The organism is Spartinivicinus marinus, from assembly GCF_026309355.1.
Taxonomy (GTDB): domain Bacteria; phylum Pseudomonadota; class Gammaproteobacteria; order Pseudomonadales; family Zooshikellaceae; genus Spartinivicinus; species Spartinivicinus marinus.
Genome location: NZ_JAPJZK010000001.1, coordinates 689383 through 747053, shown reverse-complemented (window position 1 = coordinate 747053; position 57671 = coordinate 689383). Strand labels below are relative to the sequence as shown.

The 57671-nt window shown below is 39.9% G+C and carries 51 protein-coding genes (2 of these 51 only partly in view); 32 read left to right on the top strand and 19 right to left on the bottom strand.

The genetic code is table 11. From position 1 onward, the window contains the following. The 3 genes in view from OQE68_RS03630 to OQE68_RS03620 are tightly spaced (at most 58 nt apart) and all read right to left on the bottom strand, a layout consistent with a single transcriptional unit that may run on beyond the window. Positions 1-91 carry the 5' portion of an anaerobic ribonucleoside-triphosphate reductase activating protein gene (locus OQE68_RS03630; RefSeq protein ID WP_180568045.1) on the bottom strand. It extends 602 nt beyond the left edge of the window, so 91 of the gene's 693 nt are visible here — the first part of the coding sequence; its start codon is at positions 89-91; its stop codon lies off the left edge, out of view. Between the two features lie 58 nt (positions 92-149). Continuing rightward, the gene (gene nrdD / locus OQE68_RS03625; RefSeq protein ID WP_180568044.1) at positions 150-323 is read right to left on the bottom strand and encodes an anaerobic ribonucleoside-triphosphate reductase; all 174 of its coding nucleotides are present in this window, start codon (positions 321-323) and stop codon (positions 150-152) included. 10 nt (positions 324-333) lie between these two features. Beyond that, a complete protein-coding gene (locus tag OQE68_RS03620; RefSeq protein ID WP_180568043.1) occupies positions 334-2052 on the bottom strand; it encodes a ribonucleoside triphosphate reductase in 1719 nt (572 codons plus the stop codon). 266 nt (positions 2053-2318) lie between these two features. Here OQE68_RS03620 and OQE68_RS03615 point away from each other — a divergent pair, with 266 nt between their 5' ends. Continuing rightward, complete coding sequence (locus OQE68_RS03615) at positions 2319-4109, top strand: hypothetical protein (protein ID WP_180568042.1); 1791 nt, start codon at positions 2319-2321, stop codon at positions 4107-4109. Between the two features lie 26 nt (positions 4110-4135). Here the strand turns inward: OQE68_RS03615 and OQE68_RS03610 are convergent, their stop codons facing one another. The 7 genes from OQE68_RS03610 to OQE68_RS03585 form a co-directional block, all read right to left on the bottom strand. Further along, positions 4136-5815 (bottom strand): tetratricopeptide repeat-containing response regulator, encoded by a 1680-nt coding sequence (locus OQE68_RS03610; protein WP_180568041.1) that lies wholly within the window; start codon positions 5813-5815, stop codon positions 4136-4138. A gap of 796 nt (positions 5816-6611) precedes the next feature. Continuing rightward, a complete protein-coding gene (locus OQE68_RS03605; protein ID WP_434801424.1) occupies positions 6612-7103 on the bottom strand; it encodes a substrate-binding periplasmic protein in 492 nt (163 codons plus the stop codon). Between the two features lie 411 nt (positions 7104-7514). Continuing rightward, on the bottom strand, positions 7515-7718 hold the full coding sequence (locus tag OQE68_RS30720; protein ID WP_180568040.1) for a FeoC-like transcriptional regulator: 204 nt from the start codon (positions 7716-7718) through the stop codon (positions 7515-7517). Between the two features lie 15 nt (positions 7719-7733). Further along, positions 7734-10070 (bottom strand): Fe(2+) transporter permease subunit FeoB, encoded by a 2337-nt coding sequence (feoB, locus tag OQE68_RS03600; RefSeq protein ID WP_180568039.1) that lies wholly within the window; start codon positions 10068-10070, stop codon positions 7734-7736. After that, positions 10070-10306 carry a FeoA family protein gene (locus OQE68_RS03595; protein WP_180568038.1) on the bottom strand — a complete coding sequence of 79 codons (237 nt, stop codon included), beginning with the start codon at positions 10304-10306 and terminating at the stop codon, positions 10070-10072. Before OQE68_RS03595 ends, feoB begins: the two co-directional genes overlap by 1 nt. Before the next feature lie 141 nt (positions 10307-10447). Then, positions 10448-10717, bottom strand: coding sequence for a hypothetical protein (locus OQE68_RS03590; RefSeq protein ID WP_255490831.1), 270 nt, complete (start codon positions 10715-10717; stop codon positions 10448-10450). After that, on the bottom strand, positions 10710-11909 hold the full coding sequence (locus OQE68_RS03585) for an NnrS family protein (protein ID WP_219339987.1): 1200 nt from the start codon (positions 11907-11909) through the stop codon (positions 10710-10712). Before OQE68_RS03585 ends, OQE68_RS03590 begins: the two co-directional genes overlap by 8 nt. 204 nt (positions 11910-12113) lie before the next feature. Here OQE68_RS03585 and OQE68_RS03580 point away from each other — a divergent pair, with 204 nt between their 5' ends. The 4 genes from OQE68_RS03580 to OQE68_RS03565 all read left to right on the top strand — a co-directional run bounded on the left by OQE68_RS03580 (position 12114) and on the right by OQE68_RS03565 (position 17243). Beyond that, positions 12114-14558, top strand: a complete 2445-nt coding sequence (locus tag OQE68_RS03580; RefSeq protein WP_180568037.1) for a phosphoketolase family protein — start codon at positions 12114-12116, stop codon at positions 14556-14558. A gap of 3 nt (positions 14559-14561) precedes the next feature. Continuing rightward, positions 14562-15734, top strand: coding sequence for a cation:proton antiporter (locus OQE68_RS03575; protein ID WP_180568036.1), 1173 nt, complete (start codon positions 14562-14564; stop codon positions 15732-15734). Positions 15735-16052: 318 nt separating this feature from the next. Continuing rightward, the gene (locus tag OQE68_RS03570; RefSeq protein ID WP_180568035.1) at positions 16053-16391 is read left to right on the top strand and encodes a hypothetical protein; all 339 of its coding nucleotides are present in this window, start codon (positions 16053-16055) and stop codon (positions 16389-16391) included. Between the two features lie 87 nt (positions 16392-16478). Further along, positions 16479-17243, top strand: a complete 765-nt coding sequence (locus OQE68_RS03565) for a substrate-binding periplasmic protein (RefSeq protein ID WP_180568034.1) — start codon at positions 16479-16481, stop codon at positions 17241-17243. Positions 17244-17568: 325 nt separating this feature from the next. Here the strand turns inward: OQE68_RS03565 and OQE68_RS03560 are convergent, their stop codons facing one another. Then, entirely contained in the window at positions 17569-17769 is a 201-nt protein-coding gene (locus tag OQE68_RS03560; RefSeq protein ID WP_180568033.1) for a DUF6316 family protein, read from the bottom strand. 621 nt (positions 17770-18390) lie between these two features. Between OQE68_RS03560 and OQE68_RS03555 the strand changes: the two genes are divergently transcribed. The 8 genes from OQE68_RS03555 to putP all read left to right on the top strand — a co-directional run bounded on the left by OQE68_RS03555 (position 18391) and on the right by putP (position 28021). Beyond that, positions 18391-18684, top strand: a complete 294-nt coding sequence (locus OQE68_RS03555) for a hypothetical protein (RefSeq protein WP_180568032.1) — start codon at positions 18391-18393, stop codon at positions 18682-18684. Between the two features lie 174 nt (positions 18685-18858). After that, positions 18859-19236 carry a hypothetical protein gene (locus OQE68_RS03550; protein WP_180568031.1) on the top strand — a complete coding sequence of 126 codons (378 nt, stop codon included), beginning with the start codon at positions 18859-18861 and terminating at the stop codon, positions 19234-19236. A 192-nt stretch (positions 19237-19428) separates the two neighbouring features. Beyond that, on the top strand, positions 19429-20790 hold the full coding sequence (locus tag OQE68_RS03545) for a class II 3-deoxy-7-phosphoheptulonate synthase (protein ID WP_180568030.1): 1362 nt from the start codon (positions 19429-19431) through the stop codon (positions 20788-20790). A gap of 10 nt (positions 20791-20800) precedes the next feature. Beyond that, positions 20801-21298, top strand: coding sequence for a GAF domain-containing protein (locus OQE68_RS03540; protein ID WP_180568029.1), 498 nt, complete (start codon positions 20801-20803; stop codon positions 21296-21298). Positions 21299-21453: 155 nt separating this feature from the next. Continuing rightward, positions 21454-21720, top strand: coding sequence for a PilZ domain-containing protein (locus OQE68_RS03535; protein WP_180568028.1), 267 nt, complete (start codon positions 21454-21456; stop codon positions 21718-21720). Positions 21721-21886: 166 nt separating this feature from the next. After that, entirely contained in the window at positions 21887-22654 is a 768-nt protein-coding gene (locus OQE68_RS03530; protein ID WP_180568027.1) for an AraC family transcriptional regulator, read from the top strand. A gap of 273 nt (positions 22655-22927) precedes the next feature. Beyond that, positions 22928-26095, top strand: a complete 3168-nt coding sequence (gene putA / locus OQE68_RS03525) for a bifunctional proline dehydrogenase/L-glutamate gamma-semialdehyde dehydrogenase PutA (RefSeq protein ID WP_180568026.1) — start codon at positions 22928-22930, stop codon at positions 26093-26095. Positions 26096-26479: 384 nt separating this feature from the next. Beyond that, on the top strand, positions 26480-28021 hold the full coding sequence (gene putP / locus OQE68_RS03520) for a sodium/proline symporter PutP (protein WP_180568025.1): 1542 nt from the start codon (positions 26480-26482) through the stop codon (positions 28019-28021). Positions 28022-28322: 301 nt separating this feature from the next. Here the strand turns inward: putP and OQE68_RS03515 are convergent, their stop codons facing one another. Continuing rightward, entirely contained in the window at positions 28323-28958 is a 636-nt protein-coding gene (locus tag OQE68_RS03515) for a TetR/AcrR family transcriptional regulator (RefSeq protein WP_180568024.1), read from the bottom strand. Between the two features lie 192 nt (positions 28959-29150). After that, positions 29151-29693, bottom strand: a complete 543-nt coding sequence (locus OQE68_RS03510; RefSeq protein WP_180568023.1) for a hypothetical protein — start codon at positions 29691-29693, stop codon at positions 29151-29153. A 212-nt stretch (positions 29694-29905) separates the two neighbouring features. Between OQE68_RS03510 and thiD the strand changes: the two genes are divergently transcribed. From thiD to OQE68_RS03465, 9 genes are all read left to right on the top strand, one after another. Further along, positions 29906-30694 carry a bifunctional hydroxymethylpyrimidine kinase/phosphomethylpyrimidine kinase gene (gene thiD / locus OQE68_RS03505; RefSeq protein ID WP_180568022.1) on the top strand — a complete coding sequence of 263 codons (789 nt, stop codon included), beginning with the start codon at positions 29906-29908 and terminating at the stop codon, positions 30692-30694. A gap of 61 nt (positions 30695-30755) precedes the next feature. After that, positions 30756-33590, top strand: a complete 2835-nt coding sequence (locus OQE68_RS03500) for a DUF748 domain-containing protein (protein ID WP_180568021.1) — start codon at positions 30756-30758, stop codon at positions 33588-33590. A 579-nt stretch (positions 33591-34169) separates the two neighbouring features. Beyond that, positions 34170-34475 carry an STAS domain-containing protein gene (locus OQE68_RS03495; protein WP_180568020.1) on the top strand — a complete coding sequence of 102 codons (306 nt, stop codon included), beginning with the start codon at positions 34170-34172 and terminating at the stop codon, positions 34473-34475. A gap of 61 nt (positions 34476-34536) precedes the next feature. Beyond that, the gene (locus OQE68_RS03490; protein ID WP_180568019.1) at positions 34537-34899 is read left to right on the top strand and encodes a response regulator; all 363 of its coding nucleotides are present in this window, start codon (positions 34537-34539) and stop codon (positions 34897-34899) included. A gap of 67 nt (positions 34900-34966) precedes the next feature. Next, positions 34967-37126 (top strand): chemotaxis protein CheA, encoded by a 2160-nt coding sequence (locus OQE68_RS03485; RefSeq protein ID WP_180568018.1) that lies wholly within the window; start codon positions 34967-34969, stop codon positions 37124-37126. 28 nt (positions 37127-37154) lie between these two features. Further along, entirely contained in the window at positions 37155-37652 is a 498-nt protein-coding gene (locus OQE68_RS03480; protein WP_180568017.1) for a chemotaxis protein CheW, read from the top strand. A gap of 6 nt (positions 37653-37658) precedes the next feature. After that, positions 37659-38174 (top strand): chemotaxis protein CheW, encoded by a 516-nt coding sequence (locus OQE68_RS03475; RefSeq protein WP_180568016.1) that lies wholly within the window; start codon positions 37659-37661, stop codon positions 38172-38174. Between the two features lie 10 nt (positions 38175-38184). After that, on the top strand, positions 38185-38742 hold the full coding sequence (locus OQE68_RS03470; protein WP_180568015.1) for a chemotaxis protein CheD: 558 nt from the start codon (positions 38185-38187) through the stop codon (positions 38740-38742). Positions 38743-38923: 181 nt separating this feature from the next. Beyond that, complete coding sequence (locus OQE68_RS03465) at positions 38924-39997, top strand: protein-glutamate methylesterase/protein-glutamine glutaminase (protein WP_180568014.1); 1074 nt, start codon at positions 38924-38926, stop codon at positions 39995-39997. 90 nt (positions 39998-40087) lie between these two features. Here the strand turns inward: OQE68_RS03465 and OQE68_RS03460 are convergent, their stop codons facing one another. After that, the gene (locus tag OQE68_RS03460; protein WP_180568013.1) at positions 40088-40405 is read right to left on the bottom strand and encodes a hypothetical protein; all 318 of its coding nucleotides are present in this window, start codon (positions 40403-40405) and stop codon (positions 40088-40090) included. Positions 40406-40496: 91 nt separating this feature from the next. Between OQE68_RS03460 and thpR the strand changes: the two genes are divergently transcribed. Continuing rightward, positions 40497-41102 (top strand): RNA 2',3'-cyclic phosphodiesterase, encoded by a 606-nt coding sequence (gene thpR / locus OQE68_RS03455; RefSeq protein WP_180568012.1) that lies wholly within the window; start codon positions 40497-40499, stop codon positions 41100-41102. Here thpR and OQE68_RS03450 read toward each other — a convergent pair. Together OQE68_RS03450 and OQE68_RS03445 are read right to left on the bottom strand one after the other, a co-directional pair. Then, entirely contained in the window at positions 41099-41407 is a 309-nt protein-coding gene (locus OQE68_RS03450; RefSeq protein WP_180568011.1) for a hypothetical protein, read from the bottom strand. The genes thpR and OQE68_RS03450 overlap by 4 nt on opposite strands. A 112-nt stretch (positions 41408-41519) precedes the next feature. After that, positions 41520-43142, bottom strand: a complete 1623-nt coding sequence (locus tag OQE68_RS03445) for a methyl-accepting chemotaxis protein (protein ID WP_180568010.1) — start codon at positions 43140-43142, stop codon at positions 41520-41522. Positions 43143-43795: 653 nt separating this feature from the next. Between OQE68_RS03445 and alaE the strand changes: the two genes are divergently transcribed. The 6 genes from alaE (at position 43796) to OQE68_RS03415 (ending at position 51995) form a co-directional block, all read left to right on the top strand. Continuing rightward, positions 43796-44239 carry an L-alanine exporter AlaE gene (gene alaE / locus OQE68_RS03440; protein WP_180568009.1) on the top strand — a complete coding sequence of 148 codons (444 nt, stop codon included), beginning with the start codon at positions 43796-43798 and terminating at the stop codon, positions 44237-44239. A 776-nt stretch (positions 44240-45015) separates the two neighbouring features. After that, entirely contained in the window at positions 45016-46740 is a 1725-nt protein-coding gene (locus OQE68_RS03435) for an ABC transporter ATP-binding protein (protein WP_180568008.1), read from the top strand. 223 nt (positions 46741-46963) lie between these two features. Beyond that, complete coding sequence (locus OQE68_RS03430) at positions 46964-48517, top strand: ABC transporter substrate-binding protein (RefSeq protein ID WP_180568007.1); 1554 nt, start codon at positions 46964-46966, stop codon at positions 48515-48517. 144 nt (positions 48518-48661) lie between these two features. Beyond that, complete coding sequence (locus tag OQE68_RS03425; protein ID WP_180568006.1) at positions 48662-49642, top strand: ABC transporter permease; 981 nt, start codon at positions 48662-48664, stop codon at positions 49640-49642. Next, complete coding sequence (locus OQE68_RS03420; RefSeq protein ID WP_180568005.1) at positions 49639-50574, top strand: ABC transporter permease; 936 nt, start codon at positions 49639-49641, stop codon at positions 50572-50574. The genes OQE68_RS03425 and OQE68_RS03420 overlap by 4 nt, the downstream gene beginning before the upstream one ends. 260 nt (positions 50575-50834) lie before the next feature. Next, on the top strand, positions 50835-51995 hold the full coding sequence (locus OQE68_RS03415; protein WP_180568004.1) for a hypothetical protein: 1161 nt from the start codon (positions 50835-50837) through the stop codon (positions 51993-51995). 61 nt (positions 51996-52056) lie between these two features. Here OQE68_RS03415 and ppnN read toward each other — a convergent pair whose 3' ends face one another. Further along, positions 52057-53433: a nucleotide 5'-monophosphate nucleosidase PpnN gene (gene ppnN, locus OQE68_RS03410; protein ID WP_219339986.1), complete on the bottom strand. Its 1377-nt coding sequence runs from the start codon at positions 53431-53433 to the stop codon at positions 52057-52059. A gap of 184 nt (positions 53434-53617) precedes the next feature. Between ppnN and OQE68_RS03405 the strand changes: the two genes are divergently transcribed. Then, positions 53618-54238 carry a riboflavin synthase subunit alpha gene (locus tag OQE68_RS03405; RefSeq protein ID WP_180568003.1) on the top strand — a complete coding sequence of 207 codons (621 nt, stop codon included), beginning with the start codon at positions 53618-53620 and terminating at the stop codon, positions 54236-54238. Positions 54239-54290: 52 nt separating this feature from the next. On the opposite strand, the gene OQE68_RS03400 is transcribed toward OQE68_RS03405, so the two are convergent. Beyond that, positions 54291-55175 carry a glycerophosphodiester phosphodiesterase family protein gene (locus OQE68_RS03400; RefSeq protein WP_180568002.1) on the bottom strand — a complete coding sequence of 295 codons (885 nt, stop codon included), beginning with the start codon at positions 55173-55175 and terminating at the stop codon, positions 54291-54293. Positions 55176-55343: 168 nt separating this feature from the next. Further along, positions 55344-55553, bottom strand: coding sequence for a YgdI/YgdR family lipoprotein (locus OQE68_RS03395; RefSeq protein WP_180568001.1), 210 nt, complete (start codon positions 55551-55553; stop codon positions 55344-55346). A gap of 654 nt (positions 55554-56207) precedes the next feature. Here OQE68_RS03395 and OQE68_RS03390 point away from each other — a divergent pair. Next, a complete protein-coding gene (locus OQE68_RS03390; protein ID WP_180568000.1) occupies positions 56208-56456 on the top strand; it encodes an OadG family protein in 249 nt (82 codons plus the stop codon). Between the two features lie 43 nt (positions 56457-56499). Next, on the top strand, positions 56500-57671 hold the 5' portion of the coding sequence (gene oadA, locus OQE68_RS03385) for a sodium-extruding oxaloacetate decarboxylase subunit alpha (RefSeq protein WP_180567999.1). It continues 616 nt past the right edge of the window; only the first 1172 of its 1788 coding nucleotides appear in the window; it begins with the start codon at positions 56500-56502; its stop codon lies beyond the right edge, outside the window.

The window sequence follows — 57671 nt, the reverse complement described above, 5'->3', positions numbered from 1 at the left end:
TGCAGCCCTGACAATATAGTACTGTTGCTAAATGATCAGGAAAATCAATGGTGGTGAGGGGAGTTATGCCACCTATTTGTATTTCTCTCATATAAACTGCCTAGTAAACAAATAAAGAACAAGACCGTCCCTGGCTTTTATGGTTGGTTTTAAGTAGCTGCTATTCGCTTTGCAGATGTAGACTCAGTGAAAAACTGTCTATCATTATGCTCAGCCAGTTTACCGGGGTTAAAAGCAGAAGTTGGTCTATGGTAGCCCATGACTCGGGTCCAGACTTCACAGCGTTGTCTTTTTGGGTGGTTTGTTAATATTTGCTTAGCCATAATTTTTTCTTTATTCAACCTCATTAGCAAGAATTGCTTCATCGCATTTTGGACAAAACTCGTGTTCGCCTGCCAAATAACCATGAACAGGACAAATAGAGAATGTAGGAGTAATTGTGATATATGGTACTTTGAAGTTGCTCAAGGCAGCTTTAACAAGCTTACGACAACTGACACTGCTTGAAATAGGTTCTGCCATATAAAGGTGGAGGACAGTTCCCCCTGTGTAAGTACGTTGTAATTTTTCCTGTAGCTCTAGTGCTAAAAATGGGTCATCAGTATATCCAACAGGTAATTGGCTTGAGTTGGTATAGTATGGGGAGTCAGTAGTCCCACATTGGATGATGTTAGAAAATCTTTTTTTATCTTCTTTGGCAAATCGGTATGCGGTTCCTTCGGCGGGAGTTGCTTCTAAATTGTATAATTGGCCGGTTTCTTCTTGAAATGCAACTATCTTCTCCTTGATATGGTTGAGTAATTCTAGAGCAAGCTGTTGCCCTTTACTGGTAGTAATATCCTCTTGGTTATCACTAAAGTTTAGAATCATTTCATTGATGCCATTAACTCCAATGGTCGAGAAGTGATTACGAAGAGTGCCTAAATAGCGCTTAGTGTAGGGGTATAATCCTTCATCCATTAACTGTTGAACAACGTTACGTTTAATTTCTAAACTGTCTTTTGCTAAATTTAATAAATAATCTAGCTGTTCAAATAACGCTTGTTTATTGCCTTGGTGTAGATAGCCTAAACGAGCACAATTAATAGTAACCACGCCTAGAGAGCCAGTTTGTTCGGCAGAACCAAATAGTCCATTGCCTCGCTTCAATAGTTCACGTACATCGAGCTGTAGTCGGCAGCACATTGAGCGTACCATATGAGGCTGTAGGTCTGAGTTTAAAAAGTTTTGAAAATAAGGCAGTCCATATCGAGCGGTCATCTCAAACAAGCGATCAATATTTTCTGACTCCCAATCAAAGTCAGGTGTAATATTGTAGGTAGGAATAGGGAAGGTAAAAACACGTCCTTTAGCATCACCTTCAGTCATTACTTCAATAAATGCCTGATTGATCATGGCCATTTCTTTTGTGAGTTTGCCGTAGCTAAAAGGCTGTTCTTCACCTGCTATAACAGGGACTTGCTCTTGTAAATCGACAGGACAGGTCCAATCAAATGTTAGGTTTGTGAAAGGTGTCTGGGTACCCCAGCGGGAAGGGATATTAAGGTTATAAATAAATTCTTGGATTAACTGTTTTACTTGTTGATAGTTGACTTGATCTTTGCGAATGTATGGTGCGAGGTAAGTATCAAAAGAACTGAAAGCTTGAGCGCCAGCCCATTCGTTTTGCAAGGTGCCTAAAAAATTAACAATTTGCCCCAATGCTGCAGATAAGTGTTTGGGTGGAGCTGACTCTACCTTGCCTGCTACTCCATTAAATCCTTCATACAACAGTTGGCGTAATGACCAACCAGCACAATACCCCCCCAGCATATCCAGATCATGAATATGAAAGTCAGCATTAACGTGAGCATTTCTTACTGCTTCAGGGTAAAGGCAATGTAGCCAGTAGTGGGCTGTCATTTTACCTGATGTGTTTAAAATAAGACCGCCTAGGGAATAACCTTGGTTGGCATTGGCCTTAATCCGCCAGTCTTGCTTGGTTAAGTACTCCTGATAAGTGTTGCGTATATCTAGGAGCGGTAGTGATTCGACAGTATTTGTACTCAACATGATGGTTTCTAACTACTAAACAATGAGTGATGTATACTATATATAGTATGTCTTTATGGTGTTTTATACTATTTATTGTGCTTGATCTGAGTCAATACTTGGTGAGTTGCATTACAAGACTGGTGGCTGGTGCTTAAAGTTTAAAAATTGATCACTCTAAAACAAGTAAGGAAAGGATATAAAATAGAACAGCCTTTTTTAGTAGATTAGTACTTACTATAATTGGTTATGATGAGGGTATCTGTTATTGGTATGGGAAGTAAGCCATGACATATCCTATTGGATGTAACCCAGATACACATGATGTAGGTAGTAGAGCCGATAATTTTTCCGTAGAACATGCTGCTCCGCTAGCTGGGCATGGAAATGTTGTTAGATTGAGTGAGTCTATAGCTGCACAACAATTATTTAATCATCAGCAGCTTGATTATCAGCCACAAACGATGGCTAAGCCGGTGACCAGCAGTGAGCTTATTGCTTCTAGCCGTGCTGTACACCAGCTCGTGAATAATACTCTAGAGGGTAATAGCCTAGAGGATAATGGTGTAGTCATTGATGATGATGAGCGGCAGTTAATCAAAAACTATCTTGAGCGATCACTCAGTAAATATATATTATCCTATGGTAAATGGGAAATTAAAGCAAAGTTAAGGCGGTTACCTAAAGATCCAGTGAGTTATTTTTCGAAAACCGGTAATGAGCAGCGGCCTGTTAATGGTAAATGGGCATCGCCTAAACACCTGTCTGTTTTCAATAAGATACAAACACAAATAAAGGAGCAAATGCCTAGTGCTGGTGTTCTAGAGATTGAAGATGGCAGAGTTTGTATAAAGGAGCCTTTTCCACAAACAGCACAAAGTTTGGCTAATTACTTAAATATATTAGTGGGTAATGGTGCAATTGCAGAAGAACAAGCCCACAACTCAAATAAGTCAACTTTAATTCAAAGTTTGCTTGAACCGAATGATCAAAAGATAGCTGATATATTTACCAAATATATTGATGTATTAGGCTCTGAAAAAAACCGCACGACTAGAGCCTATCGAGTTTTATTTAAAACTCATGATAATCCCTTTGAGCCTATTAATGAAATAAAACAGCATCGAGGTAAATATAGGATTAGAGCAAATACGACACGAGCGGCCGAAGTGATTGAGCATGATAAAAAGTTACTTAGCCAATTATTTGAACGCTTAGAAGCTTGCCAAAAACAGGTCGTTATGTTGAGTCGGGGAGGCTTGTTTGAGCAGTCAATACAACAAATTGCTACTAAGGCGGATAACCACTTTAGTAATCATGTTATTGATTATAAGACTCGCAAATTCGATAATTTAAAGGTGGACCTTAATAAATGCCAGGAATTATTGAAGCAGCCGCATACCCATTTGGCGACTAAAGATGGTATAGAACAGCTGCGGGAACAACTTAAACACTATCAAAGCTATGTTATTCAGTTAGAGCTGTTTGTTGCTGCTGTTGATGATTTAACACCTAAATTATCTGGCTATAAGGCAGTTTCTGATGTGGGTGAAGCCATTCAACTAGTCGAGCGGTTGGAAAATCATCGAGTGAGTTGGAATGACTATATGCCTACAGATACTAGTCAGTCTGGGAAGGTAAAACTATTTTTCCAGAAAGTCAGGGCAAGGTGGTGGGCCTTTGTTGCACGCTCTTCTGATTGGGATCAAACTATTCACTACAATAGGAAAAATGATATTATTGCTAGTATTAAAATTATGCATGAACAGGCTGATAAATTGAATCAGCTCTTAGCCGATGAAGGAAAACAGCTGCAGCTTGATAACAACGCCCTGCTATTTCGGGTTGAGCTAGCGGATCGGTTATTAAAGATTTTTAATAAACTAAAAAATAAATCTGCTATCCGGTTTGGTTTTATTATGCTGAAACGAAAGTCTTTAGAGAAACTACTTGCTAACCAATTAGGCTTAGCAGAAGGTAGTGTGAGGAATTTTACAACCCATCCAAGTAAAAAGAGTGTTACGGGGGTATTTAATCGGTTAACAGAACGGCTTAGTAGCGTATTTAACAATGTGTAGAACTGGTTATTAATCAGTTCTACACATTATGCTTTTTGAGCTTTTCTTTTCCATTGCTCTACAGGCTTGGCTAACTTTTGATATCGAGCATATTGTGGGTGGTGCTCTCTTAAATGTTTTACATTAAATAATGATTGCTCGCATAAATCCAGCCATTTAAGGCTGAATTTTTCTTGTAATAAGTATAAACAGGCTTGAATTAAGTTCAGGTTCAGGCCTGGGTTCCTTGGTGAATGTTCAAGTGCTTGTTGAAATTGTTCTATGGCTTTTTGATACTCTTTTTGCTCATATAAATGGATCCCTTCTTTGTTTGCTATAGCTGCTTCATTTTTATTTTTCTGACTAACAGGTTCATCAAGAAAGGCTAATATTTTGTTAACAAATATTTTATCATCTGATTTTTCCTCTACTAGTTGGAAGAGAATTGTTTCTGCAACATCTTTGTGATTACATACGAAAAATGTTTTACCTATTTCAAATTTTGTATCTGCTGATAATTGATTATTCTGGTCATTGTAAACGGAATTGATCTTTTCGATAATCTCGTTAGATGCATTTTTATTTTTCTGGAAATATAAGGTCCTGGCTTTGGTTAAGTCTATTTTTATTGAGGTGTTAATATCTAAAGTAAATCGTTTGTTAACTTTTTTAAATAATTCAGATGTTTCACTAAGGGCTTTTTGTTTATCAATAGAGTCACTTTCTTCTGATAAGTCGACTAACGAGCTTGCTAGTTCTACATAATTATCTGCGCAATCAAAACAAGAATTCTTACCTAACTCTATAGTATATCTAAAAGCATTGACAGCGACATCTAAATCACCAATCTCACGACTAATTTTGCCAAGTTTTTGTTGTCTTGCCATTGTATTTGGTGAAATATTCGTTGCCTGTTGAATAGCCTTCTGGGCTTTTTCTGTATCACCTTTGGAGAGATAAACATCGGCAATTTCATCATATGCAGCAACCGCATTTGGATTTATTTTGAAAAGTGCTTCATAATTCTTTATCGCTTGGTCACTGTTGCCAAGAATTTGATTTACTTGGCCTAACATTTGGTGTGGCCAATCTGCAGTTCTAGCTGCTAAAATACTATTGCAAAGATTTTTAGCTTCATCATACTGCTCTGTTAAAATAAATAGCTCGCAGAGTTGTTTCTCATACCAATGACTAAATCGGTTTTCATTTTTTAATGCATCTTTGCACTTTTCAATTGCTTGCTTATATGCTTTTTTAGTAATCAGTTGTTTAACTGGAGCTAGTTTTTCTGATTGTTTTACAAGATTTTCTAGGCGCTTTTTTAATACAGCTTGATTGATAGGCTTTGATAGATACGCATCGGGTTGGCACTCAAGTGCACCCATGACCATTTCCTTGGTAGTTTCAGCTGTAACCATAATAAAAATACTATTAGGTTTTAGTAATTTGAGATGCCTTAGCTCTTCTAATACCTGCTGACCATTTTTTCCTTCACCTAAGTTAAAGTCACAGATTATTATATCATATGGCTGTTGACTGCAGGATGCGATGGCTAGCTTTCCATTCTGAACCATGTCTATTGAGCTGATGCCGATATCTACCATCATTCTTTTAAGTGATAATCGGAAACTTTCAAAGTCATCGACAATCAGTAACTTCTTCTTACTAAAAATATTTGTTGTAGTAGTAACTTCAGGCGTTGTAGTAATGGTTTCAAAAAAATCCATATTTTATGCCCTTCATCTCTAAGCTAAAGCATAATATTTATATACTATTTTAGTTGTTTTTTTACAATTTGAATATTGATTGGAGGATTAACTTAGCTATATATTCATAGTGTAAAAAGCAGATTAGCCTTTGTCTGATCGATAACCAGTTTGTATCATGAAAATCAGATACTTAGTGTACCCAATAGGAATGGTTTTTAGGGGCTGCATCGAGTAACGACTTCCCATGAAACTCCGCATATATAACTTATGCTCTATAGTTGTTGTAACAGGGAGTGTCAACCCATCGAAGTTGTTGGAAATAATGATTTAATGGAAAGTTACAAGGTACTGGTATGCTTGTCATACACCAGATTTGTCCGTGGTTCGGAGTGCTTTGTGTTTTAATTAAATCATCCAGGCTTCAAGTTTGGCTCTATATGGATTCCTAGAGAATTACTTATTAACAGTATGTCTTAAAAATTAGCTTTCTTCAGAAAATTACTCTTCGACCAGATTTTTCAATAGTGATTCGTAGTTGATCAGCAAATAGATTGAAGCAACTACACTTGAGGCAGTCAATATGGCACCAATAATATTTACGTCAACAATTAATGTGACTAACCTAACTATTAGCCCAAGTAATATATTGAAGAGTATTACAAAGCCAATCGCTTCCAAAAAACGCCTATTCACTGTATATGATCCGCATGATACTAATAATGAAAAACTATTTATAGTTGAACGGTTGAATAATAATATGAATCATAAATAAACTCAACGCGAATCTTGATTGTTTACATATTTTTACATTTATCTATAAAGTTGTTATTTGTTCTTTCTGAACTGTGTTGTCGCGTTGGTTTTCTAGATTGAAGTATCCTTTTCTTGACAGGTTAAATAGTTCTTCATGGCGACCATTCTTTCTTAATCGATCTAATCCAGAATTGAATGTAGCTATTAAATCTTTAGCCTTTTTTGTTTTTTTATTAATTAATAAGTAATATCTTGGGTTAATAAGTGGTGTAGGGTGGTATACAATTTTTCTGGTTTGTTCAGGCTGGTAGAACTTTCTTAAAATTGAATAGCCTACCTCTCTATCGAGGGGGTAGAGTTGAATACGCCCTTGAAGTAATTTCATAAAATTGGGGGGCTCAGTTGGGGTTCTTTCAACTATTAATTTTCCCTCAGACTCAGCTTGTTGAAATGCATCGCCATAATTAGCACCAATAAGGCCACCTACTTTATAGGGCTGTAAGTCACTGACATTAGACCAGTCAAAGGATAGGGCCTTTAGGTGCCATATCATATAAGGCCCTTCAAATATAGCGTTTGAGTAATAGAAATCCTGCTCTCTTTCTGCGCTTTTACCCCAAAAAGAAGCTCCGTGGTATTTGCCTTGCTTGGCTAGCACAAGCCCGCGTTGCCAGGGGAAGAAATGATATTCAACTTTGATTGTTTGGTTGCTTGCTAACTGGAAAGCTTCAATAACAATGAGGCTAATTACACCATAATGTTTAAGATCTTTAGATACATAAGGGGGCCATTCCCCAGTAGCTAAGCGCAGGGCTTCAACAGCCCATGATTTACTAATCGTGACACTAATTATAAGAACTAATGCTATAATGGGCCTTTTTTTTAATAGTGTAGCCTGATGACTAGGAAAGCACTGCTATAAGATTAGCAAATAGTTTGGCTTATTGAGATCGCTTACCAAGCTTTACATGGAATAACAATATATTGTGCTGGTTTGAACATCACACCCGCTGCAGCTCTTATTACAAAGCTTGGGGTTATGTTTAGTAATAACGCTTTTACGTTCCCAATGTTTTAGCATGCTTTCAATTACGTGGGCAGGAGTATTGAAGTGTTTGGCTAATCTTTCCAGTGAGACGGATTGTTGTTCTTTAATATAATCACGCATATCTAATAACATAATTTAAACACTCACAACATTTTGATTGAGATTAACTGTAAGCTTGTTAACCCGCCGTTTTAGGAAAATGAGTACCACTATCCATAAGCTTGCTAGCGTGACAAACCAGCCAATGGAATAATGTGGGTGTTCGGCAAAAGTGGCAACCTGGTAATATACCGTAGCTGTTGTGTAGGCAATAGCGAATGTCCAGCCTGCGACCAGCCACATCCAGTTTGTGTTTGCCTCGCGAAAAATAGCCCCTAAGGTAGCCAGGCAGGGGGTATAAAGTAAAATAAATAGCACGTAGGCAAACGCCGCATGTGGTGAACCAAATAAATGGTGAATGGTTGAGAAGGTTTCAGCTGCTATATCTTGGTCTTCTGCCGCAATTTCTTTATTAGTTATCTCACCTATATTCATCCCTAAAGGGTCACCCCAGCCATCGGCTAAGCCAGCTAAGTTGGTTGGAATCGTTAATAATGCGGAATAAAATTTTTGCCAAAAAGCTAATGGTTGAGGGGTATCCAGTGCTTGTTTGGTAGCATTCAGCTGGCTGTACATAGCATCCAGGGTGCCAACCACTGCTTCTTTAGCAAAAACACCAGTGAAAATTCCCACTGTTGCTGGCCAGTTTGCATCATTAATACCCATTGGCTTAAACAGAGGTGTCAGTGCTTTGCCTGTCACAGACAAAATGGAGTTTTCTGTATTTTCGTTATTAACGGTTGCATCTGTACCCAGGCTATTGAGCACATTTAAGAGTGCTACCATTACAATAATGATTTTACCTGCTTTTACAATAAAGCCTTTAAGGCGGCTCCAGGTGTGGGTTAAGACCGTTTTGGTTGTGGGTAGGTGATAATCGGGTAGCTCTAGAATAAAAGGACTGCTTATGCCTGGTAGTAGAGTATGCTTCATAATAATGCCAGTAGTAATAGCAAGTAGAATACCGACAAGATATAAAATAAGCACTATGTTTTGGCCGTTATCAGGAAAAAAAGCAACAGCAAACAGTGCGTAGACAGGAAGGCGGGCTCCACAAGACATAAAGGGAGTCATACAAATGGTTAATAATCGGTCACGCTGGCTTTCTAGAGTTCTAGTTGCCATTACTGCGGGCACATTGCAGCCGAAGCCAATCAGCATAGGAACAAAAGCTTTTCCTGGCAGACCAACCCAGCCCATTATTTTATCCATAATAAAAGCAGCTCTGGCCATATAACCAGAGCCCTCTAACAATGCTAAAAATAAAAATAAGCAGGCAATGATAGGAATAAAAGTAGCAACTGTTTGAATACCACTGCCAATGCCATTGGCGAGTAACGTAATTAACCAGTTTGGTGCATGTATTTGGTTCAGCCAATAGGCTGGAGTATCAATAAATAAAGTACCTGCTGTAATATCAAAAAAGTCAATAAATGCACTGCCAATATTAATGCTAAACATAAACATTAAATACATAATGCTTAGAAATATTGGAATACCCAATAGTCGGTTAAGCACAATGTTGTCTATTTTTTCTGTTATTGATTTTGAAAAACGCTCTTCCGTCGTAACCACTTGTTGGGTGAGTTGATTAATAAACTGATAACGATCATTGGCAATAAGAATATCTAAATCTTCACCCATTTGTTGGGTGATATTTCTTGTATGTTCCTGTGCTAACTGTTGTAACACGGCCTTCCAGGTAGAGCTAGTCTTGATAATGGCAGGAAAGTGGTTGTTGATTTCATTATTGGCGAGTAAGTTTATTGCTTGCCATTGAGAAATAGCTGGGTGGTCATCAGGTCTTATTTGTTGGATAGCTTGATGAATTAACTTGTTATAAGGTTGTGGGGGAAGAGGCGTTGTTGGTTGTTTGAGTGCTTGGGTCACCCGTTTTTTCAACTCCGGTAGGCCTTTTGACTGTTTTGCAACAATTGGTAGTACTGGACATTTTAATCGCTGGGCCAGCTGCTTGATGTTGATGGTTTGCTTAGCTGATGAGAGCTTGTCCATCATATTGAGGACAATGATCATGGGTTTTCCCAACTCAAGTAACTGAAGAGTTAAATATAAACTTCGTTGTAAATTAACTGCATCGATAATATTAATAATGAGAGAGCTGGAATCTATTAATAAAAAATCAAGCGTAATTTGCTCGTCAATAGCAGTATTTTCTACACCATCTAAGGAATAAAGTCCGGGTAAGTCAATTATCTTAATCGTTTGTTGGTTATACTGATAAGAGCCTGTTTTTTTCTCAACGGTTACACCGGGCCAATTACCAATCTTTTGTTTTGAACCAGTTAAAGCGTTAAATAATGATGTTTTTCCACAATTAGGATTACCGACTAGACAGACAGTTGATAATGACATCAGGATAATTTCTCCACTTGTACAACATCTGCTTCATTCCTACGCAGGCTTAGTCTGTAACCACGTAAAGTGACTTCAATAGGATCACCTAAAGGAGCTACGCGAGAAACTGTAATAACAGTACCAGGGGTAATCCCCATGGCTAGCAGTTGGCGACGATAATGGGGGTTGCTGTTGCAAATGCCAGTGACATGACCACTTTCACCAACCTGTAAGTGTTTAAGTGTGAACTGCATAGTTTTTGACTATAACTGGTTTGAGATTGGTTTTTACAAGATCTGTTGTGTAACCAGTTTACAGTTAACAATAGGATATCTGTTTTGATTTAGATCAGTGAGAATGCAACTGATTCTTATTTTTTTATGGCTTGCTTGGTTTTAGACTAAACGATTTTTCTGCAATACTCGGTAGATTTTTTTACTGGTTTTTGCCAGCCGATCGATTTCTCCAAGAGTTGGTATTTCCCCTGATTGCAGCTGTGACTCCCAGTCATCTAGCTCTCTTGAGAGAAATTCCAAGAGTTTTTTTGAGCAGCCATGACAAGTGCCAGCACATAATACTGATTCAGGGGTATCGAAGGGGATTGCTGATCTGATTTGGTTGATCAAATCTTGCATTGCAACTGAGGTAGAGGGTTTTTTAACCAAACTGATGATCTACCCTGGGTTTAATTAAAATTGGAGTATAAATAATAAGAAAGAATACAAAAGCTATAATCCAGCATAGCTGTGATATTACAATCCAATTTACATAATGGCTCATATCCAAGATAGGTAAAAACACTCTGATGACACCACCAATTGTTAAAAGGATACAGGCTAAGCCTATTAATTTGGGTGGCTGTTGGACATTACGGCCTGTGTGGCCAAGAGAAACACGACTCATCATACTCAGTGTCACTAGGCCGATGCCACCAAAGGCCATACTATGAATAGCGAGAAAAACTGATACATAATGATAGCCACTGAGTGCAAACAGTAAAAAGCCAATAATTATAAAAGCGTAAGCCAGGTATAAACTCCATAATAAGGGTTTATGCCATATTCCCCTGGTGTACCAACCAGCAATTCTAATTAAATGAATAACAAACAATAATGCAGCCAACCAGGCAGCAATAATTTTGTAGTGGGTAAAAACAGTGCTAATAAAAAATAACAAAAAAATTACTAACGAACTAATATCAAGCCAAAGATAATTTTTTAAGGTTACTGGATAGCCAACCCCACGTTCAATAAAAAAAGGGATAACTCTACGGCCCATAGTCAATATTAAGCCAATGATAAGATATAAGCCTGTATAGTTCCCCCAGCGAATACCCGACTCAACGATATCAAAGGCGCCCAGGTAAAAAAGTATATTAGCAAGCCCCATTAATAAGAGTTTGGCCATAATTCCCAACTGCTTCCATTGCTTGACTTTGATAATAGGGACTAATACGCAAGAGGCCAGTAATAGGATGAAGAGTATATCCATGACTGCAGCAATCAATAATCCTTGGTCAAATAGAATAGCGATTCGTGGTATGAGCCAACAACAAAATAGCAGGCCTAGTTTAAAGCCATAGATAGTTTGAATTTTTGTCCAGTTTTTAACAGCAGTTAATAGAAAGCCTGCTATCACTGCTAGGCTATAACCAAATATCATTTCATGAGCATGCCAGGCAATGGGGTTAATTGTGGATGTTGGAGCAGACCACCCTAACCCATAAAGCCCAAGCCAAATGAAGATGGAAACGACTGCGTAAACCGCAGCCCCAAGAAAAAAAGGACGAAAGCCAAGATTAAACAAAGCCAAGCGAGGTTGATTGGGGTTTTGACCAGGTAATGTCATTAATGCCATATATATTTCCTTCTGTACCCTAACGATCACTTGGCTATTGAGCTACTTATTTTTTCTTACCTAACGTGTAATCACAATAACCTACTGCGGTTGTAGGGTATAAACTAATAGGGTTCATTGATGCAAGTCAGTATTTTTGATGTCCCTGGTTTATATGCTTGTTTTAAAAGTCTTTTTAACAGTGATATGAGGACTATTTCTGTAATGATAGCTTCAAATTTTCGTGAAGATACTTTAATAGAGCAGCGTGCAACACTGATTCGTAACAAGGATAAGGACTTTGCTAACTGGGCATCAGGTTATGGGGTGATTAAGCATACTGCTGAAACGCAGTTACGTATTTACGAAATGGTTTGTTTATTGGTAACAGAGGGTGTTGTTGCCGGAAAAACTGAGGCTTATCAACAATTAGCTGCGCTGGATAAGTTGACTTGTGCGGCAATGTGGTTAGTTGTCCATATGACTTATGCCAAAAATGTTTATTTAGATGGTAAGGAGTTAACTGCTGCAGATTTTAAGCGGCAGCCCCAAGGACATACTGGGGGCTCGCTCAACATGGTGACAGGTTATATGGGCTATATGGGGATTAATGCATTAACAGGCATGACTCGGCAATGGCTAATGGGGCAAGGCCATTGTGTTGCAGCAATCGATGCGGTGAATTTGTTATTAGAAAATACAACAGCTGTTCACAAAGAACGTTATGATTGGTCCGACCAAGGGTTAACCCGTTTTGTAAGGGATTTTTACAGTTATTTGGTGAATCAACAGGGGAAACCCGTTTCACCACTGGGTAGTCACGTTAATACACATACGGCAGGTGCAACCATTGAGGGTGGATATTTAGGCTTTGCTGGTCTGTACTATGTTCACCAGCCTATGCCTGGTGAGCGTTTAGTTGCTTTTTTAAGTGATGGTGCATTTGAAGAACAACGAGGTAGTGACTGGGCCCCTAGGTGGTGGCGAGCTGAGGATACGGGTTTGGTGACACCGATTATGATAGCCAACGGGCGTCGTATAGATCAGCGTACTACTATGAGTCAATCTGGAGGCTCTGAGTGGTTTAAACAGCATTTAGCTTTAAATTATTTTGATCCTGTTGTCATTGATGGTACTGACCCTGCCGCTTTTGTGTGGGCAATTTTTGAAATGGAAAATCGTCTACAAGCAAGAGCCGAAGCGGTTAAGCAGGGTAAACAGCATTACCCGATAAAGCTGCCGTATGTGATTGCAGAAACAGTAAAAGGCTATGGCTTTCCAGGTGCTGGTACTAACGCTGCCCATGGTACACCTTTACAATCAAACCCTGCCAAGTCAGCAGAAGCTTTAATGGCATTTAATCAAGGTGCTAAAAAACTGTGGGTACCTACTGATAAACTGAAAAATGCAGTTAAACTGATTAACAATCATGATGGGGCCAGTCGCCCTAAGGAAAATACAGTCAAGCAAGTTATAGAAAAAATTAAGGTAAATAAGCCGTCACTCAGTTGGAAACCAGAGTTGTATGATAATTATTCTCCTATGGTGGGGTGGGATGAAGGTTTTACGCAGTTAGTAAAAGAAAACGCCCATTTGCGTGTGAGGGTGGGTAATCCAGACGAATTAAGAAGTAACCAAATGAACCAAACCCTTGACTGGCTTAAGCACCGTGTTACTCAGCCTGAACAAGGCGTTGCTGAAGCAATAGATGGTAAAGTAATTACAGCACTTAATGAAGAAGCAGTGGTAAGCGCTGTATTGGCCAACCAGCAAGGGATTAATTTGGTGGTTTCTTATGAAGCATTTGCAGTAAAAATGTTGGGAGCGCTTCGCCAGACGATTATTTTTGCACGACACCAAAAAGATGTGGAGCAACCAGCAAGCTGGCTGAGTGTACCTGTCTTATCGACTTCCCATGTTTGGGAAAATGGTAAAAACGAGCAGTCCCATCAAGACCCAACTTTATCTGAAGCATTAATGGGTGAAATGAGTGATATGGCAAGGGTATTATTTCCTTGTGATTGGAATAGTGCTTTAGCGACAATGCAATCATGTTACGCAAGCTATGGACAAATTTGGCTAGCGACAATACCTAAATTACCTGTGCCAGTCTTTCTATCAAAAGAACAGTCAATTAACTTGCTTGACGACGGTGCGGTATTAGTCAGAGGGGTTGCTGATGCGTCAATTCAATTAGTAGCAGTAGGTGCTTATCAGTTGCTTGAGACACTAAAAGCCAGTGACCGTTTAAACGAGCGGGGGATATCTCATTCACTCATTTATATTATTGAGCCCGGTCGATTTAGAGTGGCGAGAGATAATGCTGAGGCAGAGCAATTAGTAGCCGGTGAAGTGTTGGAAAATTTATTTCCAGCCACAGTTAAAACAAGAGTGTTTATTTGCCATGGTCGACCAGAAGTTTATCTTGGTGTGATGAGGCAACTGGATTTGGGACCAAAACAAACAGTCGCACTTGGTTATATCAATCAAGGTGGCACTTTGGATATAGGTGGAATGTTTTATGCCAATAAAACAACTTGGGCACATATTTTATACCAGCTTGCTAAGACTGCATCGTTAAACCCACAGGCTATTCTGACGGATAGGGAAATTCAAGCAGTAACAGGGGTTGGGGATCCTTATACAATTATTGCTAAACCTTATCAGTAAAATATGATGTCCATACTTGATAACCATTTGGCGGTATTAGGTATCCTGTTTTTACTTGGGCTAATAACTGATGTTATTGGCCGTAAAACTCACTTGCCTCGAGTAACTTTATTATTAGTATTTGGGTTGACGGTAGGGCCTTCTGGACTAGCGCTGTTACCTTCCTTTACTCAAGACTGGTTTCCATTGGTAACGAATATTGCGTTGTTAATGGTAGGGTTTTTATTGGGAGAAAAATTAGCAGGCCGGTTTTTAAAGGAAAATGGTAGGGAGATACTGATTATATCTTCTATTGTCACTTTGATTACAGCAGTAATTGTATTTATTGGTATGTGGCTTTTAAATACAGGATTAATTTTTGCTTTATTGGTTGCAGGTGTTGCAACCGCGACAGATCCTGCGGCAGTGAGTGAAGTAGTCAAAGAGTTAAAGACAAAGGGCAAAACAACTCAAGTATTACTTGGCATAGTAGCGATTGATGATGCTTGGGGATTATTACTCTTTAGTTTTATTTTAGTGTTGTGTCAGTCAGTTTCAGGTAATCCGCAGATACTAGATATTATAATGCATGCCCTTTGGGATTTAGGTGGAGCATTTGTCATTGGTGCACTATTAGGTATTCCTATGGCTTTTTTAACTGGAAGAATAAAATCTGGGGAACCTACTTTAATAGAAGCACTGGGCATGGTGTTTTTATGTGGTGGTATTGCTCAGTGGTTAAATGTGTCTTATTTGTTAACGGCTATTGTAATGGGAGTAACAGTAGCAAACTTAGCCTATCATCACACCAGGCCATTTCATGCTATTGAAGAAATTGAATGGCCTTTTATGGTGCTGTTTTTCATATTAGCTGGCGCTTCATTTGATGTTTCAGAACTTGCAAATATAGGCGTGTTTGGAGTTGCTTACTTAACATTAAGGGTAATAGGGCGTTTAATGGGCAGCTGGCTGGGAGGCAAACCATTTACCCTTGGCACCCAACAATCAATGTGGGTTGGACTGTCTTTATTACCACAAGCCGGGGTAGCACTGGGGTTGGCATTATTAGCCAAACAACATTTTTCTGAAATAGGGGAATCATTATTGCAACTAACCATTGCAGGTACGATCGTTTTTGAAATTATCGGCCCCATTTTTACCCGAATAGGAATTAGCCGACTGTATAAAAGTGGCTGATAGATCTAGTGGTACTAATTTTGTGGTTGGAGTGACTGGATTCGAACCAGCGCCCCTTTCTTTCAGAAGACAATACTCTACCAGACTGAGCTACACTTCGCTGCTGCTTATTAGTCTTGTTGTCAATACAAATATTGTACACAGGCTGATAACTTGAGTGCTTATTTACTGCTATACAAGCAAAACGTTAATTTAAGTTTCAGTTATGTGTTAATTGGCTATTCTTACTAGTAGTGCTCTTAATATACCTATTATGTAGGGTGTTGTTGAGTTTTGAGGGTGTCATAGATAAGTTTATTTGTATTCTGGAGAAGTTAGATGGTTTCAGGAAATGGTGTAAGAGTTATTGCTGGACGGATTAGTCCAAATGGTACCATTATTACCAATCCTACTGGTGGCATTCGTAGTAGTTCAAAAAAGTCAAAAGGCTTGTATCTGGTTCACTTTAAGCAGCATTTTCAATCACCACCTACTGCAGTTATTACTGTGTATCAACCTGGAGGAACGGATTTTTCTATTATGGGAGATAGCACTCAAGTTAATGCGTTAGTGGTGTCTATAGACTGTGATCAGATGTTGGTAAAAACAGGTGATGTTGAAGGCACTGCCTCAGACCAAGAGTTTGCTTTTATCGCTCTAGAGCAGCTAGCAGTGTGACCTTCGCGGACGGTTATTGAGAGTGCTGTATGGGATGAGTAAATGTACTTGCATAAGAAGATAAGCTGCTTACTCATCAGTTGTTTTATGTTTAGTGCTACACCTGTTGTACTTGCTAAAACAATCGAAACGTTAAAATGCGGTACGAATGAGTTTGCTCCTTTTGGGTTTATTGAAAATGGAGAATTAAAAGGAATAGAGGTTGAGCTGTTTCATGAGATTGGCAAGCGGTTAAATATTCAAACCAAACTGAATTTATTCCCCTGGAGCCGTATGTTGGCATTGGTTAAAAAAGGGGATTTAGATTGTATGATTGCTGCTTTTAGAACGGAAGAGCGGTTAACTTATATGGACTATACTAATGTGCCATTTCATGTATCATCGTTGGTGTTCTTTATCCACCAAGACCGTCCGTTTCAATTTAATAGGCTAGAAGATCTGAAAGGGCTTAATATTGGGCTAGTGACGGACTTCACCACGTCGCCAGAGTTTGATGAGGCACTCAATAAACAGTGGTTTACAGTTAGCCCTGTCAATGACTTTAAGCAGAACTTTGAAAAACTTGCAGTTAAGCGAGTTGATATGGTGCTGGTTAATCGTCATGTGGGAGCGTACTTATTAAAAAAACTTAACTTACCTCAAATAACTGCGCTCTCTGTGCCGTTAACAGCTAGACCTGCTTACTTAACCTTCTCTAAGCGTTCAGAGAAGAGCACACTCATTCCTAAATTTGATATGGTGTTATTTGAGTTATTGACTGATGGTACTTATCAAAACTTGTTTGAAAAATATACAGCTATTGTTGATATTGCAAGTCCTGATAGTGAGGAGGGCATAAAGCGACTTAAGTGATCAGCTAATTCAGCTTTGCAGGCTTAAACACAACTGTGATACAATTCGCGGCCTGTTTGGTTTGTACTCCTTTAGTTGTACTACGCTGGGCGACCAAGAGTTAAGTCGGTGTAGGGGCTGTGATAGATGAGTTTACATAATGATTGAAACACTGGTGTTGGGTGTTATTTTAGTACTAGTCTACCTAATAGAACACTAAGCGTTCTTATGGCCTACAGGCATAGCAATAGCCAGTAGCGTACATGACTATCGCTATTGCTTAATTTTATGCATGAACCGCTAGGCTACAGCCTTAGTATACTTATCAGTGTTGTTAGCACTGTAGCTAAAACTTTAACACTTTTGATTTGATTTGAGTAATGAAGTCAATGTAATCACTGGCGCCTTCTTTAGCATCATAAATATTTTTGAAGGGGCCTATGTCAATACCTTCCCTCGTTTTGAAAAACCAAATACTTTTTTGTCGAAAGAAGCGTTCTGATCGTCTACCAAAAAAGGCGTTTTCGTTAAGCCGCAATGTTCTCATTGTATTGCTCCTTTCTTAGGATATTTATCCTATGTCGTTTTCAGTTCCAGGTATGAACTATTTATGCCTCACATAAAAGGGAGAGGACTATCGACCTTAAACTAAGCATAATTTACGCCAACTGTTGTTGTTTTTTTACGTTATTTGTAAAGTGACTACCCTGAGTGATCAGAGCAATACAAACTCTGTTTATTTAAAAGGGATGTGTGTAAAAAATTGACAGTTGCTTGAGTTATAAAAAATAGACTCCTATTAAAAATAAATAGCGCTGCACGGGAGCAAGGATAAATGGTGATTTTTTATGGACTACATTTAACTGACGAAATATCGTTATTAATAATTTCATGCTAAACCCATTTAATAGCGTTTTATCTTCTTTATACTAAAAAAGTAGGGGCTCTTTGATCTATGTATGACAAAAGGGGTATGAAATTTTTTTCGAGTATTCCTAAACTTATAGCCAAGGTGAATGATTTTTTTAGGGACGGCCGTCAAGTAACGAATCTCCATGAGCCTATAAATAATCGGTGATTGAGGGGAGGGACATAGACAACAAACCTTAAAAATCAGTCGCGAAGGGTACAATGTAGAAAGAATGAAGAAAAAGTGAGGCAGAGAACTATGGAGGCCGCAGCTAAAGAGCTTGCAGATTACATGAATAAACTGGCTTTGTTGGCATATCCTGCTGGGCGGCTTCAGCACCTGGAGTTTGTATTATGGCATGCAATAGTCATTGGCCCCTTTCAATATGGGCAATTAACGCTGACTCATGCACATATTAAAAAGCTAAGAGAACTTAGCTACACATGTAATGGTTGGATTTATCGAGACCCTGTCGCGGGAGAAACCTGGGTTTCGCTAACCCAGTGGCAGGATTTATACAGCCGTAAAATCGATCTGGTTGCTTTAAAATAACATAATCTTTTGCGGGTAGTTATTAGCTGTTTTTTATAATGAATCGCTATAGTTGTATTTATTTTATTTAAACTTTTGTCAAGAAAACGCATAGTCTATTTGTGTTTTGCTATTAGATATTGTTAATTGGGCTTTACAGTCGATCCGAATAGTAACTATGGAGTTTTGATTGCTATGGACCAATTTGATGTTGCCCACTATGCCCAATTAATCTCAATGGCAGCCAAAGGTAATGAAAAAGCAGCGCTGGCATTTGACTTTCTAATGCCTGAGCAACAACTTGCCGTTTTAAAATATAAGATTCAGTCTTTAAAAGAAAAATATCTAAACAAAATAGAACAGGGTGATACACAAATAACATCAGCAAGTGAGTTTTATAGCATAGCTAATGTTATTCCTTTTAATATAGGCAAAACGTCTAAGCTGGAAATTAGTCGTTTAATCGAAGCCTATCATCAAACCCATAACTGTTTTCCTACTCGGCGCCAGCTAGTTAGCTTCTTTTTAGATGAGTTAGAATCTACCGTTGACCTTATTAAAGTGAGCACTTAATAGTTGTGTATCCCTCCTAGCAAAACACAAGGGAACTGTGTAACTTGCTTGCTTCTGCTTCTGCCCGCCACTAATTAACCCTCTACTTCGATTTATCCTTTTGTCAGGGCTTGAAGTCTGTCTAAAAAGGCTTTCTAATGAAGCACTTATATATTATTTTCATTAGCTCGCAAGATTTTATAGGTTTACAGCATGGCGAAGCAGTGGTCTCCCAGTAGTTGGCAGCAATTTCCCATTAAACAGCAGCCAGCATACCCAAGCCCCCAGGCACTTGAGTCTGTTTTGACTCAACTTAAGCGAAATCCTCCACTAGTATTTGCTGGAGAAGCTCGCTCATTACAGACTAAATTGGCCGATGTTGCTCAAGGTAAGGCCTTTTTACTTCAAGGGGGGGATTGTGCGGAGAGCTTTGCTGAGTTCAATGCTAATAATATTCGCGACACCTTTAAAGTGATGCTGCAAATGGCCATTGTGCTGACATTTGGTGGAGCTTGCCCAATTGTCAAAGTTGGCCGAATGGCTGGGCAATTTGCAAAGCCTCGTTCTGCTGATATGGAATCTCAGGGCGATATTTCTTTGCCGAGTTATCGAGGCGATATTATTAACGCAATTGAGTTTTCTGAAGATGCGCGAATACCAGATCCGCATAGACTGCTCAAAGCCTATAACCAGGCGGCGGCAACATTAAACTTATTGCGTGCTTTTGCTCAAGGGGGTTTGGCTGACCTTCATCAAGTACATCGCTGGAATTTAGGGTTTGTAAAAAATAGTGCGTTAAAAGAGCGTTATCAACATCTCGCTGAACGTATCGATGAAACGTTGTCATTCATGGCTGCTTGTGGGATTACAGCACAAACCAGCTCAGCCATTCGAGAAACAGACTTTTATACCTCTCATGAAGCACTACTGCTGAATTATGAGGAAGCACTGACTCGGCAAGACAGTATTACTGGAGAGTGGTATGACTGTTCTGCACATATGTTATGGATTGGTGATAGAACCCGCCAACCAGAGGGGGCACATATTGAGTTTTTACGAGGAGTTAAAAACCCTATTGGCGTAAAAGCAGGCCCTACTTTGAAGCCTGAAGAACTAATTCAGTTAATAGACAAGTTAAACCCAGAAAATGAGCTTGGCCGAATTACCGTGATTGTTAGGATGGGAGCAGGCAAAGTTGCTGATGGATTACCAGCTCTAATTAGAAAAGTTCAGCAAGAAGGGCGTCATGTGGTGTGGAGCTGTGATCCCATGCATGGTAATACAATCAAGGCCTGTTCTGGTTTTAAAACCCGGGCATTTGATCAGATTCTGCAAGAGGTACGAGAGTTTTTCCAAGTGCATCATGCAGAAGGAAGTTATGCCGGTGGTGTGCACTTTGAAATGACTGGGCAAAATGTGACAGAGTGTATTGGTGGGGCTCAGGCCATTACAGAAGAAGGCTTGGGTGATCGTTATCACACTCATTGTGACCCAAGGCTTAATGCAGATCAATCACTTGAGTTGGCTTTCCTAATTGCAGAAACATTAAAGTCCTGTCGACAGCAAGCAGACTAAGAGCAACACTATGTTCCAGTTAGAACCACTCTCATCAGTTGATAATGATAAGAACAATAAAACAGAGTCATACCAGCAGCTACTGGAGCAGGTAAAGTCTCTCACCCAGAGCGAGCCTAATATCATCGCAAACCTTGCCAATATTAGCAGCTTGCTGTTCTGGCAGTTGACTGATATTAACTGGGCAGGCTTTTATTTAAATGAAGGGAACCAGTTAGTATTGGGGCCATTTCAAGGGAAGCCAGCCTGTATCAGAATCCCAGTAGGCAAAGGTGTTTGTGGGGTTGCTGCCGCAACCGGTGAGGTGCAACGAGTGGCAAATGTCCACCATTTTACTGGGCATATTGCCTGTGATGCTAATACAAATAGTGAAATAGTATTGCCCTTGAAAAAACAAGGGCAGGTTAAGGCTGTACTGGATATCGACAGCCCTGTGTTTGATCGATTTGATGAACAGGACCAAGAGGGGCTGTTAGCTATTGTTAGTTATATTGAGTCATTGATATAGCTAAAATAGCTATTAATTAAATACCACAATCTAGTGGTATTTAATGCCAGCAAGGAAGATAAACGAAGATACTAAGAATTAATTTCCTATGATTAGCTAAAGGAATATGAACTATTCTAAGTATTATTGCGTGTAGCTAACAGTTTAGCCAATCAATGTCAGACGAAAAAAGACGCCATCAGCGGACAAAAGTTACCTTACAAATTAAGTTAATGAGTAACGGTGATGAAGGCATAACGCTAAAAACCCGGGATATTTCAGATAGCGGCATATTTTTATTGGCTGAAGAAGACAGTATTCCTCCTCTAGGAACAATAGTTAAAGTCCAGGTGCAAGGCTTACCCATACCCGCTCCTATATGTACTATGGAAGTAGTAAGACAAGAGCCAGAAGGCTTTGGGCTGAGAATGTTAGATAAGTAGCCAATCTTTTCTCAACTTTCAATCATTTTTGTCCGCTGATTATCTACTTAGTTTTACCAGAAGCTGATAGCCCCTGCATTGCCAAACGAAGTAAATTGGAGTAAAAGCTTAGTTTCTTTCGAAGGTTTCATACCAGTCAGTTCAGGCTTTAATTAAAGGGGGGGATATGCAAACAGTTGCAATAAAAAAGCTACCACAAAAGCCCGCAAACCACTCTCATCCTTTTCATCAGCTTGTTGTTGGTATTAATGGAGATACTCTGTTTGAAGTAGGGGGGGTGGCTAACCGATTAGGGCAACAATTTGGCTGCTTGGTGCCAGCTAATCAGCCTCATGATTTTGCGGGTGATGATAACAATCAAATCCTGGTTTTGAATGTACCTACACAAGACAGCCAACACTGGGTTTCTCCCCAGGTGATTGATCAACTGTTTGCACACCCTGGCTATAAAAAGCTAACCCCTCCGCTTCAGCAGCTGGTTCATGTGAGTGTCCAGCAATTTGCATTGGCGCCTGAAGACCAGTTGCTAGCAAGCCATTTGGCGGCAGCTTTTCTTCATGCCTTGTACCATGCCAGTCAAACAATAGAATTTAAATCACAACCATCCGCTAAAATTGAGCTTTCCCGGCTGAATAAGTTTGTCTTAACCAATTTGTCACGAAAAATTAGTATTTTTGAACTGGCTAAAGACCAATGCATGAGCCCTAGTCACTTTCACGCAATTTTTAAGCAACAAGTAGGTTTAACACCCTTTCAGTATGTGATTAAACAACGAGTGAAAGAAGCCGAGCGACTGCTGGCAACAACCCAGCTTCCTTTAGTAGAGATTGCCAGTTTAACGGGTTTTTGTCATCAGAGTGCTTTAAACAGAGCATTTAAACAGGTGATGGGATATACCCCAAAAGCTTTCAGACTACATCAACAAGGTTCATAGCCTTGATGAAATTATATAGTGGTGACAGATTATACAAATTGCAGGTGATTCATAGTTTTTTGCAAATTTAGCCTAGTTTTTTGCAAGATCCTATTTCTTCCCCCTGGTTAGACTATCCCGTCAACTCATAATTGCTATAACAATTAATTGCAATAACAAATTCAGGCAATCCTTCAGTCTATACCCCGTCCGTTATTTGAAGCAGGACAGATATCCCTATTGGGTTAGGGGCTGTTGGTAATAAAAGATTTTTATACTAATTGGGTACCGTACATGTTCAATGCTGCTGATGCATTTAAGTCAGACTTTTATACCTTACCACCCCAGCAGTTAAAGGCTTATATTTCACCTCATTATCAGGTTGAGGAAGCACAATATTTAAGTCAGCTGATAGAAATAGCTCAGCCTTCCACAGATCAACTTCAACGAACGACGGAGCAGGCTCGCCAGTTGATAGAGCAGGTAAGAGCACAAGATGATGCCATTCATATGGTGGATGCCTTACTGCTGGAATATAGCCTTGATACCAAAGAAGGTATTCTGCTGATGTGTTTAGCAGAGGCTTTAATGCGTATCCCTGATGCTGATACAGCGGATGCGTTAATCAAAGACAAATTAAGTGTGGCTGACTGGCAACGGCATCTGAAAAAAAGTGACTCGGTATTAGTCAATGCATCAACCTGGGGGTTGTTGCTTACTGGCAAAGTCACAGCCATGGATAGTAATGAAGATGGTAGTCCTTCTGGCATTATCAATCGTTTGGTCAATCGATTGGGCGAGCCTGTGATTCGCAAGGTAATGAATCAGGCAATGAAAATCATGGGCAAGCAGTTTGTGCTGGGACGCTCGATTCAGGAAGCATTAAAAAATAGCCGAAAAAATCGTGATTTAGGGTATACCTACTCATACGACATGTTAGGTGAAGCGGCACTCACTAAAAGCGATGCTGATAAATATTTTAATGATTATTTGGCGGCTATAAACGCAGTGGGGGCTGAAACCTATGGTAACGATAAAACACCTCCTCCAACGATTTCAATAAAACTATCTGCACTGCATCCACGCTATGAAAAAAGCCATGAGCAGCGGGTAATGACAGAATTATTTAATACTGTCATTGAGTTAATTAAAGTGGCTCGACAGAAATCAGTAGGCATTACTATTGATGCTGAAGAAGCAGATCGGTTGGAAATTTCGCTACAACTGTTTGAAAAGCTCTACCGGGAACCTGCTACTCAAGGTTGGGGGCAATTTGGTTTAGTCGTGCAAGCTTACTCTAAGCGGGCATTACCTGTCTTATGCTGGTTAAATAGTTTGGCAGCACAACAAGGCGATATTATTCCAATACGGCTGGTTAAAGGTGCCTATTGGGATAGCGAAATTAAACATTGTCAGCAATTAGGCACCGAAGGCTACCCGGTTTTTACCCGTAAAGAAGCCACAGATGTGTCGTATTTAGCCTGTGCTCAATTTTTATTGAGTGAGGCGACCAAGGGTAAGATTTATCCGCAGTTCGCCAGCCATAATGCCCATACGGTTGCTTCTATTTTAGCCATGGCCAATGGGCGAGAATATGAGTTTCAGCGCCTGCATGGTATGGGGGATGGATTATATAAAGCTGTTTTAGAAAGTCATCAGGTACCTGTGCGTATTTATGCACCTGTTGGCGCCCATAAAGATTTATTGCCTTATCTAGTACGCCGCTTGCTGGAAAATGGTGCCAACTCTTCCTTTGTTCACCGCTTAGTCGATGCAAAAACACCTGTTGCTGAGCTGACGAAACATCCGCTGGAATCATTAAAAACCTATGCTTGTCTCGCTAATGAACGAATCCCAACTCCTCCCAGAATTTATGGAAATGAGCGGCGAAACTCAAAGGGCATTAACATTTTAATTGAGTCCCAATGGCAGCCTCTGGCTGAGCAAATTCGCAACTATATGAACCGCTCTTGGCAAGCTGGGCCTATTATCAACGGTGAGGTAGTGACAACCACCAACAGTAAAGCAGTTTCTTGCCCTTATCGCATCAGTGAATCGGTGGGAGAAGTAAGCTGGGCAACGGAACAGGAAGTCAAGCAGGCTCTGGCCGTCGCTAAGGAAGCCTTTCCTACCTGGAACAATCAGCCGGTTGCCAAAAGAGCGCAGTGCTTGCAGCAATTAGCTGACTTACTGGAAGCCAATCTCGCAGAGCTTATTGCCTTGTGTCACCGTGAAGCAGGTAAGACGATTCAGGATTCGATTGACGAAGTTAGAGAAGCGGTTGATTTCTGTCGTTACTATGCTGTGCAAGCTGAGCAACGCTTTGATAAGCCTCAAGTACTCCCTGGCCCAACAGGCGAGTCCAATGAGTTGAGCTTAATGGGGAGGGGGGTATTTGTCTGCATCAGCCCCTGGAATTTCCCACTTGCTATTTTTCTGGGACAGATTGCTGCCGCATTAGCAGCGGGTAATACAGTAATCGCCAAACCTGCTGAGCAAACCAGCCTGATTGCATTCAAAGCAGTACAGTTAATGCTGGAAGCAGGCTTTCCTGCTGGAGTGATTCAATTGCTACCGGGTGATGGAGCCCAGGTTGGTGCACCATTGACTGCTGCAGAAACAATTGCAGGGGTCGCCTTTACTGGCTCAACAGATACAGCGCAACTGATTAACCGTACGTTAGCTGCTCGTCAAGGCGCGATTGTGCCATTAATTGCTGAAACTGGTGGTCAAAATGCGATGATTGTGGACAGCACGGCATTGCCTGAGCAGGTAGTGAGCGATGTTGTGCACTCTGCTTTTGCCAGTGCCGGTCAACGCTGCTCTGCATTACGGGTGCTATTTGTTCAGGAGGATGTGTCTGATCGCATCTTAGATTTATTGAAGGGGGCAATGGCTGAGCTGGAAGTGGGAGACCCCAGTTTACTATCCACTGACCTGGGCCCAGTGATTGACCAACAGGCTCAGCAGCAGCTACTACAGCATATCAGCCAGATGAAACAGCAGGCCAAGTTGATTGCAGAGACCAGCCTGCCTGATATGAGTGGCTATTTTGTACCACCAACAGCTATCGAGATTGAAAGTATCAAGCAGCTTACCAAAGAAAACTTTGGACCAATACTGCATGTAGTGCGCTATAGAGCCTCACAGCTTGATCAAGTAATCAATAGTATTAATGAAACAGGTTTTGGTTTGACACTGGGGGTTCACTCACGAAATGAGGCATTAACCCATTACATTGCAGATAAAGTGAATGTGGGTAATGTCTATGTCAACCGTAACCAGATTGGGGCTGTAGTCGGTGTTCAGCCATTTGGTGGGCAAGGCTTATCCGGTACTGGGCCAAAGGCGGGTGGCCCACACTACTTGTACCGATTTGCCACTGAAAAAGTGCGCACAATTAACACCACAGCGGTAGGAGGTAATGCAAGCTTGCTGTCATTAGCAAGTGAAACTGTTTAGGAGTCGGTTTGGTAGTACATTGTGACAGTCTGATATAGCGAAGGTACAATGTGCTACCAGTTAGCTTTTAATTTATCTCTTAGCCCAGAAGGCTCTTAGGCTTTCAATATTATTGGGCTTAGCAAGGAGCTACTCTGCAATTGAGTCAAGCTGCTTAGGGACGTGCACTAAATAACTTGTTAGCTTTTTGTTCCAAGGCGCCCGTTTGGCAAGGCGCAAAAAAGAAGGCATAGTGGGCCTATGTCAAGTTTTTGCAACACAACCAAGCGGGATGGATTGGAGCCAAAACTGTAAGTTATTTCGTGCGCGTTCCTTAATAGCAAGGATGCACCAGGAGAATAACAATAGTGCCGTGAGGCACCACTAGTAATGGGGCATATTTTAATGACAACAGAAAACCTTACGATTTTAGCAACTTTTATAGTGTATCTAGCGGGGATGCTCTGGATAGGCTACTGGGCCTATCAGCGCACATCGAGTTCAACTGACTACTTTCTGGGAGGACGCTCACTGGGGCCTTGGCCTGCTGCACTGAGTGCAGGTGCCTCGGATATGAGTGGCTGGTTGCTGCTGGGTATGCCTGGTTTTGCCTTGGGTTCAGGTTTAGAGTCAATCTGGTTGGCAGGGGGCTTATTACTCGGTACTTGGCTTAACTGGTTAATTGTTTCCAGACGCCTAAGAACTTATAGCATTGTGGCCAATAACTCACTGACCTTACCAGAATTCTTCGCTAACCGTTTTCAGGATAAAACCAAGCTGACTCAAACAGTCTCGGCGTTTTTTATTTTGTTATTTTTCTTGTTTTACACCAGCTCTGGTTTAGTCGCTGGCGGTAAATTGTTTGAAGAAGTCTTTGGCTTAAATTACCAAGTTGCAGTGGTGATTGGCACCGTTTGTATTATTTCTTATACCTTATTTGGTGGGTTCTTGGCGGTATCTTGGACCGACTTAGTACAAGGCTTGCTAATGGCAGCTGCTTTAATTGTTGTGCCATTAGTTGTTATGCAAGATGCTGGTGGTTTTGAGGCTTCAATTGAAGCTATTAGAGAGAAAAACCCTGAGTTATTAACCTTATTGAATAACAATAAAGGGGAAGCACTGAGCTTATTGGCTATTGTTAACCTGGCTGCGTGGGGCTTAGGTTATTTTGGTCAGCCTCATATTCTGGCCCGGTTTAAGGCTGTTCGTTCTAACCAAGACTTGCCAACTGCTCGTCGGATCGCGGTAAGCTGGACTTTCCTTTCTCTGGTAGGAGCAACCTTAGTTGGTCTAGCAGGCATTAACTACTTGGATGCTAGCGGCGCACAATTAGCTGATAGTGAGAAAATCTTCATGCACTTGGTGGGTGCTGTATTTCACCCTGTGGTTGCAGGCATTCTATTAGCGGCTATTCTTGCTGCCATCATGAGTACAGCAGACTCACAGCTGTTAGTTTCCTCTTCTGCACTGGCAGAAGACTTCTATAAAGCGTTATTTAATAAAGAAGCAACGCAGAAGCAAGTGGTTGCTGTTGGGCGTATAGCCGTTATTGTAATTGCCATTATTGCCCTGACTTTAGCTATGGATAAAAACAACAGCGTACTTGATCTGGTTTCCTACGCTTGGGCAGGCTTTGGAGCGGCATTTGGACCAACCTTAATACTGGCTCTGTTTTGGAAGCGAATGAACTGGCAAGGGGCTTTAGCTGGTATCGTTGTTGGTGGTGTGACTGTTGTAGTCTGGAAGCAGCTAAGTGGTGATGTGTTTGAGTTGTTTGGCTTATATGAGATCGTTCCGGGCTTCATTCTAGCAACAATAGCGATTGTGGTAACTTCGTTGGCAACAAAAGAGCCTGAAGAGGAAGTAACCAAACAGTTCAATGCAATGGAAAACCAGTTGTATGTTAGTGGAAAAGGGAATGTAAAAAGCAGTTTGGCAGTTGACTAAAAATCGATCTTAACTGAATTTTTCAATTGCTAAATAATCATCAGCCCTTGCCGAGACAAGGGCTGAAGTCTACTACATTAGTAGCAGAATAAGGGACAAACCAATTGCCCCAAAAGTAACCACCCATAGAGCAATATCACCTATCTGATGCTCAATTCTATCTAGTTGTTGATAACGACTTTTTAACACTGCTCTATTCAACTTAATGCTTCTATTTATTAGCCTAGAACAGCCTCTAGCGCAGTCAAGCTAATCAGGATGAAGACTCTGTTAATCTCTCTGTTGATACTGGCAGACTGACCTAGCTAAGCTTTACCATCATCCCATGTAAAAACGTTTCAGTTGCTGCCTCAATGTATGAGCCAAGCTCTTCCTGTGAAAGGTTAATGGCCTTGCCTGGAGAGTTAGTTAGTAGCCCATCAATGAGTAATGATGCTAAACCATGCACCATAGACCAAGCTGCAACAGCATGCATTTTGGCGGGCTTAGCTGTAAATTGCTTGGCTGCAATCCCTTGCTCAATAATGCTGACAAGTACTTGATAAGCCTGGTTGGCTGCAGTATCTAATGCTTCGGGTGGGTCAGTATTCTCTCCGCAAAAATAGCGGCCAAACATCAGTCGGTACTGCTGGGGGTGGGTTAAAGCAAATTCAACATAGGCCTGTCCAGCAGCTAAAAGTGATTCTGCGGGGCCATCTGCCTGCTGTTGAGCCGCGATAACTGCCTTGGTTAAGCAGTCAAAGCCTTCTTTAGCCAGGGTAACCAACAAGGTGTCTTTGTCACTGAAGTGGCGGTAGAGGGCTGTCGCTGATACCCCAACATCTCGGGCAAGTCCACGTAAACTCAGTTTTTCTGGGCCTTCAGAGATAAGACGGGTTAGTGCAGCAGCTAATACTGCTGATCGTAAATTACCGTGATGGTAAGTGTTTTTTTCCATCAAAAGATCAAGTTGCTTGTCGTTGCGATACAGATGGTGTTATTGATGAAGCACCACATTGTGGAGATGATCAACTATTGTGAAATAAAGGTATTGAAAAATAAAGCGCTTATAAAATATCTAGGCTTAGCTGGTAGCCCTGCCGGTTAAATCAAGCAGGGCTCTATTTATATACTGTTAGTTTATATGGTGTTAGTTAGAGGCTTTTGCTGTTATCCGGTTGACGAAAGGATTGGAGAAAGGTGAGTCAGCTGCTAGTAACGTTGCTTCAGGGTGATAGCGTTTCATTGCAACGCGAACCTTTTCTTCTTCAGCTTTTTTCACATCTACCATCACTAAATACTTGCCTTTCGCCAGTTCTGGTTTAAAGCGTTCAATTTTGTAATTATCGTGTGCTAGCCCAACCAGACCTCCAACCCAGGCGCCAAACATAGCAAATACAGTGGTTAACAGGAGCATGGTAAAAAGCCCCAAGCTATCAACCATGCCAGTTAATAACAGCACTAAATTAGCAATCAGCCCTGCTGTAATACCAAGCAGGGCTCCTTGCTCACCGCGGTGAATAATATCATAGCGATGGAAAGGCGTCGCACCATGCAAGTGGTGATGGTATAAGCCTGCTTCGTCCTTTGTCATGATGTGAAAGCGCCAGTCACTGACCCCTTCTTTATGTAAGTCAGCCGATATTAGGTCAGCGCTATCAATATTGCTGGTAAGGTAATAGAGACGTTTCATAAGTCCTTCCTTCTTTTGTGCCAGTCAGTCCGTTGAATTCACGAAAAGCCTAATAGTAAGTATAAACACCTATGAGGAAGTTGATGAACATTATGAATGACAAGAACTTGTTAACAAAGAACCGCTATATTGCAAACTGACCTAGCAGACTTATTCTGACCCTCCTATGTTTAACTTTATATACCCTCCGTGAGTGATTTTTAGGGTTAGTTATGATTACTAATGTATTAACAATTTCACTTTCAGACTCGGTGGGCTGGTTTGGCATTCAGGCGGATGTAAAAACGTTCACGGCACTGGGAGCGTATAGTACCTCTGTAGTCACTGCAATTACCGCTCATGAAACTGATCTATATACAGCGCTTAGTAACGATATTGTCATTAGCCAGTTAGAAGCGGTATTGGCAACAACTCCCATCAAATATTGCAAGGTAGGCTGGTTAGGAAATGAAATCCTGGCGCAGCAAGTTGGTGAATTGTTATCCGAACAGCACCAGTTGAAATGGGTTTTTGCTCCAGGGTTTGGGCTATTGAATAACAAGCATGGGTTAGCGGCTGAGAAAGTAAGAAGTAATGTATTTAACCTAATGAAAAAAGCAGACATTACTTGTTTGAATTGTGAGGAAGCTATTTGGCTGGCTGAATACCAGTATCCGAGTAATTTCCATGAGATGAAACAATTGGCTTGGCAGCTAATGAAGAATGGTAATGGACAATTGCTGATTACTGGCGGCAACTGGTCAGATGAGTTTGTTATTGATTGCTATGCCACTAGAGATAGCTGCGTAGAACTAGCAGCTAAGCGAGATGATACACCCGTCGTTGGTGCTGGTTGTAGCCTGGCAGCAGCACTCGTTGTTTACTTAAGCAAGGCATCAAGCCCGCTGGAAGCAATTCGCTCTGCAAAGTCGTGGGTGACAAGAGCTATTCATCACAGTAATGAGTTGAAATTTGATACGTCAAAAGGCTCAATTAATCACCTTTTTGGGATTCCTGCATAGTCAATGTAAAGGAGACCAAGGTAGTATAGGTGAGCTGGTATAGAATAAAGCAGGGTGATTAATGATATCCAAAACGCGTAGTATATTTCGTGGCATTACTGTTACGGTCTGTATTTTATTATTATTGATATGTCTTATTATTCCTTGGGCCTTGAATATATGGCTGCTTCCTTCTGTTGGTGAGCAATTAGGGGTTAAGTATTCTGCCAATAATATTTGGCTAAACCCAATCACAGGGACTGTTACTATAGAAAAAGGTGTTATTAAGCAGCAACAGTCTCCTTTCCTAAAATGGCATGAATTACACGCTGACCTGGACATGTTGCAGCTTTTCAAGGGGCGTATTGTTATAGAACAGGTCGCTTTGCAGGAGCCAGAGGTATGGCTACAACAAGATAATCAGAAGAAGTGGAATTTTGAATCCATAAGGCTGCCTGAAAATAAAACACCAGAAACCACAGAGCAAAAACCAGTAGAGTTTGCTGTTCAAGAAGCGGTTATAAAAATGGGAACTATTCACTATAGAGCCTATAAAAATAGTAACCCTATTCAATATCAGTTGAAAGATATTAACTTTTTAGTGGAAGATTTGACCAGTGATTCTTTAGCACCATTTAAAACCAAGCTGGATTTCGTAACAGCAAATAAAGGCTTATTTGCCTGGCAAGGTGAAACTGTTTTAGCGCCTTTATCTGTGAAAGGAAAAGCACAAATACAACACATTAATATTCCAACCATAGTAGAGCTACTTCCACAACCACTACCCATTAAGCTAAAACAAGGGGAGCTGAGTAAGTTTGAAACTGCCATTCATGTGCAAAAGTTGCAACAAAAATTAGCTATCACCCTGGAAAAAATAGGCGTTGAACTAAGTCAACTGGATTTGAAGCTTGCTAAAAAAGGCCAAGGTTCATTGACATTTGACCGTTTCACCCTTAATGATGGCCATTTAAAATGGCCTGATAATCAATTGCATTTGGGTGACTGGCAATTGGAAAAGCTAACCTGGCAAGGAAAGCTTAATCAACAACGGCAATTGAGCTGGGTAACTGCTTTTCAAACCAAAAATCAAGAAAAAAATCCAAGTAAAAATAAAAAACCTAAAGCTGATGACAGTAATAGTAAGCAAACAGTGACTAAACCTTGGCAAATTGGTTGGCAACAAGGGACCGTTAAATCCAGTCAACTTACTTTAAAAGACTTAAGTATACAGCCAGAAGCTGTGCACCAGTTAGAGCTCGCTAAATTGTCACTAAAACCATGGCATAACAACCAAAAACAACCCTTGCAAGTAGCGGCAAATGGTCAACTAGCAGCAGGTGGAAAGTTTAAGCTAAAAAGTAAAGTTGGCTTAACTCCTTTGCAGGTAGAAGGCTCAGTTGAGCTTGAACAGTTTACAGTGGGGCATTACCAGCAGTATTGGCAGCCTTTTATTGCTGCAGAACTAAAAGGAACGATTACGACAAAAATAAAAGCTGAATGGCAACCTAACAATCAAGCAGAGCCCTATCAGATTGCTGGAGATTTCCAGTGGGATAACTGGTTATTAAAGCAAACCAATACCAGTAAAGTTATAGGGCAAGGTAAGCAATTACGTTTCACAGGAATATCTTTACTGCCAAATAAATTTAATGTTTCTGCGGTGATACTGGATACCCCTGATCTGTTCCTGCAACGAGAACCAGAACAGCGCTGGAACTTTAGTTCTTTATTCCCTGCGCAGCCAAAAACTACGCAGACTGTTGACAAACAACCGACTGCTAAACCATGGGAATGGTTTATTGGTTTGCTAGAGATTAAGTCAGGAGAGCTAGATTTTCGTGATGCTACCGTATCGCCTATTGCAGAATTTAACTTGAACCAGATTTCTGGAAATATAAAGCAGTTATCCAGTGAAGAGAAAAAATCTAATTTGCAATTAAGTGCGTTAATAGCTGATTCGGACTTAACAATAGAAGGTGAATTAATACCATTAAACCCTAGAAAACTCGCTTCGGTAAAATTTGCTGTCAATAATATGTCTTTACCTATGTTTAGTAGCTATGCTTTGAAATACTTAGGTTATCCAGTAAAGCGAGGCAAGTTAGGGGCAACACTTTATTATAATGTTAAAGACTTCAACTTGCAGTCAGATAATAAAGTGACTTTAAATAAACTTAAATTAGGTAAGAAAACAGCAAGTAAGGACGCTGTAGATGCTCCAGTTAAATTAGCCTTAGCATTGCTAGAAGATGGTAAAGGAAACATAGCATTAGATGTACCTGTTAAAGGAGATTTTAGTAAACCAGATGTTAAATATGGGAAGCTGGTGAGAGAAGCTGTTTTTAAACTGTTTAAAAGTATTGCTGCTTCACCATTTAATTTGCTGGGAGGTATAGTCAATTTTTCTGGAGAAGATGTCAATTTAATTAAGTTTCAGCCAGGTAAGCTAGACTTACCTAAAACAGAGCAAGAAAAACTTGTGGCCATCACTAAACTATTAGAAAAGCGACCTAATTTAATTTTGGAAGTTGAAGGGCAGTTTGATATAGAGCAGGATAAACCAGCCTTAGTACAGAGTATTATGTTGAATAAGCTTGAAAAAAGTCTAGGTAAAATTGAAAGCGTATCAGCTAAGCAAAAGAAACAGTGGTTACGTGCACAATTAGATCAAGCAGGCATTATTACAAATGACTCTATGAGTATTGATTTCTTAACACGTTTATATGCTGGGACAATTCAAGTTGTTGATAGAGACTTAACTAATCTAGCTAAACAACGAGCTAAAGCGATTAGTGAATATATAATACGGCAGGGGAGCATTAAAAAAGATAGAATTTACCGGCTTGAAGTTAAAGAAGTTAAAGAAAAAGTCAAAGGCGATATTTCTTCTATTCTAACAATTAATGCCCCTTAACACTTTAGTAATAGCCAGTTTTTCTGGCTTTTACGTTGTTAGTCTTACTGAGACTTATCTAGGTGTTTTCTAACTCTTTCTCGCCACTTTTCTAGTCTAGTGGTCCATGTACAAAATAAGGTAACAGCTTCTTCTCCATTTACCCTCTGGCTGCGTAACTTTTTCTTGACGTAGGCCCTCTATGCCTGCAAAAAAGAGCCTTGCCAGAAAATAAATGGTTTTGAAAACTGTTACCTTATTTTGCACATGAACCACTAGCATCTGCATGATACGATAAGCTGACAATCTAGCTCACATATAGATGTAAAAAAATAGTAAAGATATTTATCATGAAGTGTATAAGCCGGACCTGCTGTTCTTGAAGTGTCGTACAAAAAACGACCTGCTGTGCTATAAAGAAGTATAATATACCCAATGCGAAGGGTTTTTAGGTGATGCCATCAAGTGACGAAGCCCCATGAGCCTATATTAATAGGTGGCTGGGGTGAGGAGCGACGATAACAAAGCCTAAAAATAATTCGCGACGGGTATACATACTATGTAATGTGTTGTCTCATTTTATTGAAAACAGAGGTTTGCATGGAGGCAAAAAGCGGTACTATTACACTGGGTGAGTCTGTTGATATAAGGCAGATAGAACAACTTCATAACGAGTTAAATGAAGATATAGAACAAAATGATTCATTAATAGTTGATTGTAGTCAAGTTCAATCGATAGACACCGCTGGTTTGCAATTAATTATTGCCTGTCAACAGAAGTATGTTAAGCAAAACAAAACCTTCCAAATTATTAATGCCACTCCAGTAGTTATTTGTACGCTTGAGTTATTAGGAATTAGTTTAAGCTCAAAAAAGGGATATATAGCATCTAAAAAAGCTAGTTGATGTTAAGTAGGTGATATAGCTTAATTGAGGGCAATTAGCCTTAAGCTACAAAGGTATTATTATGGTGAAAATATTAACCGCAGATGACTCAGTGTCTATGCGACAAATGGTCACACTTACTTTAAAAGAAGCTGGTTATGATGTGAAATCATGTTGTGATGGGCAGGAAGCTTTAATTGCAGCAAAGCAAAAAGCTTATGATGTTGTTCTATCAGATATTAATATGCCTGAAATGAATGGTATACAACTAGTGAAAGAGTTGCGTAAGTTACCTAGTTATAAGTTTACCCCTATTTTAATGTTAACGACTGAATCGGGGGGAGCTAAGAAGAATGAAGGTAAACAGGCCGGTGCTACTGGATGGATAGTAAAACCTTTTGAGCCTACAACACTAATAAAAATCATCAAAAGAGTATTAAACTAACTATATAAAAAGTAAAAGTTAGATTGTCAATAAGCATAATATAAATTAAACACAGTGTGAGTGGTTCATGACAATCAATGTTGAACAATTTCATCAGATTTTTTTTGAAGAATGTATTGAGAACTTGAATATTATCGAGCAAGGCTTGTTGTCATTTGGTAATGCCTCGATAGATGAAGAAATTGTAAATCATGTTTTTAGAGCTTCTCATTCGATAAAAGGTAGTGCTGCAACGTTTAACTTTATTGATATTGCAGAAATAACCCATGAGCTGGAGTTTACTCTTGATTTGGTCAGGGAAGGTAAAAGGGAACTTTTACAACAAGATGTTGCTCATATGTTAACGGCAGTTGATGCTGTGTATAAAATAGTTGAAATGAGAAAAGAGGGAAATAAAAGTCCCTTAGCAGATCAACAGATTGTTATTACACTATTGAGAAATATTGTTAACAGTCAATCCCATAGTTTTATTGATAAACAAACCGATATCCAGACAATAAATACTCAGAGTGAACTACTTGACCTCGCTATTCACCATAGTGACGATGGGGTAAAGCAAACGCTTCAAACCGAGCATAATAGCGAAGAGCAGCAAATGGTTAATGAGTGGGAAATTATTTTTATTCCCTGTCGACATATATTTTTAACAGGTAATGACCCCATTCGTTTTATTAGAGAACTGGCTGAACTGGCTGAACTAACAGTAGAAACTAACATTAAACAGTTGCCTGACTGGGAGTTTATTGAGCCAGAGGACTGTTTTTTGTCATGGTATATTAAGCTAAAGGGAGCAATAACAAAGTCAACTATTCTTGAAGTCTTTGAGTGGATAGCTGATGAATGTCAATTAACCATTGCCCCTTTGCAAAAAGAAGAAGTCATTAAGCAAGAGGTTAAGCAAACAGAACCAGATACATCTTCCTGGTCTTTTGTAGGGATAAATCCGGAAAAGGTCAATAAAAAAAATAGTCAAGCCCAACAATTAGCAACGGTTAAGCAAGAACAGCCTTCTGCGATTAACACAAGCAACCCGTCGATTAGAGTGAATGTAGAGAAAATCGATCATTTATTTAACTTGGTGGGAGAGCTGGTTATTACTCAGTCAATGTTATCTGAGCTGGGTAGTAAGCTTTCTGTAGATGCTCTTGGTAGTATCGAGCGACTACAATCAGGGCTTGCCCAGCTATTACAGAATACGAAAGAGCTGCAAGAGAGTGTAATGCAGATAAGAATGGTACCCATTAGTTTTATTTTCAATCGTTTTCCTCGAATTGTACATGACTTGTCAAACCAGTTGGGTAAAAAAGTTGACTTAAAAATTGAAGGGGAAGGAACTGAGCTTGATAAAAATGTTATGGAACAGCTGGTAGATCCATTAGTTCACTTGGTTCGAAACGCCTTAGACCATGGTATTGAAACCACAGAAAACCGATTACAAGCTAATAAACCGGCAACTGGTATCATTCAGTTGTCTGCCTATCACCGTGGTGGGAATATTGTCATTGACATTTTTGATGATGGGGCAGGCTTAAACCGGCAAGCTATTCTTAATAAAGCACAAACAAAAGGGATAATTAAGTCATCTGAACATTTATCTGTAGCTCAGATATTTGAATTAATTTTCGAACCAGGCTTTTCTACAGTAAAAACTGTTACAGATGTTTCTGGCCGAGGTGTTGGTATGGATGTAGTGAGAAAAAATATCTATAGCCTAGGAGGGAATATAACCGTAGAGTCGGAACAGGGTGGTTTTAGTCGATTTCAAATCTCTCTACCATTGACTTTAGCTATTTTAGATGGGCAGTTAGTGAAAGTGGGCAGTGAAACTTATGTAATTCCTTTAAATACAATTGTTGAGTCACTGCAAATGATACCTGATGCTCTTCAACAAGTATCTGGTGCGCTTGAGGTATATCGGCTACGTCAAGAAAATATTCCTATTATTCGTCTATATGAATTATTAAATATAACGCCTGTTAAGGCTGATTTAACAAGTGCTTTATTGGTTGTGGTTGAAGCAGAAGGGAATAAATTTGGTTTGCTTGTAGATGATCTTTTAGCCCAGCAACAAGTTGTCATTAAAAACCTTGAAGCTAACTATGACAAAGTACCAGGTATTTCTGGTGCTACAATCTTAGGTGATGGCACGGTAGCTTTAATTTTAGATATTTCTGGCTTGATCAGATTAATCACTGATGAACTATTTGTTAAGCCATGCGCAGCTTAAAACTGAATATTAACTTCAGGTGTTATTCATGAGTGAACTGAAAAGGGAATATGATGAGTCATTAACAGCAGATAACAACATACAATATCTAACCTTTACCTTAGCTGATGAACTTTATGCAGTTGATATATTACGAGTGAAAGAAATTAGGGGCTGGGAACAGCCAACGTTAATACCAAATGCACCTGATTATATTAAAGGGCTAATCAATATAAGAGGAATGATTATTCCTGTGATGGATCTTCGCTTACACTTTAGTATAGGGAGTAAAGAGTGTACCTCTACTACAGTTGTTATTGTGCTAAGTATTAAACAGGGAGCAATTAGTCGTACTATGGGGATTGTGGTTGATACGGTTGCTGATGTTGTGAAGGTGGCTGAGAGTGCTTTAACCAGTGCTTTGCCGGTTAAAGGGGAAGTTTCAGCAGATATAATCAGCGGGATGATTAATATTAAAAAGAAAACTGCAACTGTACTGGCAACTGAGAAGTTATTTGAATTGAAAAAATTTACAATCGGAAACTAAAGAGAAATGAGTTATTCAACTCAATATAATGTATCGGAAAATACTCAGAGATTATCAGGTTCAAATGATTTGTATAATGAGCCGTTAGATTGGGAGTTCTTATCTTTTATTCTTGATGGAAACGAGTTTGGTATTGATATTCTAAAAGTACAGGAGATTAGAGGCTGGTCACCATTACGAGAGCTCCCCAACTTACCAGCTTTTGTTCAGGGGGTTATCGATTTAAGAGGGAAAGTAATCCCGGTGGTTGATATGAGGACTAGAATGGGGCTAAAAAAAGCTGACTATAGTAATACAACGGTTGTTATTATTATTCAACAACAGATGGCAGGTTTTACCAATAGTATTTACAGTGGTTTAATTGTTGATGCAGTAGCAGATGTCTATCGTGTGACAAAAGATAACTATCGCTCTATAGACAATCTTACTTGTTATCAGCAAAACGACTTTATTTCAGGAATGGTGTCGGTTGACAAGAATATAATAGTGCTAATAGATTTTGCAAAAATTTTATCCAACTAGGTGTAATACTATGGTAGTTGAACGGTCAACACCAAACTCGTTAAAGAAAATGGACTGTCAGGAGGCCGCTGAAGTTAAAGTTGTTAAATTATTACCAGGTGAAGTATATAGTAGTAGTGAGCATGAAGACATTGTAACAATACTTGGCTCATGTGTTGCGACTTGTTTATGGGACCCGATTGCTAAGGTGGGAGGCATGAACCATTTCATGCTACCAGAAGCAAAAAAACAAATAAAATTGTCATCGATTAGTGTTAATCAATCCTCTGTGCGTATGCTAATGGGGCGGTATGGCAATTTTGCTATGTTTTATCTGATTGAATCACTACTGAAAAAGGGAGCACATTTACATAATCTGCAAGCTAAGCTATTTGGTGGTGCAAAAATGATAAAGCATATGTCTGATATTGGTAAAATCAACGCTGAGTTTGCGATCAGTTATTTGAAAGAAGCGGAAATTCCTATAATTGCCTCTCATTTGTTTGGAAATAATGCACGAAAAATTGTTTTTGAGTCAAGAACGGGAGTAGTGAAAATCAGAGAGTTGTCCTCCGTATATCAAGTGTAGGGCTTTTGTGCTTTTTACAAATAGCTCTTATGCTTTGTAACTATGATGCTTTATTTTTTTGATTAATGTGCATAAACAAGCCTTCAACTTAAGTATATGTCGTTTTTTTTACACTTGTAAATGTTTCAGAAAGATATATAAGGGTTGTTTAGAGAAAAAATAAAATTATTTTGGAAGCATTATGAAACCTATAAAGGTAATTTGTGTGGATGACTCAGTATCCATGCGTAACTTCTTAAAGGTCGCGTTGGAGCTAGATAAGAGAATCCAGGTAGTAGATCTTGCTGCAGACCCTTATGAGGCAAGAGAGAAAATAAGACGCCATAACCCCGATGTGATTACATTGGATGTAAAGATGCCAAAAATGGATGGCCTTACATTTTTAGAAAAATTAATGCAATTGCGACCAATGCCTGTTGTTATGGTTTCATCTCAAACAGTGAAAGGGGCTGACGATACGTTTAAAGCATTAGAAAAAGGTGCTTGTGACTATTTAGCAAAACCTTTTGATCCACAAGTATTTGATGAATTTACAGAGCAGCTCATTTATAAAGTTAAAGCGGCATCTTTAGTTAATTTAAGTGCTCTCAATAAGAAGCAGGATAATAAGGGTGTTATTCAAAAAAGGCATACAGTTGGTCATTTATCTAAGTTGAGGTTGCAAAAGCAAATAAAACTAATAGCCATTGGTGCCTCAACAGGAGGAACTGAAGCAACGAAAGAGATTGTGATGTCTTCATCCTTGCATGGTCCACCTATTGTTGTTACGCAGCACATGCCACCAGTTTTCAGTAGCTCTTATGCAAAACGTTTAGACAGGTTGTTACCAGTACCGGTCCAAGAAGTGACAGGTATGACTAAACTGGAGCCAGGTCATATTTATATTGCTCCTGGTGACAAGCATTTACTTGTCAAAAGAAGTCGTTTGTCTCTTCAGGCGGTGCTGGATGACTCCTTGCCAGTTAATCGACATAAGCCTTCTGTTGATAGCTTATTTTATTCTGTTGCTGAGAATATTGGTGCAAATGCTTTAGGTATTTTATTGACAGGTATGGGAGAGGATGGAGCAAAAGGGTTGCTGGCAATCAGGCAGAAGGGTGGAATGACAATTGTGCAAGATAAGGCTACCAGTGTTGTATGGGGAATGCCTGGGGCTGCTGTGAGCATGGATGCCGCCATTATGACATTGGGGCTTGATGATATTGCCAAAGAAGTGGCTTCACTATATCAGCCATCACTGGTTATCAACCTGTAACTCTCTGTAATAACTAGACTGGCTAGTAATAAGCAACGTGTGTTGCTTATTTCATGGAGGTCGATATTGTCAATAAGGGTATTTGATCAATTACTTTTGTTGTTTCAGCAGTTGTTTAAACTGTTGCTGTTTTTCTGCCTGCGTTAGCTGTGGAATAGTATCAGCAGGTGGGTCACCTAAAGGATCGGTATCCCAACTGACATTTGGCTGAGGTGTAACGGGTAAGCTTGCAAGGTAGTCTTCTACAACCGCTAACGCTTCTATTAAACCTTGTTGCTGTGGGTCTTCATCATCCATTTTAGCGAGTTTGTTAAGCATGCTCTGAGCTATTTGCTCAATACGTTCGCGAGGCTCGTTGATTCCTTGGGTTTCAAGCCAATGTTTGGCCGATGCTGCGCTGGTTGTCATAGGCTAATAGTATGCTCTTCGTTACTTTTGTGATATGCCCTTCACTATATGTATATTCTGTAATAAAGGGTACTCTACTGGATGAGGGCATATGAAAACTGCTAACCAGCCGAAGCTTACCACAGGTAAGCTTGGCACACAGCCTCTGCGAGCTTTTATTGGTATTCCTATTGAACTTAGTTTAGCGGAAGCCATTTACCACTATTATCAAGCTGCATTGCCTACAATATTTTGCCCCAAAAATTTTCGTTGGACGAAGCTGGATAATTTTCATATTACATTAAAATTTATTGCAGCGTTGGATTCGGCCTTGGTTGAAACACTGGCTGGTCAGTTAGGTGAGTTAGTCGCTGAACAAGCCTGCTTTAATTGTCAGTTAAAAGAGCCTCAGTGGTTTCCCAATAAACACAAAGCACGCCTGTTGGTTTTATCAGTTAGTTCTGGAGGAATATTGCCAGCGTTGGCATTAAGAATTGATCAGCTATGTCAACAGTGGCAAATACCAAAAGAAACTAAACCCTTTCGTCCTCATTTAACCTTAGCTCGATTAAAACAGCCAATTCATGGGGATCAATCATTACCTGCTACTTTCATTCAGGCGTTTGATGTTAATGACATAAAGCTTTATCAAAGCACCATGGATAAAGAAGGCTCTCATTATAAAGCGCTAGCGACCTTTCCATTATCACAAGGTTAGTATGCTACGGCACCAGCGGTGTATTCATCCTCCAAGTCTACGCGATAGCGAACCTGGTAATGCTCAAACTCGGGGATTAATTCGTCATAAGAGTATTTTACGTATTTAGCAATTAGGATGGCTCGGTAGATCATTGCCAGCTGGTCATCTGATAACTGAGCAGCTTGTTGGGTATTGTAAATACAACTTTCAATCAGCTGGTGACGCCATTGAGCGGGGTTATCTTCAGTGGCAAGAATGTGATCAACTAAGGTATAAACAAGTTTAATATGGTTGGTTTTGCTGTCGGCAAATAGTGACTTCATAATACTCAGCCTTTCCATAGTACAGGGCTTACCTGTATTGGTTATACTTTAAGCATAATGTGAGTCTCACTATCTTGCCACAGCTAGCTAACTGAACGATGAAAGGTAGAGGCTATACCTTAAATTGTTTCATCAGGTCTTCCAGCTCAGAGGTTAGGCTGAACATGGCTTCACAAGCCTGTGTAGAGTCTTGAGCCATTTTTGTTGTATCTTCAGCCACATGATTGATAGCGACGACATTGCGATTAATTTCTTCTGAAACGGCGCTTTGTTCTTCAGCTGCACTGGCGATCTGTTCATTCATTTTGGTCAGGGTTTCAATCGATTCTGCGATAGATTCTAGTGACCTATTGGCTTCACAAGCTAACTTAACCGTTTCTTTGGCCTGATTGCAGCCTTGGCTCATGGCGTTGACAGAATCATGAGAGCCAGTCTGTAAGCGCTCAATCATAGAGTGGATCTCTTCCGTAGATTGCTGAGTGCGGTTGGCAAGGTTACGTACTTCATCAGCCACTACGGCAAACCCTCGACCTTGCTCACCGGCTCTGGCAGCTTCAATCGCAGCGTTAAGTGCTAACAGGTTGGTTTGTTCAGCAATACCTCTAATGACATCAAGCACGCTGCCAATTGCATCGCTTTCTTGTTCAAGTTTAACAATGACCGATGTGGATTCTTCAATTTCCTGAGCCAGTTGATTGATGCTGGTTTGGGTTTTATGAATCAGGCTAGTGCCTTCCTCTGTTTCATGCTCCACATCAGTAGTGGCTTTAGCTGCCTGGTTGGCATTTTGGGCTACATCTTGAATGGTGGCTGACATTTGGTTGATTGCAGTCGCTATCTGGTTGATATCCCCTTGTTGGAGGTTTACTCCAGTACAGGTGTTTTTAGCAATATCTAGCACGGTCTGGCAACTGGAAGCTAGTTTTACTACGGTTTTGGATACTTGTTGAACTAGCTCATGGATACGACTGATAAACAAATTAAACTGCTGTGATACAGCTGATAGTTCGTCCTGACCTTGTTCTGGCATGCGTTTGGTTAAGTCGCCTTCACCGCTGGCAAGATCTTCCATGATGTCTTTTAGATGGGTGATTCGTCCATTAATGGCTACATAAATAAATGCCAGTGCAGTCATACAAAGTAACAGAGCACAAATAGCGCTGATCACCATTACTAGGGTGGCTTTATTTAAATGATCGTCAAGCTGCTGACTGGTTGCTCCAGAATAGCGGCTGATGGTCTGGCTTAACTGGGATATGGCCGATAACGCTGGTTGGTCGTTAATTTTTACAGTTTTATCCAGTTCACTAATGGAGTAGTTATTAAGAATGAAATCTTTAATTTTTTTAGCATTGTTAAAATACTGCTCAGCTGTGTCAGCAATGGTTCGTAATGCAGTTTGTTCAGTTGGGCTGAGATTGGGGAGCTGTTGATATTGCCGTACTGTATTGGAAATATTCTGGTAGTTTTGATCAATTCTTTCATAATATTTCTCTGTTTTACGTAAAACATAATTTTTAAAATTATGGATGAGACCACCATAGCCCAGATTTTCCTGGATGGTTTCTAGTAGTTCACTTCTTGCTGCTGCCTCATGTTGATATTTTGTCCAACTTAGTTTAATCGGAGTGAGTGCCTGATGAGAAAAAAAGGATGAGCCAATAAATATGATAGAAAGGACAATAAGTAAACAGGTAAACTTTTGTCGAACAGACAAATGCGATAATAAGCTCATAGCTTCATCCTTGAAGATACTGTGTTGAGGAAGTCCAGCTTCAATGAAAACCATTATTATTATAGCTGGCAGAGTAGCAACTTACATTTGACTTATTTATGGTTGATCATAACGATTAGAAATTAAGCTAGGCGGTTATTTGTTCATGATCATATGACTCTGTCATAGGCTTTAACCAAAAGAAAAGGCTTTCTTGTCCTTACGGATTCTACGCATTGCTATTGAAGTCCAACTTGGTTAGCATCCGACGGCTACTCTGTTGATAGTGGCTTATTGATTTTTCATACGTTTGAAAAACGTAACACGAATGCATTGTACATGGTTGGATTGAAATTGGTTGGGTTAAAATAAAGTGACCAGAGTTATCATCAAAAGCTGCCAACTACAATTCTTCTGTTCTCCAGAGAATACCGATCTCTATGGGTTTTCTTCCTTTCGTTAAGACTTAGCGTTTTTTTCTGGTCAATCTCTGCTGCGTATAGCTCAGTTCTTTACCGCTGTTCTATCAAACACTTGTATCGTTTTGTTATGAGTGCTTGTTAGCCCATTTAGGGCTTAAAGGAACAGTGTTAGTGATTTGCCTATGTCTAGCAACGGGATTGTATTTTTTTCAGTGAACCTCATTGGTTAATAAATAGTTGTTAGAGGTTAGGATGCGTTATTTGCTTTCTAAGCGTTCTTTGGCAGATACTTTTGCTTTCATTTCTTTTGCATTTGTTACAGGGCTATTTTTTGAAATTGTAGTAACAGGGCTTTCTGTTGAGCAGTCGCTTCAGTCTCGGTTGGTGAATATTCCTGTTAATCTACTTATTGCAACACCTTATGGATTGTTTCGTGATTGGATATTTAAGCTATTTAATGCAGTAGATGCCTCTCAAATAAAGCGCTCAGTGGTGGACACGTTAGCCTTTATTTTATTTCACCCTACTGTTTATGGGTTTACTCTGGTATTGATTGGTGCAAATCCTGAGCAAATTGTTACTGCCTGTAGTGTATTAATTGTTGCCTCCGTTTTTATGGCAAGACCTTATGGTATTTACTTACAATTTTGTCGAGGATTGTTCAAAATCGAAGCAGTACCAAGTGGTGCATCCTGAAATAAGGGTGTACTACACTTTTACCATCGCTTACCACCGTGGCAGTTTGCCTTTTTACTCGCCCCTTCCTGTTAGTGGCACCAGAGGTGTTGCTATGTCTGTATTCTAATCAATCTGTCACTCATTTCAACGCGGTCTATTCCTCCTTCTCAAGTTGGGCTCTATTGGTCAACCTTTACAGGCTGTGACTATTTAGTCTAGTTTTGTGCACCTTTGCTCAGATGTTTGATTTAAGTTGACTATAAGATACCATTGGAAACAAAATGATAATATATGTAACTGAAAGTAAGTTATTGTTATTATCTATATTTCTAATGATTATAATAGGTGTTATTTTAAGGGTTGATTATTTTAAAAAGTTATAAATAATAGAAAGCTGTTGGTTATTTGATCAGGGCTGCTTCATTAACAGCTTGCTAATTAAGTTGGATGCTTGCAAATGATTGAATAGTAAAGCAAGGCAAATAAGGTAAGCGTAGTTGGTTGAACGGCTGGAAAAGTCAGCTAGAAATAGCGGACTAAAAATGAGTTGAACAGTTAGGCGTCAGTGAGCTTTTGAAAACAAAAAACAGACAAAAGCTAAAAATTAGCAGGTTCTTAGCACGTCAAGAGCCTTAAAAATAGCATACTAACAATAAAAAATGGTTATCTTATTATCGTTTCTTAAAACACTTTATAACGTTTAAATATTAAACATTAATGAATAGCAGGTGATGATTTTGTGAATAACATTATCGCTATGCTTCGTTGCTTTGCCAATTGTGTAGGGGATATAAATGGCATTACTAGAAGTAAAAAACCTAAAAATAGAGTTTCCTTCTCGCTTTGGTATTGCTACCGCAGTTCATGATGCCAGCTTTTTAGTAGAGCCTGGCGAAATTGTTGGTTTAGTAGGAGAAAGTGGTGCAGGTAAATCAACAATTGGTAATGCCATTATTGACTTACTGAGCCCGCCGGGTCGAGTAGCTGGAGGAGAAGTATTTTTACAGGGAAAGAAAATATCACAACTGCCAGCAGATAAAATTCGAGAAATTCGTGGTCAAAAAATAGGCTTTATTTTTCAAGACCCAATGACATCCCTTAACCCACTGTTGACGATTGAGCAGCAGCTGGTTGAGACTATTTTAGCAAATAGTACAGTATCCACTCAGCAAGCACGGCAAAAAGCTTTAGACATGCTACAGCAGGTGGGTATACCGGAGCCTGAAGTTCGAATTAAACAGTATCCTCACCAATTTTCTGGTGGGATGCGTCAGCGCGTTGTTATTGCCATTGCTTTATCTTCAGAACCTAAGTTAATTATTGCTGATGAACCCACTACAGCCTTAGATGTATCAATTCAGGACCAAATTCTGGAATTAATCAAAGGACTTTGTAAAGAGCGACAGGTAGGGTGTATTTTAGTTACCCATGATATGGGAGTGATAGCGAATGTCACTGATCGTGTTGCGGTGATGTACCGAGGAAAAATTGTTGAGATGGGAACTACCGAACAAATTTTGAGTAGCCCTGAACACCCCTATACAAAGAGCTTAATCAGTGCTGTCCCTCGTTCAGATGTAAAATTAGCACGATTTCCACTGGTTGATTATATCGAAACAGCAGAAGTTGCGTTTGAAAAAATAGATATCAGTAACCATTGGCTTGGCCAAGGTAATCATTTTGCTGCAACAGAAGAAGACTACTTGTTAAAAGTAGACAAAGTTTGTTTAAAGTTTAAAACGCAGTCTGCGCTGTTGAAGAAAAACTGTAAGTATGTGCAAGCAGTTGATAATGTTTCTTTTACGGTAAAAGCGGGTGAAACCTTTGGGTTGGTTGGGGAGAGTGGTAGTGGAAAATCAACCATTGCACGGGTTATTGCTGGGCTTTATGCCCCTGATTCTGGTGTAATTCAGTTTGCTGGAAAAGAGTTGACTGGACTAACAGAAGCTCAGCGCAGACCATTTCGTCGCGAGTTACAAATGGTTTTCCAAAACCCCTATTCTTCAATGAATCCAAGGATGTGTATAGCAGATATTATTGCTGAACCGATTCGGTTTCATAAGTTAGCTTCTTCTAATCAAGAAATACAACAGATTGTGGGTGATTTATTGGAGCATGTAGGCTTAGGGCGTAAAGCAGGTGTTAAATATCCTCATGAGTTTTCAGGCGGGCAACGCCAGCGTATTTCCATCGCAAGAGCACTTGCTACAAGGCCTCGGTTTTTAATTTGTGACGAGCCTACTTCCGCGTTAGATGTATCTGTACAGGCTCAAATTCTAAATTTATTAAAGGATTTACAAGACGAATTGTCACTTACTATGCTGTTTATTAGCCATGATTTACCTGTTATACGTCAGGTGTGTGACCGTATTGGAGTAATGCGCTATGGTAAATTGATTGAAGTGGCAGAGACAGAGCAGCTATTTACTAGCCCGCAGCATGAATATACACAACAACTGCTAGATTTAATGCCAAAGCTAACCCAGTTGTCCCGAGAAGGTTTGGAGATTGTGGAATAATAAGCTTAATGGTAAAAGTGGTTGGAGTGGTAATTGAATTACCACGTTACCCTACAAAAGTTTTCAAAACGAGCTTTTAATAAAGGGTAAAATTCGATCATTTTGCTGTTAATCAAAGCGTAATGAATAACTTGTTGTTTGTTACTCTTTAAATGCCTGAAGTGGCGAAAGCCGGGCTTGAGGGCAGCAATAATAATCAAATAGGAGATATTAGGGGTAAAATATGAAACGTGGAGTAACCTTAATGGCGAGTGTTGCCCTAGCTGCAACGATGAGCTTTGGTGCAGTCGCCAAAACACTTAAAATGGCCTATGACGCAGACCCTGTCTCGCTTGACCCTCATGAGCAGCTTTCAGGTGGTACACTTCAATTGTCGCATATGGTGTTTGATCCACTGGTTCGCTGGGATAGGAACTTAAAAGTTGAAGGGCGTCTGGCTGAACGTTGGGAGCGGATAGACGATAAAACAGTTCGTTTTTTTCTACATAAAGGGGTTAAATTTCATTCAGGAAATGAACTAACAGCACTGGATGTTAAGTGGACATTTAACCGCTTAAGAACCAGCCCAGATTTTAAAGCTATCTTTGCGCCTTTTGATGCGGTAAAAGTGGTTGATAAATATACCATTGACTTGGTGACAGCAGAGCCTTATCCATTGACACTCAATGCTGCCACTTACATTTTTCCAATGGATAGTAAGTTTTATACCGGCTTCGATAATAATAACAAATCCAAAGATGCTCTGGTAAAGCATGGTAGTTCTTATGCTTCCACTCATGCATCCGGTACCGGTGCATTCATGGTCACTAAACGTGAGCAAGGGGTTAGGGTTGATTTCAAACGCTTTGATCAATACTGGGATAAAAAATCACCTGGCAATGTTAAAGAGATTGTATTAAACCCGATTAAAGAAGCACCAACACGAGTTGCTGCGCTTTTGTCTGGGGACGTCGATTTTATTGCGCCAGTACCTCCAACAGATTTAGATCGGATCAAGAAAGACCCTAAAGTTGATTTGGTTACTATCTCAGGTACTCGCATCATCACTTTTCAATTAAATCAGCAACGAGTAGAAGCGTTTAAAAATCCGAAAGTACGTCAAGCCATTGTTTATGCCATTAATAACGAAGGCATTGCGAAGAAAATTATGAGAGGATTTGCTACCCCTGCTGCTCAACAAAGCCCAAAAGGCTATTCAGGGTTTAACCCGAATCTCAAACCTCGCTATGACTTAAATAAAGCTAAGCAATTAATGAAGGAAGCGGGTTATGAAAAGGGTTTTAGTGTGACCATGATGGCACCTAATAATCGCTATGTGAATGACGCGAAAATCGCTCAAGCTGCTGCCAGTATGTTGGCCAAAATCAATATTAAAGTTGATTTAAAAACCATGCCAAAAGCGCAATATTGGGCAGAGTTTGATAAACGTGCGGCGGATATCATGATGATTGGGTGGCATTCTGATACAGAGGACTCGGCTAACTTTACTGAATTCTTATTAATGTGCCCAGATAAAGAAACCGGGTTTGGTCAGTATAATAGTGGTAACTATTGCAACCCTGAAGTTGATAAATTAGTTATTCAAAGTGGTAAGGAAACTGATGCTGCTAAGCGGGCTGCGATGCTGCAAAAAGTAGAACAAATGCTTTATGATGATGCTGCATTTGTTCCTTTGCATTGGCAGGATTTAGCTTGGGCAGCTAAGAAAAATGTTAAAATTGACCCAATTGTAAATGTTATGAATTTCCCTTATTTGGGTGATCTGGTCATTGAATAATGGTGTCTCTCTAGTGCTGTTTCCTTAACGGGAAGCAGTACTCACTAGTAGCGTCCTGCTATGAAGGAAGGTTGACGTAGAAGTCATGAGTTGTGTTTTTGCGGCAGCCTTCCTGGCTACTGCACGTAAATAATGGTTTAAAGCATGATTGCATTTTTGGGTAAACGGCTACTGCAAGCAGTAGTGGTAATGCTTATATTAAGTTTAATTGGGTTTGCTATCCAGGATAACTTAGGTGATCCGCTAAGAGAGATGGTGGGCCAGTCAGTTTCAGAGCAAGAGCGGGAAGCTCTAAAAGATAAATTAGGTTTAAATGATCCCTTTTTAGAACAATATTGGCGGTTCTTGAAAAAAGCGGTGAAAGGTGATTTAGGTACTTCTTATTTTTTTAAGGAGCCTGCTCTTGATGTGATTTTAAAGAAACTCCCTGCCACATTAGAGCTGGTGTTTGGTGCCACACTAGTCATTATATTCCTTTCTGTTCCCTTGGGTGTTTACTCAGCGATTAAGCCTAATGGCTGGTTTTCCAAAGCAATCATGGGGTTTAGTACCATTGGTATTTCAATACCTGTTTTTTTAACAGCGATTATGCTGGTTTATGTATTTGCTATTGAATTAAATTGGATGCCATCTTTTGGACGAGGAGAGCTTGTTCATGTAGTGGGGTATTGGGAAACAGGCTTTTTAACGGGTGATGGGTTATTACATTTAGTGCTGCCTAGTATTGCTTTAGCCAGTATCATGCTGCCTTTATTTATTCGATTAATTCGCTCAGAAATGCTGGAAGTATTGCATGCAGAATATGTACGATTTGCCTGGGCTAAAGGGTTAGCTAAATACCGAGTTTGGTTTATTCATGCTTTAAAAAATACACTTCTACCTATTGTCACCGTTGGTGGTGTTCAGATAGGCACCATGGTGGCATATACTATTTTGACTGAAACTGTATTTCAGTGGCCAGGCATGGGCTTTATGTTTTTGGAAGCAATAAATCGTGCTGATATTCCTTTGATTCAGGCTTATTTGATTGTGGTAGGGTTAATTTTTGTTATTACCAATACCATCGTTGATCTTATCTATGGGCTGATTGATCCTACAGTGAATGTGACAGGGGGTAGTAAATGAGTACATCAACATCAGCCTGGCAGCGATTTAGAAACTCTGATCTACTCTTTTATTTTAAAAAAGATAAAGTAGCAATTGGTGCGGCAATTATATTTTTAATCATGGTTATTGCTGCTGTAACAGCACCATTAACCGCTCCATTTAACCCTTATGATCTAGCCAGTATCGATGTGATGGATTCTACCTTGCCTCCTGTTTGGCAGGGAGGTGAGGCTGATGAGCGATTTTTACTGGGTACTGACAATCAAGGGCGGGATATGTTGAGTACCATTCTGTACGGTACTCGAACTTCACTCATCATCGGTTTGTTTGCAGTATTATTGCAATCAGTTTTAGGTATCGCTATAGGTTTAGCTGCGGGTTACTACGGTGGAAGAATAGAAAGCTTTTTAATGCGCCTAGCAGATGTACAGCTTTCCTTTTCGACGTTGATGGTAGCAATCGTTGTATCTACTTTTTTTCAAGCAAAACTTGGTACAGAAGCTTTTCATGAAGTAGCCATTTATTTGCTAGTCATTATCATTGGTATTTCTGAGTGGCCTCAGTTTGCCCGTACTATTCGTGCATCAGTATTAGCTGAGAAAGAAAAAGAATATGTCCAAGCTGCCCAAGTGATGGGTTTTGGTGGGCTACGCATTATGCTACGGCATATTCTACCTAACTGTTTACCGCCAATCTTTGTTATTGCTACTGTTCAAGTCGCTAACGCCATTATGAGTGAAGCGGCGCTTTCCTTCTTAGGACTAGGCATGCCAGAAACAACACCTTCTTTAGGTTCTCTCATCCGCAGTGGATTTGAGTATCTATTAAGTGGTAGCTGGTGGATTACAATTATCCCAGGTTTGGTATTAGTGGTTCTCGTGCTGGCTATTAATTTACTAGGTGACTGGCTTAGGGATGTACTGAATCCTAAATTATATAAAGAAATCTAATACTATTAACAAGAATAGTTGTAGCTTACTATATTAAGCCCTGTAATCATTAGATTGGAGGGCTTTTTTATGTCTGTTATTCTTCTTTTTGGTTGCTGTTTTTTTAAAAGGTTTCTCTAGTAAATATACTGAGCAGGTGGGTTTTGTATGTGCTACTGGTTTTACTTGTTTGAGAATAATGGGAGTGAAGAGTATATTTTATATAGGGTGCCTCTAATAATTGTTTGTGTCCTTAGCACTGAATCTCACAGGGAGACTAAATGCAAAACTCAATATGGCTGGTGGCATTGGCTGACTTTGCATTGTTGCTGATGGTGTTGGTAATAGTGCTTAGTTGGCAGTTAGTTAAATTAAAAAAAATAGCGAAAACCCGGACTAGGTCTTCTGAAAATAGTCAATTAAACTTTATTGATACCTGTATTAATGATGCACAGCATAGTTTAGATAGAGTAGGTGAGGTTAGCCTTAGTGACATTTTGCTGCAACAAATTACGAAACGACATATTCTTGCTTTTCGTAAGCAGGTTTTGTTGGCAGAAAAAAAGAGTTTTGCTGATACTGACGGCGATCAGCATAACCCAAGTAAAACGGAAGATTTAGTATTTCAAGCTTATAATCAGCTGTTATGTCAATTGCAGCAAAGTTTTAAAGCTATCGTCGACAAGCAGCAATATAGTTTTGGTGATCACTTAACTAAGCAGGTTGAGATTACCACTCAGCAAGAGCGTTTTTATGGGCAAGTTAATCTTGATGAGGTGGCGATTGCTCATTTATCTCGTCAAGCGGTGCTAGCATTGCGAAAAGCACTGTTTTCATTAGAAGCTGAATTGCTAAAAGAAGATTTTACCACAAGCCAGTTTTACGAAGCACTATTTAATCGATATTGTGAGTTATTCCAGAGAGTCGCATCGCCTGAAAAACTATTGGTTGTTGGAGAAAGTGAGTATGGAAATAACTATACAAAATTGGTTGTAGAACAATGCAAGAAAGAATTGCAATGTTGTAATCAAAGATTAAAACAACAAGAACAGCTACTTGCACTTAATAAAACTGAAATTAATAATTGTTTGCACAATAAAGACCTTTCTAATGATAGTGCCAAACGTATAGAAAGAATTGCTGAATATAATGAATTATTAGAAGCCTCTCGATCTCAAATTGTTCAGTTAAAAAAAGAGATAAAGGAGAAGGATACGACAATTGTTCATTTAAAAATGAAAAGCAACAGATTACAGCAAAATACAGAGCATATTTTAAAAGATGTATTGCAAGATGATGTATCTATGCGAAAAATGCGACAAGATTTTTGTGATGAAATAACAAAACTAAAACAGGAAATAGGTGCCCTTAAAACAGAAAAACAAAATATTGAAGTCAAATTGAAAGATAAAAAACCTCTAGCAGCGCGCTCTGCCCCATAAATTTAGCGTAAATAAACTCTAATTTATGGGGTAGAGTTGATATTTAATTCAACGCTAACAGTTATTTTTTCATTATTTTATAGCAGGGCTCATAGTGGCTACCAGGGAGCTTCATTCGGTATTGCTCTACAAAGGATTGTAGTAATTGATCGATATCTGCCATTAAGTCTGGATCACCTGTCAGTTTGAATGGGCCATGTTGCGCGATTGCCTGGATACCTACTTCTTTGACATTGCCTGCGACAATACCAGACATTGCACGTCTTAGGTTGGCCGCTAAGAGGTAGGTTGGTTGATCTTTAGTTAACTGTAATGCAGCCATTGCTTCATGGGTTGGCTCAAATGGTAGTTGAAATTCATGGTCTATGGTGAGTAACCAATTAAAATGATAGGCATCACCTGTTTGCTTGCGGAATTTAGAAATCTCTTCAAGCCCTTGCTTCATTTCTTTGGCAACTGCTGGCGGGTTTTCAATAATTATTTTGTAGCGTCGTTGTGCTTCTGTGCCTAAGGTTTTACCAATAAATTTATCTATTTGCTGAAAGTACTCTTTAGCTTTAGTTGGGCCAGTAAAGATGAGAGGAAAAGGGATATGTTGATTTTTAGGGTGAAGTAAAATACCTAGTATATACAAGATTTCTTCGCAAGTGCCGGGCCCACCAGGAAATACAACAATCCCATGGCCAAGTCGAACAAACGCTTCTAAGCGCTTTTCAATGTCAGGCATGATAATAAGTTCATTGACTATTGGGTTAGGTGACTCCGCTGCAATGATACCTGGCTCGGTTAAACCAATAAAACGGCTACCACCTATGCGCTGTTTAGCATGTCCAATAGTGGCCCCCTTCATAGGTCCTTTCATTGCACCAGGGCCGCATCCAGTACAGATATGATAACCACGTAAGCCAAGTTGATAGCCAACACGTTTAGTATATTTATATTCGTAGTCAGAAATTGAATGGCCTCCCCAGCAAACCACTAGGTTTGGCAGAACTTTGGGCACAAAGGCCTTGGCGTGACGCAGCATATGAAAAACCATATTGCTGATGTCGTCTGATTTATTTGTGTCAAATTTATGGTCAGTAGACACTTCATTGGCGACGTAAAGAATATCTCGAACGACAGAGAATAGGTTTTGGCGTATACCTTTGATTAGTTTTCCATCAACAAAAGCATCACTTGGCGCGTTAATCAGTTCTAGCTTAAGGCCTCGATGCTCTTGAATGATGCGTATGTCAAAATCTTTATGCTGTTCCAAAATTTTATAGGGATTATCAGAATGCTCATCACAGTTAAGCGCAGCTAAGGCACACTGGCGAAATAGCTTATATAGCCCTCCTTGGGTAGTATCTTGTAACTTGCTGACTTCACTACTGGACAGCACATTCATGGTGCCTATTGGGCTAACAACAGTAGAAATTAACTCTTCCTGCTTCATGTTAAAACGTTACCTTTTGTTTACTTTGCTTCTCTTGGTATAGCATAACAAGGACTGGTACAGATGTTTTATAACTTTGTATCTCTAATGCTTTTCCAGTCTACTAATTCTCAGTACCACAAGTTTTGTTATCATCAGCGTGGCAGTTTGCTAAATATGGCCTTGGTTATAAAGGAGTCGTTTTATGTTCACAGGAATAGTTGCTTGTACACTACCTGTTGCAGATATTGAAAAAAAACAACATTTATATCGTTTTTCGTTTCACTTTCCTGAAGCGCTATTAACTGGATTAACCTTAGGAGCAAGTGTCGCCATCAATGGGGCTTGTTTAACAGTCGCTGTAATAGAGGGTGATTGGGTTAGCTTTGATGCCATGATGGAAACTTTGCGGATTACCAATTTAGCTGATTTAAGTGTAGGTGATCAGGTCAATATTGAACGAGCTGCTCGGTTTGGTGATGAGATTGGCGGGCATTTATTATCAGGGCATATTCATGCGATGGCTGAAGTGATTGCGATTGAAACACCTGCAAATAATAAAAAAGTAACCTTTAAAGCCCCGCCTGAAATACAAGACTATTTATTTGATAAGGGTTATATTGCATTAAATGGAGTCAGTTTGACATTATCTGAGCTAAAGCAGGATTGTTTTAGTGTTTATTTTATTCCTGAGACCTTGCGAGTGACCACGTTTGGTCAAGTTATGGTCGGTGAAAAAATCAATCTGGAAGTAGACAGTCAGACTCAGGCAGTGGTAGACACAGTCAAGCGAATGAGTGATAAGGCAGCTAAGCAAACTCAATAAAGTTAATCAGCCCACACAGCTGAGCTGGGAGCTGAAAGTGAGTCTAGCCAGGCTATTTGCTCATCAGGCTAAGTAAGCGATTAGGGTAATCAGTGATAATCCCATCCGCACCGTTAGCAATTAATGACATCATCGTATCGGTATCATTAATTGTCCAAACTTGCACTTGTAATTGGCGGTCGTGTGCAGCTTTGATAAATGTAGGCGTGGCTACTTCGATTTTGCCATTTTGTTTAGGAATTTGCAGGGCGCTGGCTGCAGGGCTGAGCAACTCTGCTAGCCCTAGTCGCTCAGCGGCGAATAATAGCTTTACCTCATTAGGGCTGGCAGAGGTGGCAATATCAGGACAGATTTGTCTAAAACGTTTTAACACTTCTGGATAAAAGGAGCCGATGATGACATGGTTTTCTTTTTTGGTGGTGCGAATAGCCTGACAAACTGATTGCTCAATAGCTGGGTGAGCCTGTTTTATTTCTACAATCATTTTTTGTTCTGGAAACTGCTTAAGTACTTCCTGAAAGGTGGGTATGGAAATACCTTTGCCCCGAAAAGGAAAGTTTTGATTGTCTTCTGTCCAGTTAAAACCCGCATCTAGCTTTTTGGCCTCAGCTAAGGTTAATTGACTAATGGGGCCTTTGCCATTAGTCGTACGGTCGACATGTTCATCATGTAGTACGACCAGTTGTCCATCTTTCGTTTGGCGGACATCTAGCTCTAACATATCGACACCCAGGCTGACTGCCTCTTGAAACGCATGTAAGGTATTCTCAGGCCATAATCCTTTGCCACCACGATGGGCAATCACTGCTGGGGTTGGTAAATTGTCATAAACAGGGTAGTGAGGAGCAGTCTTTGCTGTTGCTTTTAATACAAAATAACTACCGATAGCGAGAACGGAAGTGCTAACTACACCCAGTAAAATTGCTTTTTTGATCATTTAAAACATTCTCATTTTATTATTAGGCTATTTATGCTGTTACCCTATTAAATTCAAATCTTTGATATCAGTTTCATAGTGCATAACCTTCACCTGACCACTTTCCTGAATAATGATAAAGAGGTATCTGGACTTGCTTGTATTCAAGGTTGAAGTGAGAAGTTATTGTTATAGCTCACTGATACTTTTTACTTGATCTTTATTTATAGCGCGGTCTTTGCCGCTCGCTCCTTCATATTCATAAAAACCTGTCGCTTTATTATATTCTGGTTGGTCAAGTGTTTCGATCTCAGATCCATCTATTAACACAATCCGGTGAGGAGTGCTACAGCCTGTTAGTAAAACAAAGGCGCTGATGACCAGGAACCATTTGCTCATAGGGAAGCCCTCTATCGTCATTTCACTTCGTTCTATTGAATTAGACAACAGGAGTTTGCCAGAGTATGCAAATGGTTGAGTGATAACACCAACTACAGAACTGAGGGGTATAGGGGATGTATCTGTTAAAACTATTTTGTTGGTGAATAATGATAATTCTCTAACTAAATAGATCAATACCTGCTTTAGTTTTCAAGTTGTTTGGTGTCTGTTTTTAGCCCTTATATCACAGCCTCTTTTAGATAAGAGGGGTAGACTAGGCAAAACTTGTCGGTCTTAATTAAGTGGTAATAAATTAAGCCTGTTAACGTAATAAAGGGCGCTTCTAATAATTGCTTATGGCCTCTGCGTTGCCCGGATTGCTATGGTAGGGTTTGCCTCTCTCTAGGAATCAAGGTACATTATCGGCATTTGCCTAGATTCAAACGATATAGCGGTATATTTAGCCACAGATGTCTAGTCACAACTATGACAATACCCAAGATAAGGGCGTATCGAGTAAATATACACGGCGATACTAGTATAGAGTGCATTCTATAGTGTAGCGTATTGAAAAGACATGCCGAAAAGAAGGGTGCTCAAAAGAAAAAATAGCGGTGCTCCAAAGTACTGACTTGCCAATAAAAAATTGATAACCAATTAAGGAAACGCATAATGTCCGAGCTACTTAATGAAGGTCTGAATTTAATGCTGTTTGGCATGGGCTTTGTGTTTTTATTTTTGACATTACTGGTTTTTGCTACAGGGTTGATGTCGCGTTTAATAACAAAATACAGTAATGAAGAAATCCCCTCTGTTTCTCAACCAGCTGCTAGTGCGACAGTGGTCGCTACACAACAAGATGAACAGCTTGTAGCGGTGATTAGTGCGGCCATAAAACAATATCGTAGCCGTCATCGTTAGTACTTAAGGATTTTTAATTAGCAAGCGAGAAGGCCAAATAGCCATGACCAAGAACAAGAAACCATTAGGTATCACCGATGTTGTATTACGAGATGCGCATCAGTCTTTATTTGCCACCCGGCTGCGGTTGGAGGATATGTTGCCCATTGCTGAAAAGCTAGACAAAGTGGGCTTTTGGTCTGTTGAATCATGGGGCGGGGCCACCTTTGACGCCTGTATCCGGTATTTAGGCGAAGACCCTTGGGAGCGAATTAGGCAGTTAAAAAAAGCGATGCCAAATACGCAACAACAAATGCTGTTACGAGGGCAAAATTTGTTGGGATATCGCCATTATGCAGATGATGTTGTAGAGCGCTTTGTTGAGCGAGCTGCATATAATGGAGTTGATGTATTTCGGGTCTTTGATGCCATGAATGATCCCCGTAATTTATCAACAGCCCTGAAAGCAGTTAAAAAACAGGGAAAACATGCACAAGGAACAATTTCTTATACGACAAGTCCAGTGCATACCACTGGCATGTGGGTGGATTTGGCGAAACAAATAGAAGATATGGGTGCTGATTCGGTTGCGATCAAGGATATGGCCGGTATTTTAACACCTTACGATGCCTATGACCTGGTGGGCCGATTAAAGAAAAGCCTGACAATTCCTGTGCATTTGCACTGTCATGCAACAGCTGGCTTATCACCAATGACCGCACTGAAAGCCATAGAAGCAGGTGTTGATAATATTGATACAGCGATTTCTTCGATGAGTATGACCTATGGTCACTCACCAACAGAGTCGATTGTTGCTGCTTTACAAGGAACTGAACGAGATACAGGGTTAGACCTGAGCTTGCTGGAAGAAATTGCTGCTTACTTTCGGGTTGTTAGAAAAAAATATGCCAAATTTGAAGGGGCGCTTCGTGGCGTTGATTCTCGCATTTTAATTGCGCAGGTACCCGGAGGTATGTTGACCAATATGGAAAGCCAGCTAAAAGAGCAAGGGGCCCGGGATAAATTTGATGAAGTATTAAAAGAAATTCCAGCGGTGAGAAAAGACTTGGGTCATATCCCCTTAGTGACGCCTACTTCACAAATTGTGGGTACACAAGCAGTACTCAATGTTTTGACAGGTGAGCGCTATAAATCAATTTCTAAAGAAACGGCTGCCATCTTAAAAGGAGAGTATGGTGCAGCTCCTGCTGAATTTAACAAAGAGTTACAGCAAAA

Coding starts and splice junctions, on each gene's coding strand:
- OQE68_RS03405 (WP_180568003.1), top strand. CDS start 53,618: ATGTTCACAGGAATAGTTGCTTGTACACTACCTGTTGCAGATATTGAA.
- alaE (WP_180568009.1), top strand. CDS start 43,796: ATGCGTTATTTGCTTTCTAAGCGTTCTTTGGCAGATACTTTTGCTTTC.
- OQE68_RS03605 (WP_434801424.1), bottom strand. CDS start 7,103: ATGATATGGCACCTAAAGGCCCTATCCTTTGACTGGTCTAATGTCAGT.
- OQE68_RS03585 (WP_219339987.1), bottom strand. CDS start 11,909: ATGGCATTAATGACATTACCTGGTCAAAACCCCAATCAACCTCGCTTG.
- OQE68_RS03480 (WP_180568017.1), top strand. CDS start 37,155: ATGAGTGAACTGAAAAGGGAATATGATGAGTCATTAACAGCAGATAAC.
- thpR (WP_180568012.1), top strand. CDS start 40,497: ATGAAAACTGCTAACCAGCCGAAGCTTACCACAGGTAAGCTTGGCACA.
- OQE68_RS03510 (WP_180568023.1), bottom strand. CDS start 29,693: ATGAAACGTCTCTATTACCTTACCAGCAATATTGATAGCGCTGACCTA.
- OQE68_RS03450 (WP_180568011.1), bottom strand. CDS start 41,407: ATGAAGTCACTATTTGCCGACAGCAAAACCAACCATATTAAACTTGTT.
- OQE68_RS03415 (WP_180568004.1), top strand. CDS start 50,835: ATGCAAAACTCAATATGGCTGGTGGCATTGGCTGACTTTGCATTGTTG.
- OQE68_RS03575 (WP_180568036.1), top strand. CDS start 14,562: ATGATGTCCATACTTGATAACCATTTGGCGGTATTAGGTATCCTGTTT.
- OQE68_RS03550 (WP_180568031.1), top strand. CDS start 18,859: ATGGACCAATTTGATGTTGCCCACTATGCCCAATTAATCTCAATGGCA.
- OQE68_RS03470 (WP_180568015.1), top strand. CDS start 38,185: ATGGTAGTTGAACGGTCAACACCAAACTCGTTAAAGAAAATGGACTGT.
- OQE68_RS03420 (WP_180568005.1), top strand. CDS start 49,639: ATGAGTACATCAACATCAGCCTGGCAGCGATTTAGAAACTCTGATCTA.
- OQE68_RS03530 (WP_180568027.1), top strand. CDS start 21,887: ATGCAAACAGTTGCAATAAAAAAGCTACCACAAAAGCCCGCAAACCAC.
- OQE68_RS03400 (WP_180568002.1), bottom strand. CDS start 55,175: ATGATCAAAAAAGCAATTTTACTGGGTGTAGTTAGCACTTCCGTTCTC.
- OQE68_RS03500 (WP_180568021.1), top strand. CDS start 30,756: ATGATATCCAAAACGCGTAGTATATTTCGTGGCATTACTGTTACGGTC.
- OQE68_RS03560 (WP_180568033.1), bottom strand. CDS start 17,769: ATGAGAACATTGCGGCTTAACGAAAACGCCTTTTTTGGTAGACGATCA.
- OQE68_RS03425 (WP_180568006.1), top strand. CDS start 48,662: ATGATTGCATTTTTGGGTAAACGGCTACTGCAAGCAGTAGTGGTAATG.
- putA (WP_180568026.1), top strand. CDS start 22,928: ATGTTCAATGCTGCTGATGCATTTAAGTCAGACTTTTATACCTTACCA.
- OQE68_RS03390 (WP_180568000.1), top strand. CDS start 56,208: ATGTCCGAGCTACTTAATGAAGGTCTGAATTTAATGCTGTTTGGCATG.
- OQE68_RS03565 (WP_180568034.1), top strand. CDS start 16,479: ATGTTTAGTGCTACACCTGTTGTACTTGCTAAAACAATCGAAACGTTA.
- OQE68_RS03495 (WP_180568020.1), top strand. CDS start 34,170: ATGGAGGCAAAAAGCGGTACTATTACACTGGGTGAGTCTGTTGATATA.
- OQE68_RS03490 (WP_180568019.1), top strand. CDS start 34,537: ATGGTGAAAATATTAACCGCAGATGACTCAGTGTCTATGCGACAAATG.
- OQE68_RS03435 (WP_180568008.1), top strand. CDS start 45,016: ATGGCATTACTAGAAGTAAAAAACCTAAAAATAGAGTTTCCTTCTCGC.
- OQE68_RS03445 (WP_180568010.1), bottom strand. CDS start 43,142: ATGAGCTTATTATCGCATTTGTCTGTTCGACAAAAGTTTACCTGTTTA.
- OQE68_RS03570 (WP_180568035.1), top strand. CDS start 16,053: ATGGTTTCAGGAAATGGTGTAAGAGTTATTGCTGGACGGATTAGTCCA.
- ppnN (WP_219339986.1), bottom strand. CDS start 53,433: ATGAAGCAGGAAGAGTTAATTTCTACTGTTGTTAGCCCAATAGGCACC.
- OQE68_RS03515 (WP_180568024.1), bottom strand. CDS start 28,958: ATGGAAAAAAACACTTACCATCACGGTAATTTACGATCAGCAGTATTA.
- OQE68_RS03555 (WP_180568032.1), top strand. CDS start 18,391: ATGGAGGCCGCAGCTAAAGAGCTTGCAGATTACATGAATAAACTGGCT.
- OQE68_RS03610 (WP_180568041.1), bottom strand. CDS start 5,815: ATGGATTTTTTTGAAACCATTACTACAACGCCTGAAGTTACTACTACA.
- OQE68_RS03465 (WP_180568014.1), top strand. CDS start 38,924: ATGAAACCTATAAAGGTAATTTGTGTGGATGACTCAGTATCCATGCGT.
- OQE68_RS03540 (WP_180568029.1), top strand. CDS start 20,801: ATGTTCCAGTTAGAACCACTCTCATCAGTTGATAATGATAAGAACAAT.
- OQE68_RS03580 (WP_180568037.1), top strand. CDS start 12,114: ATGATAGCTTCAAATTTTCGTGAAGATACTTTAATAGAGCAGCGTGCA.
- nrdD (WP_180568044.1), bottom strand. CDS start 323: ATGGCTAAGCAAATATTAACAAACCACCCAAAAAGACAACGCTGTGAA.
- OQE68_RS30720 (WP_180568040.1), bottom strand. CDS start 7,718: ATGCGTGATTATATTAAAGAACAACAATCCGTCTCACTGGAAAGATTA.
- OQE68_RS03430 (WP_180568007.1), top strand. CDS start 46,964: ATGAAACGTGGAGTAACCTTAATGGCGAGTGTTGCCCTAGCTGCAACG.
- OQE68_RS03395 (WP_180568001.1), bottom strand. CDS start 55,553: ATGAGCAAATGGTTCCTGGTCATCAGCGCCTTTGTTTTACTAACAGGC.
- OQE68_RS03595 (WP_180568038.1), bottom strand. CDS start 10,306: ATGCAGTTCACACTTAAACACTTACAGGTTGGTGAAAGTGGTCATGTC.
- OQE68_RS03460 (WP_180568013.1), bottom strand. CDS start 40,405: ATGACAACCAGCGCAGCATCGGCCAAACATTGGCTTGAAACCCAAGGA.
- putP (WP_180568025.1), top strand. CDS start 26,480: ATGACAACAGAAAACCTTACGATTTTAGCAACTTTTATAGTGTATCTA.
- OQE68_RS03485 (WP_180568018.1), top strand. CDS start 34,967: ATGACAATCAATGTTGAACAATTTCATCAGATTTTTTTTGAAGAATGT.
- OQE68_RS03545 (WP_180568030.1), top strand. CDS start 19,429: ATGGCGAAGCAGTGGTCTCCCAGTAGTTGGCAGCAATTTCCCATTAAA.
- OQE68_RS03615 (WP_180568042.1), top strand. CDS start 2,319: ATGACATATCCTATTGGATGTAACCCAGATACACATGATGTAGGTAGT.
- OQE68_RS03475 (WP_180568016.1), top strand. CDS start 37,659: ATGAGTTATTCAACTCAATATAATGTATCGGAAAATACTCAGAGATTA.
- OQE68_RS03535 (WP_180568028.1), top strand. CDS start 21,454: ATGTCAGACGAAAAAAGACGCCATCAGCGGACAAAAGTTACCTTACAA.
- feoB (WP_180568039.1), bottom strand. CDS start 10,070: ATGTCATTATCAACTGTCTGTCTAGTCGGTAATCCTAATTGTGGAAAA.
- OQE68_RS03620 (WP_180568043.1), bottom strand. CDS start 2,052: ATGTTGAGTACAAATACTGTCGAATCACTACCGCTCCTAGATATACGC.
- thiD (WP_180568022.1), top strand. CDS start 29,906: ATGATTACTAATGTATTAACAATTTCACTTTCAGACTCGGTGGGCTGG.